We start from the raw sequence: 57671 nt of genomic DNA, 5'->3' as shown, positions 1-57671 counted from the left end.
GCTGCTTGCGATTCCTGCGCCGCCTCCAAGACAATCTTAACGGGAAACAGATAGCTTGCTGTCACGGCAACAACAGCTGCCAAAAATGTCGCTAACAGATACACAACTAAAATTGATCCAACATATGTTTTCGCCCCAGCCTTTTGTTGGGCTAGCGACGCAATAATTAAGACAAAAACTAAAATCGGCGCAATTGCTTTTAAGGCGCCCACAAACAATTCACCAAGAACGCTGATGAAGGTCCATTCAGGCACCAAGAAACCCAAGGTGGTTCCAATCACAATCCCTATCATGATTTTTTGAATTAACGATAATTTCCGAATCGCTTTGACCATTCACTTCACGCTCCTTTAAAATAAAATACAGTTTGGGACATACTACCATAATTATTAAGATAAAAAAAGAGTGTTTCTCAAAAAACTTTCATTTTTCGAGAAACACTTGGTCAACTCATCAATTTCGTCTATTTTTCTGAAGACTTTTCCGCTGAATGTTCTTTGTTTTTATGGTGATGGTGGTGATGACTTTGTTTAGAATACAAGTAGGATTTTGCTACGACCGAAATAAACATAGCCATAATCCCCAAGCCCACTGTAGCATAAACCATGGTGAAAATTTTTCCCAAGTCAGTAACTGGATGCACATCTCCATAACCAATCGTGGTTAACGTCATGAAACTTAAATATAACGAATCTAATGGCGACAATTTTTCCACTGTTGAATAAAAAATAGTCCCACTCAACAACGTGGTTGCCAATAAAAAGAACAAGGCACGAGTGTCTTCTTTTTTTAAGATACCTAAAAAAGATGAAAATAATTTTTTGACAGAAATAAGTAAAGATAGCAACAAAATGACCTCTTTCTATTGTTAATCTCTTCTTAACGTTAGCACTTTTCAAAAAAAGTTCAACTTTTTAATTGGTGTGGTTAAAGAAAATTTATTTTTTTGTTATTTATAATAAGCTAAAGCTCATCTTCAAAGTAATCATTATCAATTCTAAATAGCTTGTACGTCTTGGCTATTTCTACACCAACACCAAACTCTAACATGAGCTCTGTTAATTTTATACCATCTATTAAAACTATCCCTTGATTTTTGGCAAATTCGTGCGCATTAGCACTAAAACTAGAAGTTGTTATAAAAACTCCTCTATCTGCATTTACAGCAGCTAAAGCGCCATAAAATCCTTGTATAGCAGGGCGACCAATGGTATTAGTTTCGTGATATCGCTTTGCTTGAACATAAACAGTACTAGTTCCTAATGGATCCTGATTGATGATGCCATCTATTCCACCATCATTTGATTTGGATGTAACAACTGCCGTTCCGTGTTTTCCACTATATCCCATTGTCTCCAATAAATGTATAACTAACTTTTCAAAAAATACTGGCTCCACTTGTCGAACTTTGTTTAATAGTTCAATCGCAATTTGATTATTTTGATTGTTGATCATATCCTCAATGTCTATTTTAGCACTTTCAATTGGTGCGCTTGCTTCGATAGTAGTCGTTCCAACACGATTATTCCGTTCGACTAATTCTTGCATATATTTTTGATATGCAGGTTGTTGTTCCAAAAGTTTTCTATTGATTTTTTCACCATAATTATTTAATAAATCCAAACCTAGTTCTGTTATTTGATACATACCTCGTTTAATCCGTTCAACAGCTCCAGCTTTATACAAATCGCTGATAGCAAAGCTGAAACGATTTGCTAAGATCCCATCTCCTTGAGGGTAGTTTGGATACATCATTGAGGCAATTTCATCCGGAATATCTAAGAACTGAATAATACGCTTTAAAATGATCTTTCTGTTCAGTACATCTCCATCTTTCAAAACTTCTAAAGTATATGGCATTAATGATTCAAATGTTGGAATACCTTCATTAGACGCTTTTAGTTTTTTCCAATCTTTATTCACTTTTCCCCCACCTCTAAAGTTGTTTATTTATAATACACTTCATCTAAAAACAACCCTTGTGCCGGAGCCGTTTCACCTGCGCCTTCTCGGACTTTTGTTGCAAATAATTCGTCGATTATCGCTAATTCTTTGGTGCCTGCACCAATTTCTAAAAGTGTCCCAACGAGGATGCGGACCATTTTATGCAAGAAACCATTGCCCACAAAAGTGAACTGTAACATTTCGCCGTCTCTTTCAATCGTAATCTTTTCAATCGTTCGAGTAGTCGATTTTTTGGTTTTTTTCAATGCTGAAAAGCCAATAAAATCATGGGTCCCTATTAATTTTTGGCAAGCTTGTTCCATTTTTTCTTGATCCAACGCTTTGGGAAAGTGAAAACTATGATACCGTTCAAAGGCATTAGGAATTGGGCTATTCCAAACATAGTAGCTGTATTGTTTGCCTGTGGCGTTATACCGTGCATGAAAACGTTCAGGCATTTCTGTAACTTCTTTAACAACAATATCGCCAGGTAAATATCGATTTAAAAAGGATAACATTTCGGTTGTTGTTAGTGAACTAGTCGTTTTAAAATTCGCTACTTGACCACGTGCATGTGTGCCGGCATCCGTTCTGCCTGAGCCAATAATTTCAATCGGTTCACCTGTCATTTGTGTTAAAATACTTTCAATTTTCCCTTGAATCGTTTTCTCTGAATTGCCTAGTCGTTGCCAACCTGAGTATCTTTTACCATCATATTCAATGGTTAATTTTATGTTGCGCATGGGCGAAGCTCCTTCGTATTCTTTTTCTCTCTTATCATAGCAGAAATAGGTGGATTTTTCTTCTTTTCCAAGAATAAAACACCTCTTTTCCATAGAAAAGAGGTGTTTTATTTAGTTTAATCCTGCAATTTTCAATTCTTCAACATTCGCTGCTTTAGCATTTTCAGTCACTACGGCTTTAAATGTCACTTGGTCGCCCTCTTTTAAGAATAGCGCCAGCGGACTGTTATTAGTCGTTACGCTAAAAATGGTTTTTTCATCTTCTAGTAAAAATGAAACTACCGTTTGCGCTTCCCCAGCTACTACTGAGATACGAGCTACTTTACCTTGCATCGTTTTCAAGTTGGCTTTGTCTGTATTTTCATTGTTACTTCCTTTGGTTACTAACTCAATTCGATAAGCGTCTAATGCGCCTTGTGCCGTGTCTGCATCAATCACAATATCATTATCTACGGCGTTTATATAGACATATTTTTTGAAAATCCCTTTACTGTCCATTAACGAAACAATCCACGTTGGCACGCCATCAATGTTATAAAGGACTGGCATACTAGCTTTCCATTTCTTTTCTGGATAAATTTTTGAGGCGATAGAAATGGCGCCATCACTATCCATAATGCCGACTTTAGTATCACGATAATACGTAACTTGACCTGTTCGGGCATTGATTAAGGAGTAACCTAAAGCGGAATCTTGGTCTTTTTCACTACTTGTAAAGTCCGTAAAATAAAGCAACTGGTTCCCTTCCTTGTTCATCATCGGCGTAATTTGTCCTGATGCATAAATACCATTTTCAGTTGGAATTTTAACATCTTTTTTGGCACCAAACATTGTCTGGTTCCACCAGCCTTGACTGTAACGACCAAAGAATTCATTTAAGCTATTCGCCGCTGAGCTAGTAATCGGCGCATCAACGAAACTTGGGGCTTTTTGACTGTCATAAACGTTAACTTCTCCTGTTGTAGCATTCAATACTGCCGTTTTAAATTCATTATAGTGCATGCGACCAGAAACCCCATACTCTTTGTAAAGCGTTTGAATATAGTAAGGATTCCCTTGGTCATCCAGCTCTAAATTGATTGTGCCAGTTGCTGCATAACCTGGATAAGCGGAATAAATTTTTCGTGCGGCATCTTTGCCAAAGTAAGCTGAAGGAGTATAAACAATTGGTTTTTCTACAAATTCTGGCTGTGCGTTGATATCTGTTGCACTAATGATGAAATAGCCAGGTACTTCCCCCAGTTTTAGCCATTTAAAGAAGCCATTAAATTCGACTGTTGCTACATAAACATACTCGCCATTGACAACTTGTGCCGTTATACCATCCAAAGTAAACATATTGGAATTGGGAATGACAGAAAATTTCTGTAACATTTTTCGTTTCGCCGTTTGTGGTGCAATCGCAATGGGTGTTTCTTTCGCCGAAGTTAAAACTTCAGCTTTTTCTTCCGTTTTTAAAGGAATCGTTTGATAAATTTCATCAATAGAAGAGATTCTGGTAATACTACTGACAATGGTCAACAAAATCATTGCCAAAACGGCAACACCCAAAATTTTGCCAGACCAGTCTTTGTTAGCCGTTTTGTTGGTATTCTTGCCTACTTCTTTGCAGCCCTTTTGGATACCAGGAACTTCGACTTTACTAGCTAAGCGTGTACTTAATAACACCCCACTAGCAATCACTGCGCCAATCAAATTAATCCACAACACGGTTGAAAGATTTTTACTTGGCAAAGTCACAAATAAAAAGATACCTAACAAGAGCAGTTCCATCACCATTAATAGAATAGTCCCTTTACTCTTTTTCCCTTTATTCGCTACAATTTTGGCGCCATTCGCAACTAAGATCCCGATACCAAAAAATAACGTTAACCCAATAAAATTAAAAAACATTCACTTGCCCTCCTCATATATAAGTAAAAAAAGTGCTCCCACGCATTGTAGAAGCACTTCCTGTGATCCATTCTATTATAACGTTTTCTATTTTTACTGACAATATCGTTGAAGCAAAATCAGTCGGAAGGCTTAGAGTTCTGAAGAACGTTTATTTCTCTGGCTGAATATAAGGAACGATAGGTGCGGTCACGCCAATTGAAGCACCACGAACAAAAGGTTCATTTTGTAAGGCTTTGAAATTTTTGGTTTGTCCGGTGAGCATGACTCCCCAAATAGGTAATTTTTCGACTTTTTTATTTTTATTTTGTTGGATAAACTTTTGGCCTTCTTGGTTGTCAGCAAACAACGGGGATTTTTCTAAGGTTTCAAAAAAGTGTTGCTTGTCGTTTTCAGGATCAAATATTTCGTTGTGATCGTCCATGCTTAATTGAAAACCATAAGGCAGCGTACCAGAAGGACCTTCTTTTTCATTAACCGTTTTGGAGTAAACATAGAGCCAAACTAAGTTGACATTGCTCGGTAACATTTTGCGGACTTCTTCATATGGATAAGGTTTATCAAAAGAAATCGCCACTTCCGCTACTTGGTTTTCCATTTTATCTAATTCACTTAATTCGTTTTTAACATCACCATAGTAATTGGTAATCGCTGGGTTATAAAAAGATGCTACTTTCTGCTTGGTTTGTCGGTTGTATTCATAAAAATTCTTAGAAGAATAATAGCTACCAGGATAGACTTCATTCCAGTCAATCGAATTTCTGAAAAAGCTATATCTGCTACGTAAATTACTCCACTCCACCGTGTAACCATCAATATTTTTTGAACGATTGGTCACAACTTCGCCCCCAAAAGGCGAACTATTAGCAATTACTTGGGAGTCTAATTGAGTGTTTGGTGAAGCAATCATTTCTTGATCATTTATTACTTCTAGTAAGGCCTGATAGTTTTTCGTCGAAAGTTTATCCATTCCCACAAAAAAACCGACAAACAATACGGCAAAACTAACAACGGTTATGGCACCAATCACGATAAATTGTTTTCTTTTCGCTTTACGAATACTTTTTTTTAAATCCACTTCTATTCCTCCAGTTCTTTTTTTAATTTTTGACGTGTGCGATACAATTTTTTGCGAACATTTTCAACAGATAATTCTAAAATCAACGCAATCTCGGCATACGATAATTGATAATAATATTTCAAAAGTAATAGTTCTTGTTCCTCATCTTTTAAGGAATCGATCAATAATAATAACTCTTGCCCTTCCATTTTTTCTATTGATTGTACAGGATGGCTGTTTGCCACAAAAGTGCGTTCTCGTTTCTTTTTTCGATACATCGTAATGTAGTAATTAAATGTTACTCGGAAAAACCACGGGCGTAGATTTTCTGATGTAATTTCAGGTAATATTGAAAAAATCGTTGTATATGTTTGCGACACTGCATCTTGTGCATCTTCAAGACTTGCTCCTCGGCGAATCAAGACTTGGATGACTTCTTGCCCCAAAGAAAATAGTACTTCGTCAAAATTTGCCTCCTTTTTCATCTGATTGCTCCTTTCACTTATACAACGTTTCAACTAGGGAAAAAGTGGACAGTCCTTCGCTCATTATTTTTATGTATTTTTTCTTTCAATAAAAAATGCTCCTGCTTAAGCAGAAGCATTTTTGTTTTTGCTTATTTATCATTTTCCAATGACTAATCTTCGTGTATAAACGGCTTGCCCAGAATGCATCACTGCATCATCAATCGCTGAAACTAAACGCACTTGTCTAGTCACCGGTGGGGTCCAATTTTTATCAATCACGTCTGACAATTGTTCTTCTTTGATTTGGTCTAAATAGCTTTTGGTAAGTGCCACACTGGCAGCCAAATAGTCACTAAGCAATTGCTTTTCTGTCACCACGACTTTCGCCGCTTCCTCTGGTGTGTGATGCCAGTCTTCTGTTTCATCTGGCAAATCCAAGGCAAATTTTTCTGTCCAGTGTTGGCTAAGCCATAACGGTTCACTATGATTAAGTGCGGAAATTTGTAGGTCTAATTCTCTGGCTGTGTGCCACATTAGCCAAGTAACAGACTTAATTAATGGTGCGGGCATCGTGTTTGCTTCGGCAACGGTCATTTGCGCAAGTGTTTCTTCAAAACGTTCATGCGCTCGGTCAAGGGTTTCACTAGAAAGTTGAGTGACTTTCATAAAAATACCTCCTTTGTGTTGGTGCCTGTTCTTTCGTTTCTATTTTCTATTATACTGCAAAAGAATCCGTTGTAGTTCTTTTTTGGCTGCGGTATCTGCGGAAAGGGTAAAGATCACTTTCTTTCTTCAAAAATAACACTTCCCTAAGTAAAAAAGAATTGACAATTCTCTTAGTTTCCCTTAGTATGTGGAAAAGTACCTTTAAGATAGTCCGAGAGGCTAACAAGGCAAAGTTCTGTAAAATTCTGTATTTTTGTATAGTGAATGATACGAGATGTCTTGCCCTTTTTTTGTGTGCAAGGCTTTTTTTGCGCGGTGCTTAATCAATTTATTTGGGAGGCAACAAAGTGGAAAAGAAAAAACGTGAAGTGAAAGGTATCTCATTTACCAAAAAAATGGTGATTTCATTGGTGGGAGGATTAATCGTTGGGCTCGGCTTTTTATTTTTAAGAGAGCACCTTATTCGCAGCAATCAAGGCGCTGTGTGGCAGACAATCAATCAGATTCTTTTCCAAGATATTTCAGATCCTGAAAAAGGACAATCTGCGATTGGGCTTTTCTATATTATTGGTCAACTATTTATTAACGGCCTACAATTAGTGATTGTGCCGATGGTCTTTACTTCAATTACTTTAGCCATTTGTCATATTACCGATACGCAGAAATTAGGACGAATTTCCTATAAAACGATTTTTGGCTTTTTATCGATGTCACTGATTGCTCTATTAACGGCTGGAATTGTGGGCTATAGCGTATATTTAACTGGTGCTTTTAATGTGTCGTTATCTGAAACGCTAGCTCCTGTCGAAGTAAGTACGAGCGGCAACCCATTAATGGTGATTGTCAATGCTGTCACGAAAAATATCGGTTCTGCATTTAGCGACAATGGTGCGATTTTAGCCGTTGTTGTGTTGGCAGTGATTACTGGTTTATGTATTAATGTATTAGGGGATAAAATTCGTGTTTTCAAAAAATTAATTGAAGAAGTCAATGCGATGGTCACGTTATTTTTAACCTTTGTAATTACTAAATTTGCTCCTATCGCCGTCTTTATGTTGTTAGTTCGGACGTTTGCTTCTTACGGGATTGATTATTTAAAACCAGCGTTAGTCTACGTCGTAACAACGACAGCGACGCTCTTAGCCTTTTTGATGATCGGTTACCCATTATTTATCTTATTTGCGACAAAATTAAATCCTGTTCCTTTTATTAAAAAGATTATGAAAGTTGTGGTCTTTGGATTTTCTACTTCTTCTTCGGCAGCCACTTTACCGTTAAATACAAAAACAACGGTTGAAGAGTTAGGTGTCGACAGCGATGTTGCCGCCTTTGTCTTGCCGTTAGGAATGACTATTAATATGAACGGCACAGCGATTATGCAAGTAATTGCGGCTATTTTTGTGGCGGGCGTAGCTGGTTATGAAGTGACACCAGCTAATATTGCCTTGATTGCCATTTTAGCTTTAATGTCATCCATTGGTACACCGGCGGCACCTGGCGCTGGCGGGATTATCCTTTTCACTATTTTAACTGGTTTAAACTATAACAATGAGATTGCGATTGCGACGTATTCATTGATTTTAGCCATTAATCGTCCAATCGAAATGCTCGTTACTAGCCTAAACGTGGTTGGTGATAGCGCCACTGCGATTTATGTTGCACATTCGGAAGATTTGTTGGATGAAGCCACTTATCTGACTGATGTCGCTGACTTGCAAAATGCGGAAGCGGAGTAATTAATGAAAAAGCAGACTTCTTGTATGGAAGTCTGCTTTTTTCGTTATTGTTATTTTGAATATATTCATTAAAAAATAACTTTTTTAAATAAAAATTCTAGTTATTAATATACGCAACAGCACTACCGCTACCAAACTTAATTCCTGGCAAACATTTTTTATACAAATTGAGCTCTTTTAATGTGTCTTTTCTACTTGATAAAGCTTGGAATGCATAACGAGTCAATCCATTCTCAAATATTTTTGATTCTGAATACTTTGAAGAAACTTTGTATGCAGCAACAACAGCATTGTCCGCTCCAGTGTTAACGGCAATAATATAGCGAATACGGTGTATTTTATCACGACCAATTACCCAGTTACCCAAGGTCCGCGATTTCAAGTTATTAACATCACGTAATGTATCATCTAATGGATACTCTTTCGTTTCATCCTTACTAAGGCGAAAAGCATCTCTTACTTTCACCGCTAGAATCAACTCATCTGTTGCTATTTCACTTATTGACATAGGTTGAAAACCAAAACATTCTTCAATGTCTTCCACTAACATAGCTTTAGAACCATGCCCTTTTACTAAGTTTGTCAACGGTAGCCTTTGAATAAGCCGTGCATAATTAATCAACGCATTTTCACTTGCAAAAGCCTCAGCTTCAGATAATCCATAACTAAGTATATAGCTTAGTACTTGCATCCCCAATGCATTTATCTCTTGAATCGTTTTTATTTTTAATGTTCCCGCTGTTTCATCGTTTTTTAATAAATTTGATTGTCGCAACAAATTTAGCGCAGCTTGTCGATGAGCAAAAACACGATTATCTTTCCCTTTACCAATATAAAAAGGTTGGTTGTTTCTTGGATCAACCAAACAGTATACATAATAAATATGCTGATTATCTTTTTGTAACTTATTTAGTGTTGGGGCAGAAAACTTATCTAACATCTATTTTGACTCCTTCTTTCTAAATTTCCGCTTCTTAAACACCGCCCCTACTTATGATAAGGTTCCCCTTTCATAATCCGAAAACCGCGATAAATTTGTTCCACTAATACCAAACGCATTAACTGATGTGGATAAGTTAAGCGGCCAAAAGAAATTTGTTGGTTACTTCGCTGAAGGACTGAATCACTGAGACCTAAGGAGCCACCAATGACAAACGTTAGGTTACTTTTGCCACTAATCCCTAATTGTTCAATTTCTTTTGAAAATTCTTCACTAGATAATTGTTTGCCCTTAATGGCTAAAACAAAGACGTATTCGTTGTCATTAATTTTTCCCAAAATACGTTGGCCTTCTTTTTCTTTGACTTGAAGCATTTCAGCGTCACTGAGTTTTTCCGGGGCTTTTTCATCTGGGACTTCAATGATTTCCATCTTGGCATAGCTATTTAAACGTTTTAGATATTCATTAATGCCTTGAATCAGGTATTTTTCTTTCAGTTTTCCGACTGTTACTAGTTTAATTTTCACCTATTCCACTACTTTCTCGTTTTCTCTTCTTTCTTATTTTAGCACGAAGTTTGGCTACTTTCCACAACGTTTCCACATACTTATACACATATACACAGAGTTATCCACAGAAGAAACTAAAAAATTACTTTATTTAACAGCTTTTTCAATACAAACACATATTCGCCACTGATTTGTCCACATTATCCACATTCTGTGGATAACTTTCCTGAAAACTGTACACAGAGTTATTCCCGATTTGTTCACATTTTTCTGTGTATAACTTTTTCATTCGTATTTTTTCTGTAATTTTTCCCTAAGTTGTTCATAAAAAATTCAAAGCTATTCGATAGACTAAAGGAGTAGGAAACAGATATACTTAATATAGAAAATTCAGATGCACTTATTGGGAGGTTATTTTATGCAACGAAAAGATGTTACACCTAATTCAGATAAAAAAAGTTTATTGCAAAAATTTGGGATTGGTTTAGCTGGCGGCTTACTTGGTGGCGCCCTTATTCTAGGAGGCGCTTATTCTGGGATTATTCCCACACCCAACGGCGGAAATAATGCGGCGACGACGACGTCCACTAATCACGGTGATACAAAAGTCAGCAATGTGAGTTACAATGTTTCTAGCGATGTCACAAAAGCCGTGAAAAAAGTTCAAAATTCTGTGGTTTCTGTCATTAATATGCAAAGTGCTAGCAACAATTCTTCGGCTGATGATCCTTTTGGGGGATTGTTCGGTGGGAATGAAGGTACTCAAGACTCTTCCGGCAACAATGGTAACGATTTAGAAGCAGCCAGTGAAGGTAGTGGGGTTATTTATAAGAAAGATGGTAAAACGGCTTATGTCGTGACAAATAACCACGTCGTAGATAAAGCACAAGGATTGGAAGTTGTTTTGTCTGATGGTACCAAAGTGAAAGGCGAATTAGTCGGAACCGATGCTTATACGGATTTAGCCGTGATTAAAATTTCTTCCGACAAAGTTGATCAAGTCGCTGAGTTTGGGAATTCTAGTAAAATCACAGTCGGTGAGCCTGCTATTGCAATTGGTTCCCCTCTAGGTTCTGATTATGCTAACTCTGTCACACAAGGAATCATCTCTTCTGTGAATAGAAATATTACCAATAAAAACGAGTCTGGTGAAACCATCAATATTAATGCCATTCAAACCGATGCTGCCATCAATCCAGGAAACTCTGGTGGTCCACTAATCAATATTGAAGGACAAGTCATTGGCATTAACTCAGTAAAAATTGTGCAATCAACTAGTCAAGTGAGCGTTGAAGGGATGGGCTTTGCCATTCCAAGTAATGACGTAGTCAACATTATCAACCAATTAGAAAAAGATGGTAAAGTGACACGGCCAGCTCTTGGGATTACGATGTCTGATTTAACAGGTATCTCTTCACAAAAACAAGAACAAATTTTAAAAATTCCAGCTTCTGTAAAAACTGGCGTAGTGGTTCGTGGTGTTGAAGCAGCGACCCCTGCTGAAAAAGCTGGATTGGAAAAATACGATGTTATCACGAAAGTTGACGGCCAAGACGTAAGCTCTACTACAGATTTACAAAGCGCGCTTTACAAGAAAAAAGTTGGCGACAAAATGGAAGTGACTTATTATCGTGGTTCTAAAGAAATGAAAGCAACCATCGATTTAACCATTGATAAATCAGCTTTAACACAACAAAATAATCGCTAATACAAAATGACCTAATATGTAGAACAACTGTCATTCTGAATGTCCTACATACACTACTAGACCTCACGAAGAAAAAGCACCTACAGAATATCCTGAAAGGGAATTTCTGTAGGTGCTTTTGTCTGTTTTTACTAAGGTCAACTTTTTCAATTCCTGATTAGGATAAAAGATATTCTTACTGACTTTCATCACCTAAAAATCAGCTATCTAAATTGTGACTCTTTTTCCATAACACTTCATTAACTCAGACAGATTATTTGCTAGTAAAACCACTGTCAATACCCCTATTATTGTGAATGCTTCTTTTTATAATTTACTAACATCAATAACATGGTCAACTTTTTCAAAAACTCGTGGATCATGCGTTGCAAAAATAACAATTGTATTTGGCGAAACTAATTCTAAAAGTAATTGAATAATCGACTGACCCGTTACTTCGTCCAACGCACCTGTAGGCTCATCTGCTAATATAATTTGTGCTTTTTTCAGTAAAACCCTTGCAATTGCAACTCTTTGAGCCTGTCCTCCTGAAAGTTCGTAAATTTTCATTTTTAAATAGCTTTCATCAAGTCCAACTTTCTTTAAAGCTTCAATTATACTTAACCGATTATCAATAATTTTTAAATTTTCATACACCGTTGCTTCATCCATTAAAGCATAGTTCTGAAAAACATAGCCCAAATATTGACCAAAATACTTAGATTCTTTCATTTTCCAAATATCTTTACCCTCGAAATAAATCTTACCCTCAGTAGGTTTTTCTAATCGTCCAATCGCATTTAATAGCGTTGTTTTCCCCGAACCTGAAGGTCCAACCAAAGCATAAGAATGATTTTTTTCCAATTGTATATTTAAATCTGTGTAAATCTGCTTTCCCCCATATCGCTTTTCTAAATGTTCTATTTTTATCATAAAATTTCAAAATCTCCTTTTATAATTTGGACTCGTTTCTTCTTAATTAAGTAAAACGCCCAAGATATCATGAGCGAAACTTCTGTCAAACATAAAAAGTTTAGGCTAGCAAAAATAAACCAATTTTTTGTATAAAAAAGAAGACTACTGCTTATACAAATAATCCCTACTACTAAGTAAAACAAACACTTGAAAATCTCAAAAATTGTATTGCCTCCTAGTAAATTTCTTATCACTATTTGTTTCCCACGACTTCTAACTTGTGTAACTACATACTGATAAATCACGAAAAATTGTGCAATAAGTAAAACACTAATAGCGATTAGTGTTCCTCTTAACTGACTCATTAGCGTTTCTTTTTTGATAAAAATTGCTTTTGCAGCATTTGTCATTCCACTAAATGACTGATTTAATCCAGAAGATTTCAACGCTAGCAAGACTTTTTCTTGTTTAAATAATCCATCAAAAACCACTTGCGGATACAAAGAATTTAAGACCTCATCTTCTGATGGAAATAATGAAAAATCTAGTTCTACAATAATTTTACCTTCTGCTTCTTGATGAGCAAGAACATCATTATTCTCATGGTAGTTAAATAGAAAAGTTTTTTGTTCGTTAGGAATACTATTAAAGTCACTGTCTTCTATATCTATTGTTGTATATTGGAACCATTCATAATAGATAATTTTTTTGATGTCTTCGATTTGTTCTTGATACTTTTCAGGAACATAGACTGTTATTCGCTTGCTTGCCTCTTTAGGCCATTGATTTTCAGGATATTCTTTTCGATTTTTCTGGACAACTGCTGGATTCACATAGTGTATTTGTTGTGCTATTTTCGTATCAATGCCTGTTTCCTTTAATTGATTGGTTAATTCGGGGATGTTCATTTCTTCAGCGGTTCCTAAATCTGAAGATTTTGAATATAACCATTCGTCAGAACTAAAAAATTGAACAAATTGTTTGTTTTCTTCACTTTCTTCGATAATGTCTTCCCATTTCACTTCACCTTTCACATTTTTTTGTTCTGTATTTTTTTCAAACCAGTCAATTTTCACAAAATCTGCTGCTGCTTGCCAATGATCCAACGTTTTTATTTGATTGCAAAGTGTTCGATTTACTTTCAGACTTTCATTAATTGTCAGGCCAAAAATAAACAGAGCCAGTAAAATACCGATTAACCAGACGACCTGAACAAATGTCTTATTTTCTTTATTTTTCAATATTTGAATAGGTTTAAACAACGCTACGTTTAAGAAAAAAAGACTATTAGAAATTAAACTTATCACAATCAAAAGGAGCATATTTACTACATTTAATAAAATAAATGTCTTAACAAAAACACTCGTGATATTTCCCAGGTAACTACAAAAGATCAAGATGATAGACAATGTTGATAAAATTAAGACCAATATATCGCTACTCATTTCCTTTATCATCTGTTTTCTTAACAGTCCCAAACTTCGCTGAATCATTGCTTTTTTCAAATAAAACATTTTGATAGCGAAAAGTAATAATGCGAAAATAAAAAAAACTGTCCATACAGAATATGAGCGTAAGTTTCCGAATAAAAAATCAAGAGGCGCCAACCACCAACCTATATCCCCTGCTTTGTATTTGAAGCCTTTTCCAGTTAACTTGCTTTGCATTGTTTTATTCAAAGGCTTACTACTATAATACATACCTGTCAGTTCTGTATCAGATAATAATTGTTTATCTTGTGTATAATTTCCATCTGAATTGGACAACCATCGAGGTGCATGACCAAAAACAAAGGTCGATTGATGATTATTTGTATAAATTGGTTTAAATAAAACTAAGTCTTGTTCTTTAGCAAATTTCTCTAATTCAGTAATAACGCTAGTCTTGTCCCTTTCTTGACTATAACTAGTAATATTCACTGCACTTTCTGCAGGATATTTAAGATCATTACCAAACTCTTTTATCTCGCTAAAAGAAAGCACTGCTAATAGTCCCGTTATAATCAACAAGACACTGATTCGCCATTTCATATATTACCTCCCTCAATAGACGAATTGAGCGAAACGTTATTCCACAAAGCCAACGTTCCACTCAATTTTTGTTCATTATATTATATCTTAAAAATTATACCAATCATAATATGAATTAGCGACTAGCCAATACCACTGTTTTTGCGCGCCTGCTCTAGCCCATCCATAATTCGATCTTGCTCTACTTTTCACATTTCCATATGCATCTGTAACAGAGGCATAACTTCCTAAGCGAACAGGAGCTTCTAAATAATAATAAGAATATGCGTAGTTTGACTTTGTAACCCCATACTCCCAAGTATCTTTGTAATGGGGATGTGGATAAGCAACTGCGGCTTCTACAGATTTCCCACCAAAAACTACACTACTAAAAAAACCGACACAAACAAGACCAACAAATAATACTTTTTTCATTTTTTCTTCCTCCATTTCATTATTTGAAAACGATTAGAATACGATTTCAAAATAATGGTATCAAATATAAAAAAAACTGTCAACTATTGATTTTATTTTTTAAAAAACATTTGAATTATTATATAAATAAAAAAAGAAATATTTTAACATTTGGAACATGTAGCTATTTTTAATATAAAATGTCCCTTTGTTAAACTAGCCGAATTTTTAATTCATTTGAATAATAATTATCTTTAAACATAACAAAAAGCATCGTCCTATTTATTTGGCTAAATAGGATGATGCTTTTTTATTGCACTAGTTTTCTATTGATCGTTTCTTTTATTCTCCTACCGCAAATGCAGAACCAACTTCTGCATCAAAAGGCAATTCTAAGATTCCTTTTTTAGCAGGTGCATTTGGTAAACGTAATTCTTTTGCTGAACAAATCATTCCAAAACTTTCTTCCCCACGTAAAACCCCTGGCCAAATCATTAAACCATCAGGCATCATTGCGCCTGGTTTGGCCACAACTACTTTTTGTCCTGCTTTGATGTTCGGTGCGCCACAAACAATTTGTAAGATTTCGCCGTTGTCTACTTCTGTTTGTGTGATAGATAGATGATCTGAATCTGGGTGTTTTTTACATGATTTGACAAAGCCAACCACAATTTTAGGGGTGTCGTCTTTTTCAAGGGTTTCTGAAAATCCCGCATCTTTAATCGCTGTATTGACTTTTTCGATTTGCTCGTCTGTTAAAGTTACTTGGCCGGTGCCATTAATGTCGCCTAGAAGCGCTGAAGCATTGAAAATATTCCAAGCTACCACTGTTTCTGGTGCCTCAACTAAACTTACACGTGCCACATCGCCGACACGTTTTACTTGGTTTTCCGCACCTTGATCGTCCGCAACGATGACAAGTAAAACATCGCCAACGTGTTCTTTATTATATGCAAAAATCATTTCTGTTCCTCCTCTGTCGTTTTCCTGTCTTATCTTATCAAAAATTGACCCATTGTGCATACTTTTTTGTCGAAAAACTAAAAGACTTGGAAAATATGTCGCTACGACTTATTCTCCAAGTCCTCAATTTTGAGTGACAAGCCGCTGATCCTTTGAAAAAACAAAAGAAACGTTAGGTCAACTCTCTATTCAATCAATAACTTTTTTTACTTATTTTTCTTCAGAGTGAACAATTAAGACATCGCAAGGGGCTTGACGAATAATGTAGCTACTGACGCTTCCCATGACCACACGTTCGACTGCGTTTAATCCTGATTGTCCCACCATAATTAAATCAACATTGTATTTTTCAGGTAATTCATGACTCATGACTTCTTTGGGCGAACCAAACATGGTAACTGTTTCAACATTATGAAAATCAACGCTTTCAGCATACTTTTTACAATCGGTCATTAATTCTTCCGCAGCAGCTGTTTCTTGATCAATTAATTGATCATTTAACGTCGAATACCCCATCATTGTATACACTTGATTTTCTAAAATATTTGCAACAATGACTCGGCTTCCGTTTCGACGAGCAACCTCAATTGCACGTTCATAAGCTAAATTAGCTTGATCACTACCGTCTACGCCGACAAGAATATTTTTATACATTTGTTCTTCCATTTTCGTCACCTTCCCGATGGAGGCTGATCTAAAAGGCTTCTTTGACTAAGAAATTAGAGTCAAAAATGAATTTAGGACCCTTGCGCAGAACGCCCTTTTGTCCAGCTGATTCTCTCTTAATTTAATGGTTCCTCTGGTTCATGAAAATTAGCCTAAGCTAGTTAAAAATGCACTGATTTCTTCTTTTGTTTTTCGGTCTTTGTTTACTAAGCGTCCTAATTCTTGACCGTTTTCAATTACGACAAAACTCGGAATACCAAAAATATTCCACTCGGCAGCCACGTCAATAAACTGATCACGGTCGACTTCGATAAATTGAAACGCTGGAAATGCTTCTTCAATTTCAGGCATGACTGGTTTAATGAAACGACAATCTCCGCACCAATCAGCCGTAAAGAAGAAAACATTTTTACCTTTTTCAACATAAGTTGCTAGTTCTTCTAATGAATTGGGATAAATCATTTAAACATCCTCTACTTTCCGTAAACAATTGTATTAACTGTTGATTTATCCAAGCCACGTAATGCTTGTAACAACATTTCCCGCGCTGCTTCATAATCCGCAATACTAAACATTGTTTGATGCGTATGGATGTAACGACCACAAACGCCGATGACTGTACTTGGTACACCATTATTAGTTGTGTGCGCAGCCCCAGCATCCGTTCCGCCTTTAGAAACAAAATATTGATACGGAATATTGTGTGTCGCTGCTGTATCTAATAAGTATTCACGTAAGCGAGGCAATGTGATCAAACCTGGGTCGAAAATCCGTAATAACGTTCCTTCACCTAAATGACCATATGTCCCTTTTTTCGTGTGAATATCATCTGCCGCTGAACAATCCACCGCAAAGAAGATATCTGGATTAAATTTATGAACAGATGGTTTAGAACCACGTAAACCGACTTCTTCTTGTACGTTTGCTCCAGCAATTAATGTGTGGCCTAATTCTTCATTTTGTAACGTTTCCAATGCATCTAATACCAACGTACAACCATAGCGGTTATCCCATGATTTACTGATAATATTTTTGCCATTGGCTGTTTTAATCGTTTCTGTTTGTGGAACAATGGAATCCCCTGGACGAACGCCAAAGCTTTCAGCTTCTTCTTTTGAAGAGAATCCTGCATCAAATAACACATCAGAGACTTCTAATTGTTTTTGACCACTCGTACCACGCAACAAGTGTGGCGGAATAGATGAAGAAATACATGGATAGTTCCCTTTACTTGTTTTTAACGTAAAACGTTGTGCTGAAACAACATAGGGATTCCAGCCGCCTAAAGGAACCACTTGGAATAAACCATTATCGTTAATTTGAGTTAACATGAAGCCAACTTCGTCCATGTGGGCTGCTACCATTACGCGTGGCGCTGCTTCCACTTTTGAACGTTTAATCCCAAAAATACCACCTAAACCATCATATTGAACATCGTCCACTAACGGGGTGATATGTTCTTTCATGTACGCGCGAATGTCGTCTTCAAATCCGCTGGTTCCTTGTAATTCAGTTAATTCCTTGATTCGTTGAAATGTTTTTTCTTCCATAGATGTATGTCCTATTGCTTTTGATTTGTTGGAAATTACGCCAACCAAGCGTCACTTTTTCTCTAAAAAGTCACTTTATCCTGTCGATAAAAATAGGTACTCCTTTCATATGATTTCACTCTTATTATAACGCAAATACTAGAAAATGCACATCGCTTTCTCTTTTTAAACGTGACAATGAGAATGCCCTAAAAGAATGATTGAAAAACTTTTTTTATTTCTCAGCGGCCCCTTCTCTATGGTAAAATAAGAGTGATACTGACAAAAGTAATAGTAAGCAGAAACCGACCAAGGGAGGTCATACAAATGAACGAAGAAAATGAGTTGACATACTTTAAAGGCGGCTTAGCGCTAGGCGTTGGTCTTGGTTTAGTAGGCGGCATTGCCTCAACCTTGTTCTACCATAAGAAAAAAACAATCTCCGCTGATCTCGTCTTAGAAAATGTAAAAGCTGCTTTTTTAAAAGAAGGACCGATTGAAGGTTCGTGGATTGAGTTTGAGAAAAAGCCCTTGCGGAAATTCGCCATCCACTCCAAAACGTATACTGGAGGAATTTGCCGCATTGAAGACGACGGCATTGTTCAATACGAATTCACTGCAGATGCCTACACAGGAACTGTCATTGACATCCAACGATTAAAAGATTAAAAAGATTGTTACAAAAGCACTTATTTGCTTTTGTAACAATCTTTTTTTCTTCTCATTTGTTTTTTGTAAAAGGGATGTTTATTTTATGTCAAAAAAATCAAATCAATGATGAATAAATACTCAAAAATCGAATGTTTTCTGCATGGAAATCACCTTAAATCTCTACTTATCAACGTTTGTCCACTTTTTTCATAAAAAAGATTAGACATTTTTTAAAAATTGATAAAAGAATAATCATTTCTAACGATTCTTTAATTTCTCCTTTTCATTTTTACATTATACTGAGAGTATTGCTAAAAATGAAAAGAAGCGTGTCAAATGAAGAAATCTGTTTTATTTACTTCATTACTTGTATTATCAAGCTTAGCTTTAGCGGCCTGCGGCGGTGGCAGTGACGATAAAGGAGCAAGCAACGGCGGCAGCGACAACCAAGTATACACAATGGTTGAATCCCAAGAAATGCCTAGTGCCGATCCGTCCCTTGCGACAGATGAAGTGAGTTTTACCACTTTAAATAATGTCTACGAAGGAATCTATCGTTTAGATAAAGACAATAAACCCGCGCCTGCTGGTGCAGCCGAAAAAGCAACTGTTTCAGAAGACGGTTTAGTTTACAAAGTTAAATTACGTGAAGAATCAAAATGGTCTGATGGCAAACCAGTTACTGCTGCAGATTACGTTTATGGTTGGCAACGAACAGTGGACCCTGCCACTGCTTCAGAATATGCCTACATGTTTGAACCAGTAAAAAATGCTGAAAAAATTTCTAAAGGGGAACTACCTAAAGAAGAATTGGGCATTAAAGCAATCAATGATCATGAATTGGAAATCACTTTAGAAACAGCAACACCATATTTTGACGATTTATTGGCTTTCCCTTCTTTCTTGCCGCAACGTCAAGATATCGTTGAACGTTTTGGTAAAGATTATACAAAGAGTAGCGATAAAGCAGTCTACAATGGTCCATTTACACTAACTGAGTTTGATGGTCCCGGAACAGATACTAAATGGTCTCTAACTAAAAATGAAGAATATTGGGACAAAGAGACTGTCAAGTTAGATAAAGTCGCTATCAACGTGGTAAAAGAAGCCCCAACTGCCTTAAATCTTTATGAAACTGGTGAGGTGGATGATACGTATTTATCTGGCGAACTGGCCCAACAAATGCAAAACTCGCCTGACTTGGTCCAATTAAAAGCCGCTTCTTCTTTCTATTTAGAAATGAATCAAGCAGATGAAAAATCACCATTGACCAACGCAAACTTACGTCGTGCTATGTCTTATGCCATCGATCGCGATTCATTAGCTAAAAACATTTTAGCCAATGGCTCTCTTCCTTCACAAGGCTTCGTTCCTGTGGATGTCGCGAAATCACCAAAAACGGGTGAAGACTTTGTTAAAGAAGCTGGTAGCGACAAATTAGTCAAATACGACAAGAAAAAAGCTGTGGAATACTGGAACAAAGCGAAACAAGAACTTGGTGTTTCCAACTTAACGGTTGATTTAATGGTAGACGACTCTGAAGGCGCTAAAAAAATGGGCGAATATCTTCAAGGATCACTGTCTGATACTTTGGAAGGCTTAAAAGTAACTGTGACGCCTGTCCCTATGGCTGTTCGCTTAGATCGTACCTTAAAAGGGGATTTCCAAATCGCTGTTCGTGGTTGGAGTGCCGACTATTCAGACCCAATTAACTTCTTAGATTTATTAGAAAGCTCAACTTCTAATAACCGTGGACGTTACAGCAATCCTGAATACGATAAATTCATTGCTGCGTCCAAAACCACAGATGTTAACGACCCTGAAAAACGCTGGGAAGATCTAATCAACGCTGAAAAAACAGTAATTGCTGATATGGGCGTTGTGCCAATTTACCAAAAAGCAGAATCACACTTACGTGCACCAAACGTGAAAGAAATTATTTATCATCCAACCGGTGCTAAATACGACTTCAAGTGGGCGTATAAAGAATAAAGTAAAGGTCTCCTTCAATTTTGGAAGGAGACCTTTATTATTTATACTGACACGTTTCTAAATGATCATTCACCAATCCCGCCGCCTGTAAAAAGGAATAGACTGTCGTGGCACCTAAAAATTTAAATCCTCGTTTTTTTAACGCTCGACTAATCTGTTGCGATAATTCCGTGGAGGCTGGAACCTCTTCTGGGTGCTGCCAGTGATTAACGATTGGTTGCTGATCGACAAAGTTCCAGAGGTAGCGATCAAAGGAGCCAAATTCTGCCTGAATTTCTTGAAAAACTTGCGCATTCGTAATGGTCGCTTGAATTTTTAAACGATGACGAATCACACCAGGATTTGCTAGTAAAGCTAAAATTTTTTTCTCATCATATCGCGCAATTTTCCGATAATCAAACGCATCATAAGCTGCCCTGAGCGTTTCTCGTTTATTCAAAATAATCGCCCAGCTTAAGCCCGCTTGCATACTTTCCAAGGTCAATAACTCAAATAACTGTTGCTCTTCATGAACTGGACGTCCCCATTCATCATCATGATAGGCTTGCATCTCTTCAGTTGTATTCGTTGCCCAAGTACATCGCTCCATTGTCCTGCCTCCTTTTATTTGCTAAAAAAGATGCGAACAAAGGGTACTGCCTTTTGTTCCACACCTTTTCTTATTCCTAATAAAATGCCCAGAAGTTTAACGCTTCATTCATCACTTCTTCGGCTGTAAATGTCCGTTTTGAATGGCCCTTTTCTTCTGAATCGTTTGGATCATTAATCCAGAAATCGCCTTTTTCATCCACACCACTCATCACCATAATGTGACCAGTTGTAGTGAAATAGCCTGGTTTTACAGAAATAATGACTGGATGACCTTCCTTCAAGAAAGCTGCCACTGTTTCAATATTCCCAATTTCTTGACAGTTATAGCCTTTCATTTCAGCATATGCACTAAAAATAGACCACGCCGTCCCTTGTCCTTCCATAAAGAAGTCATTTTTTGCCCAAGCTAACACATCTAGAGGAGTGACCTCTTGGTGATCCATGTATGAACCAACCATTGCAAGCGACACAATCGCACAGCCATTAATTTCGATTGTATTCGGCTTATCTACATTGCCAAATCCGTACGCGGTGTCTTTCCATTTAGCATCTGTCTGCAATTCTAACGGCAAATCCAGATGTCCATCATATTGCTTCTTTTCAATTTCTTGATTGACCTGTTGTCCATAGCTTAAAGGTTTGACTTTTTTCTCAATTTTAACTGGTGCTGGTTCTTTTGTTTTACTTGATTCAGCACTAGCTTTAACATATGAATCATCAAACCAACTTGAAAACCCACCTGATTTCATCGGCGAAAACTGCGCTAACAATCCGCCAAATCCAAACGATACCAACAACACCGTGAGAACTTTTTTTTGGTAACCTGATGGTTTTTTTGACATACTATTCATCCTTTTCTATCTATTGACTACATCCGATAATCTTATGTATTTCTTATATGCTCACACATTATACTACTTTCTTTTTCGAAAAACAGAAACGTTGGTAAATTCTCATAATTATTGAAGGCGAACATATTTTCTTGAATTTTATCACAAAATTAGGTAAAATACAGGTAATTAGTCATTTGAGTTTTATTCTATTTTATTCGTAAAGGAGGCAGAAGAATGGATCAACATAAAGCTACCATCAAGAGCATTTCTAAACTGATTACGCTCTCTTCCCAACATTTCTTTTCGGCATTTTTAGAAGATTCTCAAGATCAAAAGAATAAAGAAAAGGAACGCAGTGCGCTTTTACAAGAGCTCCAAGTCGCTGCCGCCCAAAAATCCTTAGTGGTCTTACAATTGAAAGAAGTCCCTACAGCGCATAAATTCGAAACGGTGATCGGCTGGATTGTCTCAAAAAATATTTCGGACAATATCGTCGTTCGTTTACAAACGGATGAACAACAGTTACGCATGATTCCTGTTGCTTCTGTCATGAAAGTCAGCACGTTAGCCAATCGTCACCAACGTCAAATTCACTAGAATATTGAAGTCTTTATAAAATAAATGGAAACCACCAACCCTGGCGATTGCAGGTTGGTGGTTTCTTTTATTTTAGGGATGCGCCAAAGCGACCTCAATTAAACGATTTTCTGTTTGTAAAAGATCAAACAGTGTGCCAATTCTTTCTAATTGTTCCAAGTCTATTTGATAAAGTTTCACTCTTGGTTTGGTTAGCCAGGAGCCTTGTGTAAACTTCATTCGTTCCTTGATTAACACGCCTTGCTCATAGAGCGTTTTTATCTCTAATTCAGAAACTTGGTCTGTCAAAGAGGCCACGCGACCATGGTGAGCTAATTCTGGTAAAAAAGTAGTGCCTTCTTTTTGAGGGAACGCCTTTAATAATTGTTGATTAATCTCCCAAGCTTCTTTCAGGAATTTAGCTTTTTTTGATAACTCATCGTAGTAAAACAAATCAATTTTAACGAGATCGTACCATTCCTCTTCCTCTAATTCCTTAGTTTGTTGCTCCTCGAAGTGTGCCCAACTACTTGCGAACAACCCTTTTTCTAATCTTAATAGCTCTTGTTCTGCTTTTTCTTTCGCTACTTTCATGCGCGCTTTAGCTGCTTTTTCTTGTCGTAAGCTTTCTTGTAGAAATCGAATTTGCTGCTCTTCTTTTGTTTTTATTTCAGATTGGCTGCCCACTTGTTGGGGTAAACTTGCCTGTTGATAATATGTACCCGTTACGGATGCTTGTTCTATTTGTCGTTCGTTATTTAGCCACTCGTTAACAATTTCTACCAATGATTGCGTGGTTGGATAATTCATTTGTTGTAAGCTTGCTTCGAGGTTGCAAGGTTGTGCCGCATTGGAACAGATTGGTATAAATTCACAAAAATAACAATTTTCTGTATCGCTTGTTTCGGCTTGTCCCTTTGTCCAGATAAAGAGAGGAAACAGGTGTTGCAACTTTTCTAGCAAAATCTTCGGGTCTAAGGTCAGTCCTAAACAACGGATGCTTAAATAACTTTTGCTAGCTGATTGCTGTAACAGCTTTTCTGGCATTATTGTTCTTTCGTCCTGTCTAGCAAATGACTGTTTTTGTTGCCATTGCTCAACTAGCTCCTGTTCACTTAACGGACCGAAAATGGTTACTCTTTTTGCCACATGTGGCAAAGCCTTCGGATAAAAAGAGACTTCTAACAATTCACTCAGTGAAACCACCGCCTTTTTTCTTTTTTTATTCATATTATACAGTACTCGACAATGAAATAGCTAGTTGCTTTAAAAAGAAAAAGTCCTAAGTCAGAAGTAAAGGAAACTTCTGACTTAGGACTCAACTTATTTCTTAGGAACAAATAATTGCGGTGCTACTTTTGCCAATAAGCCTAGAACTAGACTTACATACAAACAATTGACGACGGTACTCGTACCGTTTAGTACAAAAGAATAGAGGTATGGGCTCATTCCTTCTGGTGCATACATGCCCCAAACCAATACACCCGCCCAAAAATGCCAAAACCAGCGGGCGAAGACTGCGACAACACTTCCTAAAATAATCGTACGAATGGCTGATTTTAAGCGATTCGCTTGAAAATAGAGTTGAATTTTTCTAGCGAATACGCCACCCATTCCTCCAAACGCAAAAGCAAAGGGATATTCAAAAATAATCTGTGGAACGGACAAGAAATTTTTCATGGCTGTACCGAGAATAATATTTAACATGCCCCAAACAAAGCCTGCTGCAACTCCGGGAAGCAACCCACGACGAAACGAATAAAGAACTAATGGGACCATTCCCAACGATAGGTCCAAGCCACTATTGGCAAATTCAATCGGTAAAAAAGAGAGGGCCATTGCCATTGCTGCGACGACTGTTCCTTCTACCCAAATACGTAAATCCATTTTTCTAGCCAAACAAATTTCCTCCTATGTTCTGACGCTCTCAACCACTAATACATCGTTATTTTACCATAGGGACTTTAGAAAAACACGTTTGTCGAACAAGCAAAAAAATAGCTGGACCAACGTTTAAGGGAATCAACTCCTACTCAAACGCATGCCAGCTACTGTTTATCCATTAATCATCCCGCTCAGTTGTCAAAATTTTACCAGAATGAGCATCGATTTTTACCTCTATTTTTTGTTGGCCCTCTTTCACTTTCACTTCCCAATAGGTGATTCCTAATTCTTTCTCTAACTTCCAATCTGTTGCCTGGCCGACTTTCGCTGCTTTTTCAGCCAAGGTTGTAGCTTGTTCTCTGGAAATGATCTTTGTTAAATCAAGTGCCTCTTCTTGCATTTTAACGCCATTTTGTTCATCGGCATCCAAAGTTTCGACTTTTTCTTTTGTGAATTCGCCTGTCTCTGCGTTCACTTCAACTTGATATTCTTTTTGCTGATCCACGCCTTCTATTTCATAAAAATAACGGCCAAAATCTGTATCTAACTGCAGACTTGTTATTTTAGCTTCTGGATATTTTTTCTCAAATGCTGTCGTTACTTTTTCTAAAGAGACAGCTACCGCACTTGTCTTCTCTGATGTCGTCGTTGCTTCTTGTTGTACGGATGAACTTGTTTCACTAGTTGATATTGCTGTTTCTTTTTGTTCATTTGTTGGTGAAACAGCAGTAGGCGTTTTGGGTGTACAGCCAGCTACCAAAAAGAGGGCCAAGCCAGTCAGAGCGCCATAGAGTATTTTTTTCATTAAACAACCTTCTTTCCTTTTTATCATTTTATTATACTTGATTTCTCATTCAAATCATAGCTACAAAAAGAGCCCTACTTTAGTTGATAAAGTTAGAGCTCTCTCAGCCTTCATGGGCCAACATAAAAATTTCACCGAAATCATTTTCTTGTTCAATGTGCCAAATGCGTTTTTCACTATTATAGACAAGCGTTGCCAAAATTTCTTCTTTTTGGTAAGAGGTATTTTTCATCTTGCTAAGTGAATCTTCCACCAAGTAAATAGGAATCCGATATTCTTCTTTATCCACTTCCGTTTGTTGGAAGCAAAAAATAACACCTTCTTGCAAGATACCTTTCATATTTTTAAGTAATTCAGGACTTAATTTTTCGACAGGCGTATTTCGTTTAAAGAAGGCCTTTTTCTGGTTCACTTTCTCTAAAACAACACGTGTAATTTTATCAGCAAAGATTCGATAAAATTCATCAATATAACGATAATAGACACGCGTCATCTGATCTGCAAATTCAAAAAAGACAAAATCATTTTGTAGCTTATAAAAGAAAGGCGAATGCAAACTATTCTTCATGTGTCCAAAATAAAGAAGTTCCGAAATTTCTAATGGCGTTAGCTCTTTTAGCATCGTCACATCGGAAAAGTCAATCCATTTAATCTCTTCAGTCATCCAACGACGTTGTAGCGATTGAAAATAGCGATTGACGCTTTCTTCTCCGCGAATAATTTTCAAGCCTGAATGCATATCGTATTCGCCAGCTTCGGCAGAAGGATCTAATAATAGTAAGTTCTGTGGATGATGCACAATTGAACGAACAAAATCGGAATGGGTAATTCCTTTAGATAAAACCGCGTTGCTGGTTACATCTATATGTACATAAATTAAATCAAGCAAATTCCCATCTCCCCTCTACTAGCCTCCTTACCATTTTACAATATTTTCAAAAGAAAAGCTTGTTTCTTTTACTTTAAAATTCCATTACAAAATGAGGATTTTTTTGAAAAATCAATCGATTCAGTTGTTTTTTATTAAATCAAGGTCCGGTCTGCTTACCTATTCCCCGAAGAAAATAAATAGGTTTTTCAAATAAATTGTGGTAAACTTGATACATTAAAAGGAGGGAGAATATGCGCCCAAAAGAGAAAAAAAGAGGAAAAAATTGGTTAATCAACAGCTTATTAGTTTTACTATTTATCATTGGCTTGGCCTTAATTTTTAACAATCAGATACGCAGTTGGGTGGTTCAACAAAATAGCCGCTCGTACGCCGTTAGCAAGCTGAAACCAGCTGATGTGAAGAAAAATATGGCTCGTGAAACAACGTTTGACTTTGATTCAGTTGAGTCCTTGAGCACAGAAGCGGTGATGAAAGCCCAATTTGAAAACAAAAACTTACCTGTGATTGGTGCCATTGCGATACCAAGTGTCGAAATTAATTTGCCTATTTTTAAAGGATTGTCAAATGTCGCTTTATTAACTGGTGCGGGAACCATGAAAGAAGATCAAGTCATGGGGAAAAACAATTATGCCTTGGCTAGTCATCGAACGGAAGATGGCGTTTCCTTATTTTCACCTTTAGAAAGAACCAAAAAAGACGAACTCATTTATATCACTGATTTATCTACTGTTTATACATACAAAATAACTTCTGTAGAAAAAATCGAACCAACCCGTGTTGAGTTAATTGATGACGTTCCTGGTCAAAATATGATTACCTTAATTACCTGTGGCGATTTACAAGCAACGACGCGAATTGCTGTTCAAGGAACATTGGCAGCAACGACGCCTATTAAAGACGCCAACGACGATATGTTGAAGGCTTTCCAATTGGAGCAAAAAACTTTAGCCGATTGGGTGGCTTAATAAAAAAATCCTTGAAAAGTTTTGACACTTTTCAAGGATTTTTTGCTTTATTTCATCGCTTGACGTTCTTGCTGTTTCAAACGAGCAAAACCATAACGAATACCTGCAAATAATAAAACTAACGGAGATAAGAAAACAGAGATCATTAACCATTCACTTGTATACATACTACTAAAAGATAAATGATACGTGACAGCATACACTAGCGGCAGACTCATTATCAACAATAAATAATACAAACTTAATTCAAAAACATAGGATAAATAACTACTGTTCATCTTACTTCCCTCCTGTCTCTTTTTCCCTGAACAATTTGTTAACACTATTGTACCAAGGGGAAACAGAAAGTACTATCGGACTATAGTCCTAATCTTTCAGCTGTGCTTTTATTTTTTTTAACCATTCTGAGGTACCTGCTTCCACTAAGCGGTAAGTTTCCTCAAAATCTCCAGTATAATAAGGATCAGGTACGTCCATGGTTTCTTTACCAGCCACAACTTCCATAAATAAATGAATCCGCCGTTGCTCTTCTTGAGGAGCTAATGCTTTTAAATCTGCCACATTATTCGCATCCATCCCAATGATATAGTCATATTTTTTAAAATCACTTGGCTGGATTTGTGTTGCCTGCATTCCTTGATAGGAAATTCCTTGTTGCTCCAAAATTTTTCTGGTTCCCTTATGTGGCTGACTGCCAACTTCCCAGTGGCTAGTAGCTGCTGAAAACACTTGAATAGCCGATTCTAAACCAGCTTGTTGGACTTTCTGACGAAAAATCGCTTCTGCCATTGGCGAGCGACAAATATTGCCTAAACAAACAAATAACACAGTTACCACAACGTTTCACTCCTTCATAAAACTTTTTATCCTTCACACATTACTCATTGGCTTCTTGTTCATACAAATGATAAGCCATAAATTCTGTATCTTTCGCTAAACGGAATAATTGCGTCGCCATTTCCAAAGGAGTCTGAGAATATTCCTCAAGAATCCATTTCGTTAAGACGCCACTACATCCATAGGAAAAGAAATTCGCATAAAATTGTTTGTCTTTATCTGTTAAATGATTCTCAACATCGACTTGTTCAAATAATGATATAAATAAGCGATTGGTCGAAGCGGAAAAAACATTAAGAAGAACTTCTGAATCTGAGGTCACCGTTGTATAGTAGAAATGGCTCTTCTCTTTAATCGCTTTTAATAACTTCAGGGCTTGTTCCTCCCAGTTTTCCAAACAAATATCTGTTTCTAAGTAAATCAATGCATCGTGACGATAAATCCAACGTAATAAATCATATTTATCTGTAAAGTGATAATAAAATGTTTGGCGATTCAAGCCCACTTTTTTGGTAATATCTTGGACACTTATTTTACGAAAATCCTTTTGTTCACATAATTCTATTAAAGCTGAAGCGATTGCTTGTTTTGTATCGTGCGTTCCGCTCATGCTGATTCCTCCGCTCCTAATATGTATATACCTCTATAATTGCAAAAAAACGGCCAGATTACAATATTTTCAGATACATTTTATGCATATATTTAAAATTAAATGAATAAAAAAAGCGGCAACTAACGATTTTTGTTAGTTACCACTCCTTGTTATCAATTATTAATAGATGACTATTTAGCCTGGAAAACGCCATACAACAGCGCGGAATCCTGCTGGTGGTGCTGGTGACCAGTTAGAGTTAGAAGAAACATAACCAGAACCTCCTGGGTTGTTCGCTTCAACGATTTGAACACTTCCACCACTTACACCTGTAACTAAGACAGTATGCACGCCACCAATCCAGCTATCTGGACTATAGGCACTTTCATATTGAACAACATCGCCTGGTTGCACGTTACTCCAGCTAACTTGTGTTGCGCCAGAAGCAACATAGCCACTGTTTGGACCACCATAACCGAAGTTAATACCGCCTGCCGCTAACCAGCGACGAACGGATACTAAACATTCGCCTGGCTGATTCCAACCTGTTGCATAAGAATTACCAACATCTGCTAAAGCTGCATTGATTGCGGCTTGTTTTCCTGAAGTCACGCCACCATTCCCTGGTTTTGCTTCATTACCTTTTTCAGGAGTCGTTGGGTTAGTTACAGGAACTTCTTTTTCTTTTTCAGGTGCTGCTGCAGGTGTTGTTACAACACTTTCTGTTTCAGTACTTGAAGTTGTTGTTTCTTGCGTTGTGGTACTTTCAGTAGTTGTTGATGATTCTACTACTGGTGTTGCGGCTTTTTCTTCAGCGGCGGATGCTGCTGCCTCATTGGCTGCTTTTGTTGCTTTCGCTTGCTCTGCTGCCGCTTTTTGTGCTGCGGCTTGTGCTTGCGCTGCCGCTTGTTCTTCTGCTTTTTTAGCAGCTGCACGTTGGCGTGCTTGTTCTTCTGCTAAACGTTTTTCCGCTTCTTTTTTCTGTTTAATGAAGCCGTCTTTTTTCCCTTGTTCTTCAGAACGTTGTGCTTCTAAATCATTTTTAGCCACTTCTTGTTGGATCTTCAATGTTTTTAATGATTCTGTTTTGTCATTTAATTCTTTTGTTGCTGCTTCTAATTCAGCAATTTGTTTTTCAACATTCTTTGTTTTCTTTTCAACAGTCGCTTTGTCTTCTTTTTGTTGTTCTAGTAATTCATTGTTGGCGCTCATCATTGTTGAGACCGCTTGAACGCGACCAATTGCATCTGCTACTGAATCTGCATCTAAGACAGCATCAATAATTGAATCACTTTGACCATTCACTTGGACATCGCGTGCTTGTTTTGTCATTTGTACTTCACGTTTTTGAATACGGACATTCAAATCAGAAATTTCACTATATAATTTAGATACTTCTGATGATAGCTTGTTCTTTTTAGCTGTTAATGTATCGATTTGTTTGGCCGTTTCAACCATATCATTTTCAATCGCGGCAACTTTTGCTTCTGCATCTGACATTTGGCTTGTTAACGCATTAATTTTTTGATCTTGTTGTTGAATCTTTGTATCGTATTCATCTGCAAATGCTGCGGATGGCAACGCTACGCTTGTTAATGTAATGGAACATACCATTAGAGCCGATAATACACTTTTCTTCAATCTGTTGTCCTCCGAAAATCCTTTTTTGTTAAGCTTTTTTATTATTTATTAAAATTTGAATAAATTTCTCTTTTTCAACGATAGAGCAATTGTAGCATAGCTGTATGTCACTGAGATAATATGGATGTTACAGTAATATTTCAATTTTCTTCTTGTAAATGACAAAAAAAAGCTTCACTTTTTTCACAACTTTCTTCAAGGCTCCAGGGTAATCTTCTCATTGTTTTGTTATTTAAAGAAAATAAAAAAAGCGAAAAATGCTAACAAATGAGCATTTTTCGCAAACGAACAAAATTTTCAATTTTTATTTTACGGAAAACAGTTTTTTCAGCGGATAAGATAAAATAACATACCACACCATGTTCAATAGCAATGTAGGGCCCAACACACGCGTAATAAATAAAATCGGGCTGACATCCGCTAAATGAAAGGCCACTTGAATCAGTACCGCAATCAGTTCATACAACGTGGTAAAAATAACGATCCCAAAAAAACCAGTTAGTAAATTTGTTTGAATTACTTCTTTAAATGTATACATCAACATAACCGAAATCGTCAGTGCGACTGTATAAATCCCGATAATGCCAATGTAGTAGCTATCGCAAATAAAGCCTAAAATTAACGAAGTAATTAATAAATAACGTTTAGAAAAATTAGGAACGGCAAACATAAACGCAAGTAATAACAGATGAGAACTGGCGAAGTAAACATTACTTGTCCACGTTTCAAAAGACTTTGTTAAATGAGCATCAATTAACATTAAGAAAAACAAGAGAATAGGTGTGACGTATTTTAAATACTCTTTCCGAATCATTCGCTTTCCCCTGCCGATCTTTTCACGACCGTCACAACGGAGATACCATAGACATCCGCATAAGGTTTCACATACACTTCACGATCTAAACCAAAACTATCTGGTTTCACTTTAATAACTGTCCCTACCGCTAAATCGGCTGGGGAATTACCACCTAAGCCAGAAGTCTGAACGACATCGCCTTCTTTCAGAGTGGCATCGCCAGTTAATTGTGACACAATTAATGCATTTGTCTTATTGTCGTAATTTTTAAGTAAACCAAACGATTCGCCATTTGCGGAAGTTACTCGCACAGGGAAATGGTTCGAGTTGACATTTTTAGACGTTAGTAGTTCCACTTTTGCAGTCGTTGCATTGACTTCAATGACACGCCCCACTAACCCTTTTTGCGCCATGACCGCCATGCCCGCTTCAATGCCGTCATTGGTTCCTTTATCGATAATTAATAAGTCTTGCCAAGTATCCGGCGAACGCGTAATGACATTCGCAGTTACTTTTTCATAGTTAGCTAACGTTTCGTTCAGATTCAATTCTTGTTTTAAACTATCAATTTCGCGTTTATAGTTATTGTTTTGGACAGCTAATTCATTATAGCTATCAATTTTTTCTTTTAGACGTTCATTTTCTTTAAACGTGTTAATTAAATTGCCCATTGAAGACAAGCCGTTTTCCACCACACGAGCTGGAAAAGAAATCACACGATCCACCATACTAACGCTATTGTTGACGCCACCTTGAACGACATTGGTTTTGCCTTTTTCAGAACGTTGCGCAGCAGTTAAACTAATAATGGTTACTAAAATAATGACTAAAATTAAGGTAATGATTATATTTTTATTTGGATTAAATTTTTTCACAAAGACACCCCAGATATTCTTCAGACTGATAGTATTAATTTTACCACTAATTGACTATAAACAAAAGAGTTGGCGATCGTCTTTAGCTTTTTTTATCATTTCTTTTTTAGGGCTTATTTTCAACGAAAAAACCAACGAAAAGAAAGGAAACTTCCTTGGTTTTCGTTGGTTTAAAAAGAAATTATTTTTCTTTGTTTTCTTCGTTTAATAATGCTTTTCTTGACACGTTGACACGGCCTTGTTTGTCAATTTCAGTTACTTTGACAAGGACTTCGTCGCCTAATTTCACGACATCTTCAACGTTGTTCACACGTTCGTTTGCTAATTGAGAAATATGGATCAAGCCATCTTTGCCTTTAATTAGGTTAACAAACGCACCAAATTTTTCAATGCGGACAACTTTTGCTAAGTAAACTTGGCCGACTTCGACTTCTTTGGTTAATTCTTCAATAATCTTGATGGCTTTTTTAATCATTTCAGCATCTGATGAAGCAATACTTACGTTACCGTCTTGATCGATATCAATCTTAACACCAGTTTCATCAATGATGCTGTTGATTGTTTCGCCACCTTTACCAATGACATCTTTAATTTTCGCTGGTTTAATTTGAATCATTTCAATTTTCGGTGCATATTGACTTAATTCTTCACGAGGAGCAGCAATCGTTGTTGTTAATTCTTCTAGAATTTCCATCCGTGCTTTCTTCGCTTGGTCTAATGCTTCCGTTAAAATTTGTTCTGTAATTCCTTGGATTTTGATGTCCATTTGTAAAGCAGTGATTCCGTCTTTCGTTCCTGCTACTTTAAAGTCCATATCGCCAAGGTGGTCTTCTAAACCTTGAATATCTGTTAAGATTGTATAGTTTTCGCCATCACTAACAAGACCCATTGCAATACCTGCAACTGGCGCTTTAATTGGCACACCCGCATCCATTAATGCTAATGTTCCCGCGCAAATACTTGCTTGTGAAGAAGAACCATTTGATTCTAACACTTCTGCTACTAAGCGGATTGTGTAAGGGAAGTCTTCTTCTGATGGAATAATTTGTGCTAAGGCACGTTCACCTAACGCACCGTGACCGATTTCACGACGACCTGGTGAGCCCGCGCGTCCTGTTGAACCAACAGAGAATTGCGGGAAGTTATAATGATGGATGAAACGTTTGCTATCTTGGACACCCAATCCATCGATAATTTGATGTTCCCCTAAAGGCGCTAATGTACAAACGGATAAAGCTTGTGTTTGACCCCGAGTAAATAAGCCAGAACCATGCACACGTGGTAAAATACTTACTTCTGATGATAAATGACGAATTTCGTCTAATTTACGGCCATCCGGGCGAATCTTATCGATCGTGATTAACTCACGTACGACATCTTTTTCAAGATCTTCCGCAATTTGTTTCACTTCTTTTAGTAATTGCGCTTCTTCTTCGTGTTCCGCAAATTTTTCAGCGTAAACTTCTTTGACTGTATCTTTTACTTTGTCAATTTCAACTTCACGTGCTAATTTTTCTTCCGTCATTACGGCTGTTTTCATTGTATTGTAGTACGCATCAAAAATTTCTTTTTTAAGATCAGCGTCCACTTGTAATAAGTCCACGTCCATTTTTGGTTTACCTACAGCGGCAACGATTTCTTCTTGGAACGCCACTAGTTCTTTAATGGCATCAAAACCGAAAAGTAAGGCACCTAACATATCTTCTTCTGATACTTCTTTAGCACCACTTTCAACCATGTTGATGGCTTCTTTTGTTCCAGCAACAGTTAATTCAATATCTGTTTGTTCCGCTTGTTCTACCGTTGGGTTTAAAACATATTCGCCATTAATACGACCAACGTCAACACCAGCAATTGGTCCATCAAACGGAATATCTGAAATTGCTAACGCTAAGGAAGACCCAAACATTGCAGCCATTTCTGGTGTACAATCTTGATCCACACTCATAACGATGTTTGTGATTTGGACTTCGTTACGGAAGCCTTCTGAGAACATTGGACGAATAGGACGGTCGATTAAACGAGCGGTTAATGTCGCACGTTCACTTGGACGACCTTCACGTTTAATGAAGCCACCAGGAATTTTTCCTACCGCATACATTTTTTCTTCATAGTTTACAGTTAATGGGAAAAAGTCTACATCTTTTGCTTCTTTAGAGGCAACAGCAGCACTTAAAACGACCGTATCGCCGTAACGTACTAAGACAGCTCCATTGGCTTGTTTGGCTAATTGGCCGATTTCTACTTCTAGTGGGCGGCCGCCCCAAGTTGTTTTAAAGACTTGTTTTTCTGTCATAATTCTTCTCCTTTACTCTTGCTCTTTGGAAAAGTCAGACGGCTACTAAACAAATGAAAAAGTAACAAGTCGTTGTTGCTCTTTCATTTGGTTAGTAGTTCCTAAAAACTTTCCAAAGAGGACCTTCAATAGTGACAATAAGATAAAAAGCGAGATTCTGATTGAACCTCGCTTTATACGTAATGATTAACGACGTAATCCTAAACGTTGGATCAATTCGCGGTAACGTTGGATGTCAGTTTTACGTAAGTAAGCTAACAAGTTACGACGGTGACCGATTTTTTTCATTAAACCACGGTAAGAATGGTGATCTTTTTTGTGTGTACGCGCATGTTCGTTCAATTGGTTAATGTCTTCAGTTAAGACAGCAATTTGTACTTCTGGAGAACCAGTATCTCCTTCATGACGTGCGTATTCTTTAATGATTTCGTTTTTTCTTTCTTGTGAAATTGCCATTTGTTCCACCTCTTTCTCTATTATTCGTCTGATCACTGAGTGAAGCGTTGGTGACTCGCTAAACCAAGTGATAGATGGTGTGTTTCCACACAAGCTTACTTTACAGGAAACACCGCTAAAATGCAAGCTTAATCTCTATTATTCGACAGTTTTTTTAAACAATCTAGCCCCTTTTTTGGTGATTTTGTGATACACTAAATGGTGGTAAACAACTGATTATTTCAGCGCATGAATAAATAAAAGAAGAATTTTTTTATGTTTCAAAGGAGGAACCATTGAATGATTACAATGAAAGATATTATTCGTGAAGGGAATCCCACACTTCGTGCTGTGGCAGAAGAAGTGCCTGTCCCTATCACTGAGGAAGACCGACAATTAGGTGAGGACATGTTGACTTTCTTAAAAAATAGTCAAGATCCAGTCAAAGCCGAAGAATTACAATTACGTGGTGGCGTTGGTTTAGCTGCACCACAATTAGATATTTCTAAACGAATTATTGCTGTCCATGTTCCTAGTAACGACCCAGAAAACGAAACGCCTTCATTAAGTACGGTGATGTACAACCCTAAAATTTTGAGCCATTCTGTGCAAGATGTATGTTTAGGTGAAGGGGAAGGCTGTTTATCTGTCGATCGGGATGTGCCTGGGTATGTCGTTCGTCATAACAAAATTACCGTCAGTTATTTTGACATGGATGGCGAAAAACACAAAGTTCGTTTAAAAAACTACGAAGCGATTGTGGTTCAACATGAAATTGATCATATTAATGGCATCATGTTCTACGATCATATTAACAAAGAAAATCCATTTGCTTTAAAAGAGGGCGTTTTAGTCATCGAATAAAGAAAAAAACTGCGCCGTTTGTCTGAAAACAAACGGCGCAGTTTTTTTAAATGGCCTTCATTTCTTTTAAGGCTTTCCAAATGCCATCATTATCATTGGTATCTGTGACCATTGTGGCCACTTCTTGAATGGAAGGACTCGCGTTGCCCATTGCGACGCCAATCCCTGCATGGCTTAGCATTTCTCGGTCATTTTCGCCGTCCCCAAAGGCAATGATATTTTTTGCATCAATGCCCACACGTTTGGCTAAATACGTTAACGTAGCTGATTTTGAGCCATCTTTAGGCACAACATCTACGCTATGTTGGTGCCAGCGAATAAAGCGAAATTCTGGGTATTCTTCTTCAAACGTACACTGATCTTCTGCGTCATAAAATGCCAACGCTTGGTAAATATCATTTTGACGGTAAAAGTGTTCATCATAAGCAGGTGAATGAAAATGAAAAGAGTTCATCGCAATTTCCATTTTTTCAGCACGGTGCTGGTTGCTCTTCTTAATATCATCTAAGCCCACACAAGCAAATCCTAAGCCGCGTTGATCACTGTCTTGTGCCAAACGTTCCAACGCTTCAGCATGCAATAAATTTTGATAATATTGCTCATGATCCACAAAAGCCGCAGCGCCATTACATAATACGTAATTGGTAAAATCTAAATCCCAAATCACCTCTTGCGCCATATAACGACTTCTGCCAGTTGCCAGCGTAACTAAGTGTCCTTGCTCCCGCAATTTTGCTAGCGCTTCTCTCGTGCTATCCAATGCTTTCTTCTCCGAATTTAACAACGTCCCATCAATATCAAATGCAAAAAGTTTTCTTTCCATCATTTCTCCTTATTCGCTCGCTTTCGCTAAATATTTACTGCCTTCTCGTTGTGCTAAAGGACTCAACACTAATTCATTCATCAATTCCTCGACCCATTGCGGATTCGTTTTACTATATTGGCGTAATGACCAGCCAATCGCTTTTTGAATGAAGAACTCCTCTGTAGTTCTATCATAAATAATCGCCTTTTTCAACAGGTCCTGATTGGTCTTTTCTTTCAACATCAACTGTAAATTCAGCGCAACACGCCGATTCCAGAAATTTTCAGCGCCATAAAAAAGGGCAAAAATCGTTGGCAATTCAGTCAGATGCAACGCCACCCACGACCCAAAAAATTTTCGCCAAGCATCCACACTATCCCACCACGCTTTTTGTGGAACATAGGCTTTAAACGCTACGACCTCTTCTAATGAAAATCTCCGAACATTTTGAAGGGCTAAATCAATAGCGACATACTGATATTCTCGTTCTGTTTTTTGATAGTAAGCCTCAATCTCTTGGCATAATTTTTCCTTTGGCCACGTATGACTTTCTTTTAAAAGTTGTTTACTTAACGCTTGACGTTCTGGGGCGGGGATGCCTGCAAAAACAAATTGGTGTTTCATATAAGCAGACATTTTTGCTGCTGTTTCTGGGTTCTTCTGAAATTGAAGTGTGTCCATTCCTTCGCTCCTCATAATAAAAAAACTATACTAAAACAGTGTACCATGTTTTAGTATAGTTGGTTGATCAATTAATCAAAATACGTTAAGTTTTTGTTGTCTTTATCTAACCAGGCATAGCCGAGACCCATAATTAAGCCACCACCGATAAAGTTACCGATAAAGGCCCAGAACAGATTATGAACAACATTACCAGCTGTGAAAGCTTCAATTGCGCCGTTTGAAGCAAAGTAAGCTAAACTGAAGGCTGGGAAGTTGGCAATCACGTGTTCAAAACCAAGGAACGCAAAGATAAAGATAATGAAAATAATGGCCGCGACTTTGCCGGCGTCATCTTTCATTCGCATACTCACTAATACGGCTGTATTAACCACAATATTGGCGAACATAGCTTCAACTAAAATTTGCAGGGTGGTTTTTTCTAATTTTCCAGCAATTGACGTAAAGAAGAAACTATCTTTTGGTAAATCTTGGAACGGCACCGTAAGTGATACCAAGAAACCAAATAAGACACCACCAATTAAATTGAATAAGATACAGGTAAATAAAATTTTTGCAGCTAAGGAAAAGTTGACTTTTTTACGATAGACGCCAACAGTCATGTACAACATATTAGAGGTACCAAGTTCGGCATTCATATATAAAATCATCACAAGTGACCAACTGAACATGAAGGCGTAAAGCATTTTCCCTAAACCATGAGAAATTCCTTCTCCTTTAATTGCGATTGCAAAAGCAACGGCTGTTCCCAACGTTAAAAATAGACAAGCAAGCATTGCACGAACAGCGTAGCGGGAAAAGCTGTTTGAGAATAAATTCACTTTCTTGTCGATGGATTTATCAATTTGTTCAAACAATGGTGAACCAGACTTCATTGTAAACTCCCTTTCATTCCGTTTTCAACTTATATTTTCAAAACATCTCCTCTTATTCTAATGAGGAAAAGTGTTTTTGTCTACCTTTTTTTTCAGATTTCACTTTAAAACCTTGACGTTTCCTATCCTATTAAGTATACTAGATTTTGTGTAAAATAATTGCAGCAGAAGAATAATAACTCGTCAACAGTTCATTGCCAAACTTGGTTCAACTGCGTAACCGCGGCTGCAAAGGCGAAGGTTGAAGAATGAACTGAACGAATATGAATTTTTCATCTAATTATTTTACTCCAAAAAAACATTTATTTATTGGAGGAATTTTTAATGTCTCGTTATACTGGACCATCATGGAAAGTATCTCGTCGTCTAGGTATCTCTTTATCAGGTACTGGTAAAGAACTAGCTCGTCGCCCTTACAAACCAGGACAACACGGACCTAACAGCCGTGGTAAAGTTTCTGAATACGGAATGCAATTAACTGAAAAACAAAAATTACGTCATATGTATGGCATGAACGAACGTCAATTCCGTACGTTGTTCATTAAAGCAAGCAAAATCAAAGAAGGTAAACACGGTGTTAACTTCATGGTTTTACTAGAACAACGCTTAGATAACGTTGTTTACCGTTTAGGTCTTGCAACTACTCGTCGTCAAGCACGTCAATTAGTTAACCATGGCCACATCACTGTAGACGGCAAACGTGTTGATATTCCATCATACCACGTTGAAGTTGGTCAAGTGATCGGTGTTCGTGAAAAATCTCAAAACATCTCAACAATTAAAGAAGCAGTTGAAGCAACTGTTGGACGTCCAGCATTCGTAAGCTTTGACACTGAAAAATTAGAAGGTAGCTTCACTCGTTTACCAGAACGTGATGAACTTTACCCAGAAATCGACGAAGCACTTGTCGTTGAATACTACAACCAAAAACTTTAAGATTTCAAAAGGTCGAACTACGGTTCTTACCTTCTTTCAAAACCTTGCCTTTCTTGGCAAGGTTTTTTTCTTTGCCCTCTTTACAAAATTGTTTACTTCCGCTAAACTATTGTTAACCAAATAAAAATAATTGGTTAACAATAGAAAGTGAGGCTTCTTATGAATAAAGCATCGTTACGCTCCTTAATTTTAGCAGCAGAATTCGCTGTGATTATTGCTGTACTTTCACAATTTACAATTCCATTGGGGATTGTCCCCTTAACTGGACAAACATTTGCCATCGGCTTAACCGCTACCGTTTTGGGCAAGAGAACGGGGACCTACGCTATTTTAATTTACTTCTTATTAGGATTAATTGGTCTACCCGTTTACGCTGGGATGTCTAGCGGGTTCGGTGTACTCTTTGGACCAACTGGCGGCTATTTAATCGGCTTTATCTTTAACGGCTTATTAACTGGTTATATTTTAGAAAAAACAACCTTTAACTATACTTGGGCCATTATCGCAAATATTGCTGGCGCCTTAGTTACCTTAGTTTTCGGTATGATTTGGTTGAAATATTCCGCAAATCTGCCGTGGCCAAATGCTTTCGCTGGCGGGTTTGCTCCGTTTATTATTCCTGGTATCATCAAGGCTGTCGCAGCTGCTTATGTTGGTATTTTAATTCGCCAACGCTTTATGAAACGTTTTTTAGCACACCTTTCTTAAGGGGAAAACTTTTTTCTTTTCCTTGTCTGTAGTACACTAAAAGGACAAAGGAGTGAAGTCCATGTCCTCATTATTAAAACGATTGGTTCAGTTGGTTTTGTTAGTCGGCGCTGTCTTGCTGATTCGACACTATGTGTTCTCCCCTGCTGCGGTGAATGGCTCTTCAATGGAACCAACACTTCATAACAACGACCGTTTATGGGTGACTTCGATTAAAAAGCCACAACGCTTTGATATTATCGCTTTTCCTAGTCCTCGCAACGGCCAACGAGTAGCCAAACGTTTAATTGGTTTACCTGGCGAAACAGTCGAGTATCGTGATGATACCCTTTATATTAATGGTGTATCACTCAGTGAAGATTACTTAGCAAGTGCTAAACGAAATGTCTCTAAAAATGAAAATTATACCCAAGATTTTACCTTAGAGACCTTAGAAGCCACCCAATCCCTGACCGTTCCAGAAGGCATGTATTTTGTCTTAGGCGATAATCGCCCGCGCTCAGATGACAGTCGTTACTTTGGCTTTGTAAAACAAGAGAGCGTGGAAGGTGTTTTGACTTTTCGTTATTATCCATTAGATAAAATTGGCTTTCCATAAAAATAATAAACCACCCTCAAAAAGTTAGACTTTTTGAGGGTGGTTTATTATTTTTTTAAGGTCCAGTGACTAAGTTCCACGTCACCGTCCCTTGATATTTCTCATTTATTTTTCCTTGATTGGCTGGGACGTCTAATTTCACGCTAGCAAAATCAAAATCTAATTGGTAGACATCATTACCTGTAAATTGGTTATTAAGAATTACTGGTGTAGATGTACCGTCACTCGTCAAAGTTAAGGCTTTCGTAACCCCCACTTTATTCGTTGATTCTGTGACTTGGTTATAGTTTTCGATTGCTGCAACATCCGCATTGCCTAATAATAAGCGCGTACTTGTTGGCAAACTATCGGTAGATGCTTTGAGCTGTGATAATTGTGCTGTCAACTGCCAATTGGGTTGGCTTTTCTTGATCCGCAAGTATGGATTACGCGTACCATTCCCATAATAATCGGCTGCTTTTTTCAGACCGTACTGTTTGGCACTACTGCTAATCGTAATTTTCCCAAAATCAAACGTTGGTGTACTAATGAAACCTTCTTCTACTGGCGCAGGCGTAATCGTTTGATCTTCGCCTTGAATACGCACAAAGTTACTAGCTGTCACTGCAGAAAAGTTCCCGCTAGCTGTCATTTCTGCGGTTAAAAGTTGCCTTGGTTCTCCAGTGATTTTCGCTGTGTTCACTGTCACTAAAGCTTCACCATTCACCGGAATTTCCACACCCAAGTTAACTCCTGTGCGCCATTGTTCTGCCGTCACTGGGATAATTTTTGATGTACTACCAATGCGAACAGCTAATTGAGTCGGCGCCGAAATACCTGCCGCCCATTTGGCCGTTGGTGCTAGTTTAATATTGGTCAACGGAACTTCACTGGTGTTTTTTAGTCTAACTGTCCAAACCATAGAAGATCCGTTGGGAATCACTTCTAGTAACCGACTAACAGTCATTTCTGCCGTTGGTTGGACTTCCTCATAGACTGCTGTCATGTCATCCTTGTCATCGTAAGTCACGGCATAACTTGGCGTTTTCGTGGTTTCCAACGCAGTTTTATCAATACCTTTGTACCAACCTTTGAACTTATAAGATTTGTCTCCTGCGGTATACGTATCTGGCAAGGCATTGGCACTCGTGTAGGTGAAGCTATTGCTTGTCATTGGTATTTGTTTACCTTGCGTAAAACCTGTTGGTGGTGTAATTTTGGCCCCCGTTGCATCGACAAAATTTTCAGTGACTTGTTTTCGTGTAATTTTATAGTTTATCGTTTGCTTGTAGTCACTAGTTCCATCAAAACCAAATAGTCTTGGTTTGGAATTTGCACTGGTTAAAAATAACAGATTAGGTAGGATATCTCTTGATAATCCTGATTGGCCCCACTTGGCCTTAACAGAAAAAGTATTGTTCGTTTCCTTGTTAAGCGTTGTTTCAAAGCTATTTAAACTAGTCGTTGCTGCATCTGACAGAAGGTTGGTGCCAATGTCACTAATCGTATCATAGTCGTACAACGTAATGGTTTTCGTTGTTGCTTCCACTTTGTCAACGTACTTCAATTCATTCGTAATACCAAAGTTATTCAACGCAAATCCTCTATTTAAAACACCTGTTGCTGGATCAGGTAAAAGCTCATAATTATTAGGAATCAAGACGTTTTGCTTTGTTTCTACTTTATAGCGATTAGCAACGGTTGCCTCTTTACTTCCCGCCATTGGGTAAAGTGAACCCGTCGCTTCAAAGGGACTAGTAGCGTTTTTTCTAAGAAATTCTGTATAGTTTCCAGAAAGCGTAAGAGGGTTCGTGAACGCTTTGCCTTGTTCATCGACAAACTCCGCGTAGAAGCCAGGGTGAACAGTGGTTTCTTGCACTTCTTCATAGATCGCTGTCATGTCGTCTTTGTCATCGTAAGTGACGGCGTAACTTGGTGTTTTCGTGGTTTTCAGCGCTGTTTGGTCCGTGCCTTTGTACCAGCCTTTAAACTTATAGTTTTTGTCCCCTACTGTGTAGGAGGCTGGCAAGGCTTTGGCACTGGTGTATGTGAAGTTATCACTATCAATCACTGTTTGTTTTCCTTGAGTGAAGCCTGTTGGTGGCGTGATTTTAGCGCCCGTGGCATCTACAAAGTTTTCGGTAACACGGCGGTTTTCTAGATAATAATAGGTTGGATCATCATCATTAGAAATAACCACAAAGCCACTCGTAGATGACCTATATGCCATCCCTAAAGCGGTAAATCTTGTATTCGTTGGGCTAACATTATATCGTGCTTCCGCCAGTAAGAACTGAGTAGGGTCTGTCAAAGCGAATAAATCTTGATAGGTCAAATCATTAGAGGCCTCAGGATCTAAAACATTGGTGATAAAATTCTTTCTGCGAATACTAGCCACCGGATAAACTTTGGCCGTTTTAGAATAATACGTCCCTGGGCTTTTCGCTAACGATTTATAGTACTTTGGAATCGTAAACACTGAGGTTTTTGCTCCATAAAAACTGAAACGCGTATCAGTCACGCCATAGAATACTTTCTCAGGAATCGTATATTCTTTTACCATGCCATTATCTTTACCAGTAATTTCCCCAATAATTTTTGGTGTTTCATCTGTTACGTATTCTTGAATTTTCCCTTTTAAAGAAATTCCACTTGGATTGACTAAATTTCCTTGCTCGTCAACAAAACTAAATTTAAACGTTTGTGCTGGTAAAGTTGTCGCCTCACCTAAATCCTCATAGACCGCTGTCATGTCGTCTTGGTCATCGTAAGTGACAGCATAACTTGGTGTTTTCGTGGTTTTCAGGGCTGTTTTGTCAGTACCTTTGTACCAGCCTTTGAACTTGTAGGCTTTGCCGCCTGCTGTGTACATGTCTGGCAAGGCTTTGGCACTGGTGTATGTGAAGTCATTACTCGTAATGCTTGTTTGTTGCCCTTGCGTGAAACCAGTTGGCGGTGTGATTTTAGCGCCCGTGGCATCAACGAAGTTTTCGGTGACTTTTTTATAAGTAGTTGTTAAGTCAATATCTTGTTGCACAGCAAGATATTGTAACCCAGTTTGCTTTCCTTGATAAGTTGTCCTTAATTCCGCTGCAAACCCTGCTGAATAGTAGTTACCCCATACTTGATACTGTGGTTGCTGAAGGGTATAGCTATTATTTGTTTTAACTAATTTAATATCATATGGGAACCCTGCTATACTAAATGGCCAATACCTGTTATATATTCCTGAATTTGCTACTTCAATAGTGTCAATATATTGGGGAACTGTCAGAATAGGATCCTTCAAATAATATGCGGACATATCTGCCCAATAATGAAGATAATTGACGTCTATAGTTTGACTAGGTATTAATATATCCAGCCCTGTAGTTGTCGGTACATTTGGCACTGGTATTGTTTGGAAATTAGTAGTGAAAGGACTTGTTTGCATAGATTGCCTCCATCTATCTAATCCCATCTCAGAAGTTAATTGAAAATCTTCCATATTTAAAGTCGTCTTATCTTCCGAAGCAATATTGATACTAAAGCGATACTCTGGTACTGTATAGCTTTGATCTTGTGCCGGAAAAGACTTTGACTCTGATTCGAACCATGTAGAAAGTTCTGATACTTTGCCAGCTTCTTTTACCCCAACCGCTCGTTCCGAACGAACGGTTGGCTGAGCTTCTGCTTCTTCCTGCTCCTCTTTCACTGGCATGTCTTCCTTCTTTTCTACTGCCACTTCTGCTTGTTTCTCTGTTTCCTGTGTTACTTCTTCTTGACTTGTTTCAGTCGTTGCTTCACTGGTTGTTTGCGTTTCACTACTTGCTTGTGTTTCTTCTTTCACACTACTTTCGGCGGTCGGACTACTTTCAATCATCACGGTTTCCGCAACTGCCGTCACGCCCGAAAAGGCATTCACTAGCAAAGAACTACATAAGCCAATAGCTGCAAGACGTTGCCATTTATTTTGCTTCATGTCGTCCCCTCTTTCTATGTACTATTGCTACAAGGCCAAGTACGACGAAGCCAAGTATGCTAAGATTGGCCTGACTCTTGCTTCCTGTACGCGGTAGTTGTTTGTCGCCAGTGGTAGGGGTACTTTGACCGCCTGCCACACCTGCTTGATTAGTTCTCGTCTGTCCCGATACTTGCCCCTTAGGACTTGACGCGTCTGTTTTCGGTGAGGGCTTTTCTTTCGGAGCTACTTTCGGGGGTGCTTTTTTGTAAAATTCAATCCCCACCGAACTAGAACCACGTTCAGACGCTTCAGCATTTATAAAAAAACTAGGGGAAAATAGTAGGCACGCAAGTACTAAATAACGCTTTTTTTTCATTTAAAAACCTCCTTTAAATCAACAATCACTTTGAGCTTTTATTTCCTCATGCTCAAAGAACCTTTTTTTATACCTCCATGATAACAAAGAAACAGCTTTTCAAAACACCATTATTTTCCATTTGACAATCCTATTTTTCACAAGTCTCTTATATAGCAAGCCTTTCCCGCTTCGTTATTTAAAGATATCCTTTGAAAATGATTGTCAAAACACGTCCATTCTTTAGAAAACGCCTTTAATTTCTTAAAGTTTTACTAGTAAAACTTTAGAAAAGCTCACAATGTTAGTGTTGAACACTAACATTGTGAGCTTTTCTCATTTTTGACGCTTGAACAATTAAATAAAATAACACTAAAACACAAAATAACTGTCTGTTTCTCTTATTGGGCAACAGCCAATTGGTACAATGGCAGGAGTTGTTGGTAGGTTGCCAACATATAAGCGCGTGCTTTTTCAGGGCTTTGCCATAAAGCACTATCTTTGGGAATGATGCGCCCGATTTCAAATTCCCCTTTTTTTACATCTCTAAAACGAGTTAAGGCTTTTTCTAAATCCGTGTCTGGCAGCGGAGTAATTTGAGGAACCGTATGATCCAAGGAAACATACGTATCTTCTGGTAAAGCTTGGAATAATGGCTGATTCTCTAAAAAGGCTTGCGCAATCTGCTTTTCATTTTTAGGATTATCAATGAATGACAACCACATAAACACATAGTCGCCCCAAATGCCTAATTGAAAATGCGGCTGCATTTTATACCCGCGCTTATTCGGACTAAGTGCGGACCAAGTATTTTCTGGTGGATATACGGTGCGACGGCGATGTTGCGCAATATGGACAAACAACTCCGTTCCTAGTTCAGGCGCTAGTTGTTCGGCAAAATACGTGTCTAATTCTTGAAAAATCGGTTGAATTTGCGCACGGATAACCGCCATTCGTTCATCTAATCCAGCAACTTCAAAGGCTGCGAATTCTTTTTCTGTAAACATCAACATTTCTCTAATTCCTCTCTCAACTTGTCTTCCGCTTCTATTTTTGTCGGTTTTGCCATGTTTCCAGTGTCATCCCACGATAAACATCTGTGACAATTTTCCCTTTACTAATTCGGGCATTGGGTAGTGTTCCTTCGTAGGTAAAACCAATTTTCTCCATGACACGACCAGAAGCTGGATTGTCTTGATCATGTAAAGCAAAGATTCTCATGAGTTTCATTTTTGCAAAACCCAGTTCAATTAACGCCGTCGCGGCTTCAGGCATGTAGCCATTGCCCCAAAAGGCACGGTTCAAGACATAGCCTAATTCTCCAATATTATTGGTTTCATTGACCCGCAAATCAATCGTGCCAATCATTTTGCCCGTTTCTTTCACTTCAATCCCATATTTTCCTAAAGGTTCCCCCATAAAATATTTCGCAATACTGGCTCTTGTTTCTTCTTTGGTTTCATTTTTAGGAAACACAAAACGCGTCGTTTCTTCATCTGAAGCATATTCAAATAAATCATCTGTATCTGCTAATGTCACTGGTCGTAAATGCAATCGTTCCGTTTCCAATTGTTGGTTTTCTGCAAAAATCAATGGATAATTCATGAGCAAAACTCCCTACTTTTCTAAATACTTTACCGAAAAACAGCGAAACACGCAAGGAAAGTCGGCATTTTCCTTGCGTGTTTCTTTAATTAGCGTTTAGGCGAATGATGGCAATGATTGTTTGAACAGCTTTGGCCATTGATTCAACGGTAATAAATTCATATTGCCCGTGAAAATTTTCGCCTCCTGTAAATAGATTAGGCGTGGGAATGCCCATGAAAGAAATCTTAGAACCATCTGTCCCGCCACGAAAAGGTGTGATAATTGGTTCAATGTCACAACTTTCCATTGCTTGGACGGCTAATTCCACAGGGGTCCAATCTTTTTCGATGATTTCCTTCATATTATAATATTGGTCTTGGAAAGTAATTGTTAGTCTGGGTTTATCCGCCAGCGCATTTAAACGTTGAACTTGTTTTTCCAAAAATTGCTTTCTCGCTTGAAAGTTTTCTCGATCATGATCCCGAATGATATAGACAAGTTCTGCTTTTTCAATACTTCCTGTAAATTTATTGAGTAAATAAAATCCTTCATTTCCACGTGTTTGTTCTGGCACTTCCTTTTGCGGCAGTGATTGATCAAGTTGTTCGCCTAATTTAATGGCATTTACTAACGAACCATAGGCCGTTCCCGGATGGACACTGGTTCCCTCAATTGTTATCACAGCTTGAGCAGCGTTAAACGTTTCATACTCGAAATGCCCCACGCGGCCACTGTCGATTGTATACGCAAAAGCGACTGGGAAGTTCGGCGCATCAAATTGATCGGCCCCGCGTCCAATCTCTTCATCTGGACCGAAAGCGAGCCAAACATCCCCCCGCGCTACTTCTGGATGTGCCAAAAAATACTCAACAGCAGCTAAAATCTCGACAATTCCCGCTTTGTCATCTGCTCCTAAAAGTGTGGTTCCGTCTGTAGTAATCAACGTTTCCCCTTGATACTCTTTTAAATTGGGAAATTCAGCAACCGATAAAACGATGCCTTGTTCTTGATTCAAGAGGACATCTTGGCCATCATAATTAGTGATGACTTGTGGACGGATGTTTTCTGCTGAAAAATCCGCCGTATCCAGATGTGCAATCAAGCCGATGCTCTTCGCTGCAGGTTGGTTACCAGGCAACCTTGCCGTTAAAAAACCGTTTTGTTCGTTATAATGCACATCGGCCAAACCTAATTCATGCAGTTCTGTTTCAATCATTCTTGCTAAAACCACTTGCCCGACCGTCGTCGGTGTGGTTTGACTGTTGGCATCTGAACGGGTGTTAACTTTCACGTAAGTTAAAAATCGTTCGACTAATTTTTCCATTTTTTACTCCTTCTTCCTGAATCATTCTGTTAAATAAGCATTGCGCAAGTGGAAATAATCCCCATACAAGTGATAACTAATGCCTTTCAATTTAGGATTGATTAGATAATTTGAGGCACTTTGATACAGCGGTACTTGGGCAGCATCTTGGTTCAACAAGATGTCTTCCGCTTCTTTGTATTCTGCAAACTGTTTCTCTGGATTATTGGCATTAATCGTTCGTGCATCTTCTACCAGTTGGTCGTATTTGGCATTATGATAATTGCCATAATTGTAACTTGATTCTCCTGCATATAAGTTAAAGTAAGAGTCTAATTCACTACTGCCGGCAATCCAACCTGAAAGAGACAACTCGTAATTTTTTTCACGTCGCGATTGGTTCACATTATTACTTGGTTGCGATGAAATGGTAATTTCTAAACCTGGCAGATTTTCTTGTAACTGACTTTGAACATATTCCGCAATTCGTTTTCCTTGATCTGTATCTGCCGCTAGCAAGGAAAGTTTCACTTTTTTACCGACATCCGCCTGGGCTTTCGTCCATTCAGCTTGAGCTTTTTTGATGTCATTTTTCAAATATTCGCCACTGTAAGCTCGGAAATCTTCATCTGTTTCTGGGTTCGCATAAAGTTTACTTGGAATCAATCCGTTGAGGGGTTTTGACCCATCGTTTAAGACACTTTGTGTTAAGGCTTCTTTATCAATTGCTTGGCCAATCGCTTTTCGTAAATGAACATTCGCTAATGGCGTTCCTTCTTTTTTGTTGAAATCTAAGAAGTAGTTGGCCACATCTGGATGACTGACATAGCCTGGATCCTCTTGATATTGTTGAACATATTGTCCGTTAATGCGAACTAAGTCTAGTTCATTCGCTTGATATAAGTTAATCCCAGTATTATCTTCTTTGATTGTACTAACCGCAACTTCTTCCAGTTTCACTTGATCCGCATCATAGTATTCTGGATTTTTTTTCAATGTCCAAGTATCTGAAGTCGCATCCCAATTGGCTAGCGTAAATGGCCCGCTATAAAGTAAATGTTCACTATCCAAGGCGTAATCTTTACCTTGCGCTTCGACAAATTTTTGATTTTGTGGCGCTAACCAAGCAATCGAAACGACTGCTAAGAAGGAAGGTTGGGCCTGTTTTAATTCAACAATGAATTCTTTGTCATTAGGGGCTGAAATCCCTAATTCATCGACTGACTTTTCACCGTTGCGTATTTCAAAACTATTTTTAACACTGTCTAGTAAATAGGCATTCGGTCCAATCGTCGCTGGTGTCACCAGTTTTTTCCAAGAATAAACAAAATCTTGGGCCGTGATTGGCTCGCCGTTGCTCCACTTAATCCCTTCCCGCAAGGTAAAGTGGTACTTGCGCCCATCGTCACTAATCTTGACATCTTTTGCTAGAGCTGGCACCGTGGCACTATCATCATCAAACCGATAAAGGCCTTCAAATAAATGTTGTGCCATTGTAAAGGTATTTTTATCTGTTGTTTGTGTTGTATCCAATGTTGAGATTGGTGCAGGTGAACTAATACTGATTTTTTGTTCAGCTGCTAAATTTCCCGAATCTACTTTCTCTGCCGCTTCTTTGGTTCCGCCACATGCGGCTAAAAGAAACCCTGTTGCAATCAAACCTACTACTTTTTTCCCCAATTTCATGTTGTTGCCCCCTCATATTTTTTAAACAAATAAAAAAAGCATTCGTCCTAAAAAGGACGAATGCTTATGCAATCGCGGTACCACCTTTGTTGATCTCTTCGCTAAAAAAGATCCGCTCGTTTCCAGTACAATCATACTGTAGCGCTATAACAGGCGCACCTGAATTGGTTTAAGCAAACGGCTTCAACCAACCTGTTCAAAGGCCATTTTCCCCTTTAACGTCACTACCTCTTCTCACCAAACGAGGCTCTCTGCAAGCTATTTTAAAAAGTACTTTCCTTCTCATCACATTTTGTTCTTTTATTTGTTTCATCAATCATACTGATTTACGGATAGTTTAGCAAACATTTTCGAGGCCGTCAACCACATTTTTAATTTAAAACTTTTTTGTTTTTCATCAAAAAAAAGAAAAGAGGTTTCAATCCCTCTTTTCTAAAACAATGTTACTCTAATCCTTTTTTAACATCTTCTATCATCAAATGCATTGATTCTAATCCACCACCGCTTAGATACCAAACATCTGGTTGAAGCATAATGACTTTATCATTTTTACCAGCATCGGTTTTTTGAATCAATTCGTTTGTAGCGACGTTATCTTTTGAATCGTCGCCACCAATTGCTTTGGTGCGATCTACCACAAAGAGAATCCCAGGATTTTTTTCTAAAACATATTCGTAAGAAACACTTTGCCCATGAGTGGAAGCTTCAATCTTATCGTCTGCTGCTTTGAAGCCAAATGTATCATGAATTAAACCGAAACGAGAGCCTTTTCCGTAAGCGGAAAGTTGTCCTTCGTTAACTAACACAACAAGCGCATTATTCGCGCTAGCTTCTGCTTGTTTTTTCACGTCAGCAATTTCTTTTTCTAAGCCGGTTATTTTTTCTTTAGCTACCTCTTCTTTACCAAAAATAGTGCCTAACGTTTCAATATTTTGTTTCGTTGATGCCCAAGGATTTTTGGCATCTACAGCTAAGTAAATGGTTGGCGCAATGGCTTTTAATTGTTCTTGATAATCTTGTTGACGACCAGAAATAATAATTAAGTCTGGTTTTAGTTGATTGATTTTTTCTAAATCTGGTTCTTTAATGCCGCCTGCTGATTCAACTTTTTGGTATTTTTCCAAATACGCAGGGATATTTTTGGTTGGCGCACCTACCACGCGGTCACCAACACCTAGTGCATCCATTGTATCCAAGGAACCATTATCAAAAACAACGACTTTCTTAGGATTTTTGGGAACGGTTAATTGACCATTGGTGTCTTTGACTGTGACTTCCGTTTTAGCTGCTGTTTCTGTTGTTGCAGAATCTGCTGTTTTTTTATTTGTTTGACAAGCACTTAACATTAACAGTCCCATCATTGAAACTGCCATCATTGCTAAAAATTTCTTTTTCATTCTTTTCCTCCAAAAACGTTATTTTTAAATTGCTCGATTTAGTGATAAAGACAAAAGCGTTTTCCTTCAATTTCACAAATCCGGATATTCATTTCATAAAGATCATTTAAAATACTTGTTTGAATAACTTCCTCTGTTGCGCCATGCGCATAGAGCTTTCCGCCTTTCATGGCGACAATTTCATCTGCATAGCTTGCGGCAAAATTAATATCATGTAGAACAATCAGAATTGTTTTTCCTAGTTCATCCACTAAGCGTTTAAGAATCTGCATCATTTGAACCGCATAATTCATGTCGAGGTTATTTAAGGGCTCATCCAATAAAATATAATCGGTATCTTGGGCTAAAATCATGGCAATATACGCCCGTTGTAATTGCCCTCCAGAAAGGGTATCAATGTATTCTTCCGCCATTTCAGTTAAGCCCAATTGTTCCAGTGCTTCTGTTACTTTTTCATGGTCAGCGCTTTTTAAGCGACCTTTGGAATAAGGAAAGCGGCCAAAATTGACCAGTTCTCGCACAGTTAATTTAAGTTGTACACCGTTGGCTTGTTTTAAAAGGGCAATTTTTTGTGAAAAAGCCGATTGCTTCCAGGTTTTTACTTCTTGCTTGTCCAGATAAATTTCCCCGGTATCTTTGGGAATTAAGCGACTCATCATGGCTAGCAGCGTGCTTTTCCCAGCGCCATTCGGCCCAATAAAGGCCGTTAATTTGCCTTCAGAAATAGGTAAATCAATGTCTGAAACGACAAATTTATCGCCATATTTTTTTGATACATCACTCATCTGGATCATGTGCGTTGCTTCCTTTCTGCAATAATTTTCCATATAAAATAAATGCCCCCAACAAATTGAATCACCACACTGAGCGGGGTATTCAAATGAAAGACCTGTTCAACCATCAATTGACCAAACACCAGTAAAAAGACTGCTATTAAACTCCCTGCCACAAACAGTTCTCGGTGGCGATAGGTTTTCATGAATTGATAACTCATATTGGCCACGATAAAACCTAAAAATGTAATCGGTCCCACTAATGCTGTTGATAAGCCGACCAGACTACTGATCAAACACAACAACACTAATTGAAACTGATTCACAGCAATCCCCAAATTCTGGGCTTGATGGTTCCCTAAATGTAAAACGTCTAAACGGTAACTTTCCCGCCAAAGTATCCCACAAATCATGAGTACCGCCACACCAACGAAAACGAGATACTGACTATTGACGTTACCGAAACTGGCAAACAACTTTCCTTGGAGTAAGTCGTATTCGTTAGGATCCATAATCACTTGTAAAAACGTACTGATACTACTGAAAAAAGTACCTAAAATCATGCCAATCATCAATAATAAAAATAAATCGGATTGATTTTTGCGTAATAGAAAATACGATAAACTAGTACTTAAAAACACCATTAAAAAGACGTTCATCAAAAACGAGCCAAGACTTACTTGACCTAACGCTTGTGCGCCTCCTAAAAGAAAAAATAACACCGTCTGCACAAAGACATACAAGGAATCCATCCCTAAAATGTTTGGCGTTAGGAAATGATTTTGCGTGACTGTTTGAAAACTAATGGTTGAAAAAGCCGCAGCGATTCCGACAAAAATAAAAGCCAATAACTTTTTGCCTCGTAACGCCAAAGCAAAGGACCAATTGCCATACGTGTTATAAGTTAAATAACAAAGACTCACAATTACTACGGCAGCTAAAAGCAAAAGTAATGAAAGCCATTTTTTTAAAGGCCGTTTCATCGTTTGCGCCCCCTTAGTAATAATAAAATGAACAAAATGCTCCCTAATGTTCCGACAACCACGCTGACAGGAATTTCATAAGGGGCAATCAATACTCGTGCTAAAATATCACAGATTAACAAGAACAAACTCCCACAACTCCCAGTTAACCACAAGGTATTTTTCATATGATCGCCATAATGTAAAGACACGAGATTGGGAATCACAACCCCTAAAAACGGAATATTCCCCACCATCAATAAAACGATGGCACTTGCTAAAGCAACCAGCGTCAAACCTAAAAACTGAATTCGCTGGTAATGGACGCCAAGACTATTTGCAAATGCTTCACCCATACCAACGACAGTGAAATGATAAGCAAATAAATAAATAACAAACCACAAAGGAATCATTAAAAATAACCATTCATAATTCCCTTTCATAACTGTGGAAAAATTTCCTTGTAACCAAGCAGACATATTTTGAACCAATTGGTATTGATAGGCAAAAAATGTGGCAATTGAGCCTAGAATGTTACCAAACATCACGCCCACCAAAGGGACCATCACTTGATTCTTACTTGGTAATAATCGAATGAGCGCTAAGAATAATAAGGTCCCGCTTAGCGCAAAAATAAAAGCAATTGCCGTTCGATAGAGAAACGGAGCTGTTGGGAAAAATAACATTGCAACTAAAATACCCAACCTTGCACTATCGGTTGTTCCAGCGACACTAGGAGCGACAAATTTATTTTGTGTGAGTTGCTGCATAATCAATCCAGAAATACTCATCGTACTACCAGCAATGATTAAACTCAACGTGCGGGGAACACGGGTGGTAAATAAAACAAATTGTTGCTGCGCATCTAATTGAAACAACTGAGAAAGTGCAATGTCCTTCACCCCTATCACTAATGACAATAAGCTGAAAAGTAATAGTAGAACAAACAAACCAATCTTTTTCATGAGAAAACTCCATTTTTATTTAATTGAGAATGATTCTCATTCTTAATTACAGTGTATGAGAAAACCATCACAAATGCAACCACTTTTTTTCCTTTCTTAAAAACTTCTTCTCAAGCCGACTGACCAACGACTTATCTAAGATATGCTATAATGGAGGGAAACGTTAGGAAAGGAGTGTTACTGAATGGCGAATGATGACTTACAACAACGTCTGGATAAAGGAATGTATGGTACGCCCCTCGTCAATCCTGAAGAACAACACAAATACATGGGCACATTTCGTGAACGCTGCCGTCTCTCCATGACCGTCGCTGAAATGAAAGATGCACAGAACCAACAACATTTATTAGAAGAATTAGCGAAGCATCCTGAAGTTACAGTACTTTTAAACGGCGAAATCTCTTCTGACCTGCAAAGTACCTATATTAAATTATTAAATCAGCATGGCGCAACCTTTAAGATTGTTAACAATTTTGTGGAGAACAACCCTGACTCTCTCGGCTTACTGCTAGCTGAAAAACATGCAGTCGATGAACCTGTGATTGACGTTACAGAAAAATATCCTCAAGCAACCGAAACGCCAAAAGAAGAGCCAAAAGCTAAAAAAGGCTTCTGGCAAAAACTATTTCACTCATAAAAAGCTCAAGAAAAGTTATGAGTCATTGGATTGTTTAAACATAAGTTATGAGCGCTTCCATTTATAATAGAATTGTGCTATTATAAAGATGAAAAAGAGAGGTATGCGGGTACATACCTCTCCTTTATACCAGCGCCAGTTATAAGAACTGGTGGCTTACTGAGTTAAATTTTTGTTACTATTTAACCGTTCGGCCTGTCAAGCTTATGAACGGTTATTTTTTATTGTTTTTCGTTGCTTCAAGGATACCGAAAATCAGTAACGCAACAAACGCTAATCAGCTGAACAAAAGCAACACTACGCGTTGCTTCGATCTCAACAACTTCTAAGAGCTAAAGCTCTAAGAGTTGAAGGTCCTTCGGAAATAAGCCGAAATTGTTGAGAATCACGAAGAACGTAGTGATTCGATGATGAATAATACCTACTTGGTCTCCAAAAATTGAAGAACTATTTTCGGAAATTCCTTCTTATTTCTCGGAGCTAAACGCTTTCGCCTTAGCCTCAGAGCAAAACTAATCATCAATTCCAATGCCGCTTCGATTGACAAAAAAATGCTCCTTTCGTTAAAGTGCATCGGATACACATAGGCATCACCTGCCTCTCTAACTCAGAGCCACCGTCATACAACTTTCATTGGTAATAGCTTTAGTATAACCTATTGGGTTCACCAAGAAAACGTTTTTATAAAGAATACCGCCAAAAAATCTATTATGACTTTTTTGGCGGTATTCTTTTTTATTGAACCACTTCTGGGTATAAAAGTTTTAAAACGTCCATTGTTAAACGGCGTCCTTTTCCAGCGTAAGGATACACATGCATGTGCATGGCTGGATTAAAGTTTGCTTCGATAATCCCGTACGTTAAGCTATCACGTGTGCCTTTTACGTCTTTGTCAGGAATGATTAAATCAATGCCACAAATTTTGGCTCCTAAAGCAGCTACGGCCTCAATGGCGATTTGTTTATAACTATCATCAATGACATCGGTCATATCAATCGAATCCCCGCCCGTGCTAACATTAGAATTTTCTCGCAAGTACACGATTTGCTCTTTTTCTGGCACAGAATAGATAGTTAAACCTTGTTCTTTCAACATTAGTTTTTCTAAATCATTTAACTGGATTAATTCTAGTGGTGCACGGTGATTGGTTCCCCGCAATGGATCACTATTTTTAGCGGCCACCAATTCTTCTACAGTATGTTTGCCATCTCCGGTAACATTGGCTGGCACGCGCAACATGATGGCTTTTACATCATTATCTAACACAAAGAACCGATATTCTGTTCCAGGTAAAAATTCTTCAATTAAAACCGCTGTGTCCTCTTTAAAAGCAATCCGTAACGCTTCCGTAAAGTCTTCCAACGAAGCGCCTTCTTTAAAAATGGTAATTCCTAAACCGTAATTCGTTGATTTTGGTTTCACGACAAACGCTTTATTGGCATAGCGCAAATGTGCTTCTTGTGCCTCAATAAAAGATGAAAATTCTTCACCGCCAGGCACATGGAAACCTGCTGCAGACAAAATTTTCTTTGTCACGGTTTTGTTTTCCATAATCAATGGTACCACGTAGTTATCTTTGCTAGTCATGTTGGCATTTTTGACGTATTCAATGTGCTCGCCATGTTGCAGTTTCAAAAATTGCTCTTGTTCATCTAAAATTTCGATTTCCAAACCTTTTTGAATCGCATCAAATAAGAAAATTTGTGTGGATAATTCCATCTCACGGAAACCAGCTAATTGATAAGGGCGTTCAAAGGCCATACTTTGATATTGGTTTCCAAAAATATTTCCCAGTTCACTGTTGGAGTTTTCTTGAATAATCGTCCACATTTTGCCAGAAACGGTGTCTTGTGGATTCCGCAGTTGTTGATAATACTTACCGACAACTTCTTTGCCTTTGCGAATGCCTAGAGCATCTAACATATCAATCATTTCTGAAAAAATCCGATCGCCTTCTGCAATTAACTTAATCGTTTCATGAGGATGACCAAGAGCCACTTGTTCATTAAAAATATCGCCAGTTTTTACCCATTCATCCGCTTCTTCTTTTTCATCTGTCCACAATAAATACAACATGAAATAATGTAAGAAATCCACGGTATCTTCCACAATGCCTAAACGTGAAAAAGGATTTAAGTCTAAATTACGCAACTCGATATAGCGAATACCTGTTTTAGGCAGATCAGACATTTGTTTCCCGCCACGTAAGCGCACAGGCGCATAAAATTCTTTTTCTTCAGAAAGTAAACCATTTTCCACCATGCGATGAATATCTTCTAAATAGCGTTCCAATGAGGCATACGATACTTTCACATTGTCATGATTTCTGTAGCCATACGTACTATTCCGAATACTGCGAATAGGTTCTTGCGGTTGGTCGTCGTAGACCCTAAAGTAGCCGTCTTCACTAACTGGCGAAGCCCCAAAAAGATACGTAATTAACCAACGATAACGTAAAAAGTTACGGGCAACTTTCATGTACACTTTCGTTTTAAATTGTTTGCAATCTGTCACTTCGGATTGTTCATCATATAATTGCTGAATCAGGGCTTGGTCATATTCAAAATTAAAATGAATTCCGCTGACCATTTGTTTTCGTTTGCCATACTCTTTTGCCAAATAACGACGATATAACACCGCATCATATTGATCTAATTTAGCAATTTTAATCTCTTCATCTTTTGTTGGTAATTGTGGCGGCATACTTAATGGCCACAACATTTCATCTTCTGGAATCGAACGACGAGCAACATCGTGAATGGCATCTAAAAAACGAAGCCTTTCTGTGCCGCTATTTGCTACAGGCGTGATTAGTTCTAATTGTGTTTCACTAAAATCTGTTTGAATATATGGATGATAAGAACGGTTACCAAAAACCATGGGATGATCAGTTGTCGCTAAAAGCCCTTCTCGTGTACTACGTTGGTTTTCTTTTTCTAAACCAAAACGAGCCATCAATACGTAAGGACGAACATTTTTCTTTTGCATTAATTCTCTATAATTCATCTTGTCGCCTTTCTTTCTACAAACTATCTGTTTCTCTTACTATTATATAGGAAAACGAGTAAATATGCTGTTTTTTTGAACGTTCACTTGGGAATTTTCGAGACACTTTTAGAGAGCGCCTTTTTCCGTTAGACTGAAAACAACTAGTTTATAGAAAGTGGGGATTGCTCATGAAAAATCGTGCATTACTTTTAATTGACTTTCAAAAAGGCATCGAAAGTCCGTCGCAGCAATTGTACCGTCTGCCAGCAGTGTTGGAAAAGGTCAATCAGCGTATTGCTGTCTACCGCCAACACCATGCGCCCATTATTTTTGTTCAACATGAAGAAACCGAATTACCTTTTGACTCAGACTCTTGGCAACTTTTTGAAAAGCTGGATGCACAGCCCACAGATTTTTTCATCCGCAAAACGCACGCGAATGCCTTTTACCAAACAAATTTAAATGATTTACTGACGGAACAAGCCGTTCAAACGTTAGAAATCGCTAGTGTCCAAACCGAGTTTTGTGTGGACACTACAATTCGGATGGCTCATGGTTTAGGCTATACGTGTTTGATGACACCGAAAACCACTTCCACCTTGAATAATGGACATTTAACCGCGGCACAAATTATCCAACATCATGAAGCTATTTGGGCTGGCCGCTTTTTGACTTTTTTGAGCCTGTGACAAAAATCACTTTGGATTTTTGTTCCGGGCTCAAAACCTGATAAACGGCGGGAACCGAAGCAACACTACGCGTTGCTTCGATCACAACAACTTCTAAGAGCTAAAGCTCTAAGAGTTGCGATGTTTCACTGTGAAGCA

57 protein-coding genes, 1 pseudogene and 1 other annotated feature (1 of these 59 running past the window's edge) are annotated in these 57671 nt (G+C 38.0%); of the genes and pseudogenes, 13 read left to right on the top strand and 45 right to left on the bottom strand.

Annotation, left to right across the window (positions count from 1 at the left end; genetic code table 11):
• The 8 genes from sstT to gst form a co-directional block, all read right to left on the bottom strand.
• On the bottom strand, positions 1–335 hold the 5' end (the start) of the coding sequence (gene sstT, locus HMPREF2810_RS10670; RefSeq protein WP_002383297.1) for a serine/threonine transporter SstT. It extends 928 nt beyond the left edge of the window; only the first 335 of its 1263 coding nucleotides appear in the window; the start codon lies at positions 333–335; the stop codon falls past the left edge of the window.
• 128 nt (positions 336–463) lie between these two features.
• A complete protein-coding gene (locus HMPREF2810_RS10665; protein WP_002355036.1) occupies positions 464–847 on the bottom strand; it encodes a potassium channel family protein in 384 nt (127 codons plus the stop codon).
• 116 nt (positions 848–963) lie between these two features.
• Positions 964–1923, bottom strand: a complete 960-nt coding sequence (locus HMPREF2810_RS10660; RefSeq protein WP_002383295.1) for a restriction endonuclease — start codon at positions 1921–1923, stop codon at positions 964–966.
• Between the two features lie 23 nt (positions 1924–1946).
• Positions 1947–2687, bottom strand: coding sequence for a tRNA pseudouridine(38-40) synthase TruA (gene truA / locus HMPREF2810_RS10655; RefSeq protein ID WP_010715458.1), 741 nt, complete (start codon positions 2685–2687; stop codon positions 1947–1949).
• A 111-nt stretch (positions 2688–2798) separates the two neighbouring features.
• The gene (locus HMPREF2810_RS10650) at positions 2799–4580 is read right to left on the bottom strand and encodes a hypothetical protein (RefSeq protein ID WP_002383293.1); all 1782 of its coding nucleotides are present in this window, start codon (positions 4578–4580) and stop codon (positions 2799–2801) included.
• A gap of 151 nt (positions 4581–4731) precedes the next feature.
• Complete coding sequence (locus HMPREF2810_RS10645; RefSeq protein ID WP_002367388.1) at positions 4732–5658, bottom strand: anti-sigma factor; 927 nt, start codon at positions 5656–5658, stop codon at positions 4732–4734.
• Positions 5659–5660: 2 nt separating this feature from the next.
• Positions 5661–6125: an RNA polymerase sigma factor gene (locus tag HMPREF2810_RS10640; RefSeq protein WP_002383292.1), complete on the bottom strand. Its 465-nt coding sequence runs from the start codon at positions 6123–6125 to the stop codon at positions 5661–5663.
• 138 nt (positions 6126–6263) lie between these two features.
• A complete protein-coding gene (gene gst, locus HMPREF2810_RS10635; protein ID WP_002381118.1) occupies positions 6264–6773 on the bottom strand; it encodes a DinB family glutathione transferase in 510 nt (169 codons plus the stop codon).
• A 332-nt stretch (positions 6774–7105) separates the two neighbouring features.
• Here gst and HMPREF2810_RS10630 point away from each other — a divergent pair, with 332 nt between their 5' ends.
• Positions 7106–8509 (top strand): dicarboxylate/amino acid:cation symporter, encoded by a 1404-nt coding sequence (locus tag HMPREF2810_RS10630; protein ID WP_002383291.1) that lies wholly within the window; start codon positions 7106–7108, stop codon positions 8507–8509.
• Between the two features lie 97 nt (positions 8510–8606).
• On the opposite strand, the gene HMPREF2810_RS10625 is transcribed toward HMPREF2810_RS10630, so the two are convergent.
• Positions 8607–9449, bottom strand: coding sequence for an LEM-3-like GIY-YIG domain-containing protein (locus HMPREF2810_RS10625; RefSeq protein ID WP_002381116.1), 843 nt, complete (start codon positions 9447–9449; stop codon positions 8607–8609).
• A 47-nt stretch (positions 9450–9496) separates the two neighbouring features.
• Positions 9497–9976: a 23S rRNA (pseudouridine(1915)-N(3))-methyltransferase RlmH gene (gene rlmH, locus HMPREF2810_RS10620; protein WP_002383290.1), complete on the bottom strand. Its 480-nt coding sequence runs from the start codon at positions 9974–9976 to the stop codon at positions 9497–9499.
• A 400-nt stretch (positions 9977–10376) separates the two neighbouring features.
• On the opposite strand from rlmH, the gene HMPREF2810_RS10615 reads away from it, so the two are divergent.
• Positions 10377–11666 carry a S1C family serine protease gene (locus tag HMPREF2810_RS10615; RefSeq protein WP_002416060.1) on the top strand — a complete coding sequence of 430 codons (1290 nt, stop codon included), beginning with the start codon at positions 10377–10379 and terminating at the stop codon, positions 11664–11666.
• A gap of 306 nt (positions 11667–11972) precedes the next feature.
• Here HMPREF2810_RS10615 and HMPREF2810_RS10610 read toward each other — a convergent pair whose 3' ends face one another.
• From HMPREF2810_RS10610 to pepA, 7 genes are all read right to left on the bottom strand, one after another.
• Positions 11973–12578 (bottom strand): ABC transporter ATP-binding protein, encoded by a 606-nt coding sequence (locus HMPREF2810_RS10610; RefSeq protein ID WP_002383287.1) that lies wholly within the window; start codon positions 12576–12578, stop codon positions 11973–11975.
• On the bottom strand, positions 12575–14590 hold the full coding sequence (locus HMPREF2810_RS10605) for a hypothetical protein (RefSeq protein WP_002383286.1): 2016 nt from the start codon (positions 14588–14590) through the stop codon (positions 12575–12577). The genes HMPREF2810_RS10610 and HMPREF2810_RS10605 overlap by 4 nt, the downstream gene beginning before the upstream one ends.
• 87 nt (positions 14591–14677) lie before the next feature.
• Positions 14678–15004: a hypothetical protein gene (locus HMPREF2810_RS10600; RefSeq protein WP_010715459.1), complete on the bottom strand. Its 327-nt coding sequence runs from the start codon at positions 15002–15004 to the stop codon at positions 14678–14680.
• 321 nt (positions 15005–15325) lie between these two features.
• Complete coding sequence (gene ytpR, locus HMPREF2810_RS10595) at positions 15326–15946, bottom strand: YtpR family tRNA-binding protein (RefSeq protein WP_002361057.1); 621 nt, start codon at positions 15944–15946, stop codon at positions 15326–15328.
• A 210-nt stretch (positions 15947–16156) separates the two neighbouring features.
• The gene (locus HMPREF2810_RS10590) at positions 16157–16612 is read right to left on the bottom strand and encodes a universal stress protein (protein ID WP_002383283.1); all 456 of its coding nucleotides are present in this window, start codon (positions 16610–16612) and stop codon (positions 16157–16159) included.
• Positions 16613–16759: 147 nt separating this feature from the next.
• Positions 16760–17074: a thioredoxin family protein gene (locus HMPREF2810_RS10585; protein WP_002355015.1), complete on the bottom strand. Its 315-nt coding sequence runs from the start codon at positions 17072–17074 to the stop codon at positions 16760–16762.
• A gap of 11 nt (positions 17075–17085) precedes the next feature.
• The gene (pepA, locus tag HMPREF2810_RS10580) at positions 17086–18162 is read right to left on the bottom strand and encodes a glutamyl aminopeptidase (RefSeq protein WP_002355013.1); all 1077 of its coding nucleotides are present in this window, start codon (positions 18160–18162) and stop codon (positions 17086–17088) included.
• A gap of 306 nt (positions 18163–18468) precedes the next feature.
• Between pepA and HMPREF2810_RS10575 the strand changes: the two genes are divergently transcribed.
• Positions 18469–18810, top strand: a complete 342-nt coding sequence (locus HMPREF2810_RS10575; protein WP_002355012.1) for a PepSY domain-containing protein — start codon at positions 18469–18471, stop codon at positions 18808–18810.
• A 318-nt stretch (positions 18811–19128) separates the two neighbouring features.
• The gene (locus HMPREF2810_RS10565) at positions 19129–20784 is read left to right on the top strand and encodes a peptide ABC transporter substrate-binding protein (protein WP_002355011.1); all 1656 of its coding nucleotides are present in this window, start codon (positions 19129–19131) and stop codon (positions 20782–20784) included.
• 37 nt (positions 20785–20821) lie between these two features.
• Here HMPREF2810_RS10565 and HMPREF2810_RS10560 read toward each other — a convergent pair whose 3' ends face one another.
• Entirely contained in the window at positions 20822–21373 is a 552-nt protein-coding gene (locus HMPREF2810_RS10560; RefSeq protein WP_002383281.1) for a DNA-3-methyladenine glycosylase I, read from the bottom strand.
• 76 nt (positions 21374–21449) lie between these two features.
• The gene (locus HMPREF2810_RS10555; RefSeq protein ID WP_002383280.1) at positions 21450–22226 is read right to left on the bottom strand and encodes a peptidase C39 family protein; all 777 of its coding nucleotides are present in this window, start codon (positions 22224–22226) and stop codon (positions 21450–21452) included.
• A 216-nt stretch (positions 22227–22442) separates the two neighbouring features.
• On the opposite strand from HMPREF2810_RS10555, the gene HMPREF2810_RS10550 reads away from it, so the two are divergent.
• On the top strand, positions 22443–22805 hold the full coding sequence (locus HMPREF2810_RS10550) for a hypothetical protein (RefSeq protein WP_002354999.1): 363 nt from the start codon (positions 22443–22445) through the stop codon (positions 22803–22805).
• 72 nt (positions 22806–22877) lie between these two features.
• On the opposite strand, the gene HMPREF2810_RS10545 is transcribed toward HMPREF2810_RS10550, so the two are convergent.
• The 4 genes from HMPREF2810_RS10545 to HMPREF2810_RS10530 form a co-directional block, all read right to left on the bottom strand.
• Positions 22878–24014, bottom strand: coding sequence for a hypothetical protein (locus HMPREF2810_RS10545; protein ID WP_002383279.1), 1137 nt, complete (start codon positions 24012–24014; stop codon positions 22878–22880).
• Positions 24015–24107: 93 nt separating this feature from the next.
• Complete coding sequence (gene thiT / locus HMPREF2810_RS10540) at positions 24108–24683, bottom strand: energy-coupled thiamine transporter ThiT (RefSeq protein ID WP_002354998.1); 576 nt, start codon at positions 24681–24683, stop codon at positions 24108–24110.
• A 163-nt stretch (positions 24684–24846) separates the two neighbouring features.
• Positions 24847–25500, bottom strand: coding sequence for a PepSY domain-containing protein (locus tag HMPREF2810_RS10535; RefSeq protein ID WP_002383278.1), 654 nt, complete (start codon positions 25498–25500; stop codon positions 24847–24849).
• Between the two features lie 76 nt (positions 25501–25576).
• Positions 25577–26362: a hypothetical protein gene (locus tag HMPREF2810_RS10530; protein ID WP_002354996.1), complete on the bottom strand. Its 786-nt coding sequence runs from the start codon at positions 26360–26362 to the stop codon at positions 25577–25579.
• A 233-nt stretch (positions 26363–26595) separates the two neighbouring features.
• Here HMPREF2810_RS10530 and HMPREF2810_RS10525 point away from each other — a divergent pair, with 233 nt between their 5' ends.
• A complete protein-coding gene (locus HMPREF2810_RS10525; RefSeq protein WP_002354994.1) occupies positions 26596–27330 on the top strand; it encodes a class A sortase in 735 nt (244 codons plus the stop codon).
• A 47-nt stretch (positions 27331–27377) separates the two neighbouring features.
• Here the strand turns inward: HMPREF2810_RS10525 and HMPREF2810_RS10520 are convergent, their stop codons facing one another.
• The 8 genes from HMPREF2810_RS10520 to rpsO form a co-directional block, all read right to left on the bottom strand.
• Positions 27378–27608 carry a hypothetical protein gene (locus HMPREF2810_RS10520; protein WP_002383277.1) on the bottom strand — a complete coding sequence of 77 codons (231 nt, stop codon included), beginning with the start codon at positions 27606–27608 and terminating at the stop codon, positions 27378–27380.
• Between the two features lie 88 nt (positions 27609–27696).
• Entirely contained in the window at positions 27697–28167 is a 471-nt protein-coding gene (locus HMPREF2810_RS10515) for a low molecular weight protein-tyrosine-phosphatase (protein ID WP_010715461.1), read from the bottom strand.
• Positions 28168–28207: 40 nt separating this feature from the next.
• Positions 28208–28777, bottom strand: coding sequence for a TetR/AcrR family transcriptional regulator (locus HMPREF2810_RS10510; protein WP_002383275.1), 570 nt, complete (start codon positions 28775–28777; stop codon positions 28208–28210).
• A gap of 177 nt (positions 28778–28954) precedes the next feature.
• Positions 28955–30373, bottom strand: a complete 1419-nt coding sequence (locus tag HMPREF2810_RS10505) for a CHAP domain-containing protein (RefSeq protein WP_002383274.1) — start codon at positions 30371–30373, stop codon at positions 28955–28957.
• Between the two features lie 331 nt (positions 30374–30704).
• Entirely contained in the window at positions 30705–31214 is a 510-nt protein-coding gene (gene mreD / locus HMPREF2810_RS10500; RefSeq protein WP_002359075.1) for a rod shape-determining protein MreD, read from the bottom strand.
• Entirely contained in the window at positions 31211–32071 is an 861-nt protein-coding gene (gene mreC, locus HMPREF2810_RS10495) for a rod shape-determining protein MreC (protein ID WP_002383273.1), read from the bottom strand. The genes mreD and mreC overlap by 4 nt, the downstream gene beginning before the upstream one ends.
• A 181-nt stretch (positions 32072–32252) precedes the next feature.
• On the bottom strand, positions 32253–34367 hold the full coding sequence (gene pnp, locus HMPREF2810_RS10485) for a polyribonucleotide nucleotidyltransferase (RefSeq protein ID WP_002367402.1): 2115 nt from the start codon (positions 34365–34367) through the stop codon (positions 32253–32255).
• 186 nt (positions 34368–34553) lie between these two features.
• Positions 34554–34823, bottom strand: a complete 270-nt coding sequence (gene rpsO / locus HMPREF2810_RS10480) for a 30S ribosomal protein S15 (protein ID WP_002354983.1) — start codon at positions 34821–34823, stop codon at positions 34554–34556.
• A 279-nt stretch (positions 34824–35102) separates the two neighbouring features.
• Here rpsO and def point away from each other — a divergent pair.
• Together def and HMPREF2810_RS16260 are read left to right on the top strand one after the other, a co-directional pair.
• Positions 35103–35585: pseudogene (def, locus tag HMPREF2810_RS10475) on the top strand (peptide deformylase); the annotation flags it as partial.
• On the top strand, positions 35572–35640 hold the full coding sequence (locus tag HMPREF2810_RS16260; RefSeq protein WP_350028755.1) for a Loki-CTERM sorting domain-containing protein: 69 nt from the start codon (positions 35572–35574) through the stop codon (positions 35638–35640). The pseudogene def and the gene HMPREF2810_RS16260, both read left to right, overlap by 14 nt.
• A 72-nt stretch (positions 35641–35712) precedes the next feature.
• Here the strand turns inward: HMPREF2810_RS16260 and HMPREF2810_RS10470 are convergent, their stop codons facing one another.
• The 3 genes from HMPREF2810_RS10470 to HMPREF2810_RS10460 form a co-directional block, all read right to left on the bottom strand.
• Complete coding sequence (locus HMPREF2810_RS10470; protein ID WP_002383269.1) at positions 35713–36489, bottom strand: Cof-type HAD-IIB family hydrolase; 777 nt, start codon at positions 36487–36489, stop codon at positions 35713–35715.
• A gap of 9 nt (positions 36490–36498) precedes the next feature.
• Positions 36499–37152, bottom strand: coding sequence for a DNA alkylation repair protein (locus tag HMPREF2810_RS10465; RefSeq protein ID WP_010715463.1), 654 nt, complete (start codon positions 37150–37152; stop codon positions 36499–36501).
• A gap of 71 nt (positions 37153–37223) precedes the next feature.
• Positions 37224–38027 (bottom strand): formate/nitrite transporter family protein, encoded by an 804-nt coding sequence (locus tag HMPREF2810_RS10460; RefSeq protein ID WP_002365340.1) that lies wholly within the window; start codon positions 38025–38027, stop codon positions 37224–37226.
• Between the two features lie 324 nt (positions 38028–38351).
• On the opposite strand from HMPREF2810_RS10460, the gene rpsD reads away from it, so the two are divergent.
• The 3 genes from rpsD to lepB all read left to right on the top strand — a co-directional run bounded on the left by rpsD (position 38352) and on the right by lepB (position 40269).
• The gene (gene rpsD, locus HMPREF2810_RS10455; protein ID WP_002365342.1) at positions 38352–38963 is read left to right on the top strand and encodes a 30S ribosomal protein S4; all 612 of its coding nucleotides are present in this window, start codon (positions 38352–38354) and stop codon (positions 38961–38963) included.
• Between the two features lie 159 nt (positions 38964–39122).
• Positions 39123–39671: a biotin transporter BioY gene (locus HMPREF2810_RS10445; protein ID WP_002354975.1), complete on the top strand. Its 549-nt coding sequence runs from the start codon at positions 39123–39125 to the stop codon at positions 39669–39671.
• A gap of 61 nt (positions 39672–39732) precedes the next feature.
• Positions 39733–40269 (top strand): signal peptidase I, encoded by a 537-nt coding sequence (lepB, locus tag HMPREF2810_RS10440; RefSeq protein WP_002383266.1) that lies wholly within the window; start codon positions 39733–39735, stop codon positions 40267–40269.
• Positions 40270–40324: 55 nt separating this feature from the next.
• Here lepB and HMPREF2810_RS10435 read toward each other — a convergent pair whose 3' ends face one another.
• The 10 genes from HMPREF2810_RS10435 to HMPREF2810_RS10390 all read right to left on the bottom strand — a co-directional run bounded on the left by HMPREF2810_RS10435 (position 40325) and on the right by HMPREF2810_RS10390 (position 53219).
• Entirely contained in the window at positions 40325–44209 is a 3885-nt protein-coding gene (locus HMPREF2810_RS10435; RefSeq protein WP_002416291.1) for a WxL domain-containing protein, read from the bottom strand.
• A complete protein-coding gene (locus HMPREF2810_RS10430; RefSeq protein ID WP_010715464.1) occupies positions 44196–44567 on the bottom strand; it encodes an LPXTG cell wall anchor domain-containing protein in 372 nt (123 codons plus the stop codon). Before HMPREF2810_RS10430 ends, HMPREF2810_RS10435 begins: the two co-directional genes overlap by 14 nt.
• A 380-nt stretch (positions 44568–44947) precedes the next feature.
• On the bottom strand, positions 44948–45559 hold the full coding sequence (locus tag HMPREF2810_RS10425) for a YktB family protein (RefSeq protein WP_002416537.1): 612 nt from the start codon (positions 45557–45559) through the stop codon (positions 44948–44950).
• Between the two features lie 34 nt (positions 45560–45593).
• Positions 45594–46151 carry a GNAT family N-acetyltransferase gene (locus tag HMPREF2810_RS10420; protein ID WP_002383262.1) on the bottom strand — a complete coding sequence of 186 codons (558 nt, stop codon included), beginning with the start codon at positions 46149–46151 and terminating at the stop codon, positions 45594–45596.
• An 85-nt stretch (positions 46152–46236) separates the two neighbouring features.
• On the bottom strand, positions 46237–47457 hold the full coding sequence (gene pepT / locus HMPREF2810_RS10415; protein ID WP_002383261.1) for a peptidase T: 1221 nt from the start codon (positions 47455–47457) through the stop codon (positions 46237–46239).
• A gap of 21 nt (positions 47458–47478) precedes the next feature.
• The gene (locus HMPREF2810_RS10410) at positions 47479–49122 is read right to left on the bottom strand and encodes a peptide ABC transporter substrate-binding protein (protein WP_002383260.1); all 1644 of its coding nucleotides are present in this window, start codon (positions 49120–49122) and stop codon (positions 47479–47481) included.
• 49 nt (positions 49123–49171) lie between these two features.
• Positions 49172–49417: a binding site (T-box leader), on the bottom strand.
• A 148-nt stretch (positions 49418–49565) separates the two neighbouring features.
• Positions 49566–50519, bottom strand: coding sequence for an iron chelate ABC transporter substrate-binding protein FitD (locus tag HMPREF2810_RS10405; protein ID WP_002383259.1), 954 nt, complete (start codon positions 50517–50519; stop codon positions 49566–49568).
• 38 nt (positions 50520–50557) lie between these two features.
• Entirely contained in the window at positions 50558–51313 is a 756-nt protein-coding gene (locus tag HMPREF2810_RS10400) for an iron chelate ABC transporter ATP-binding protein FitD (RefSeq protein ID WP_002354962.1), read from the bottom strand.
• Positions 51310–52275: an iron chelate uptake ABC transporter family permease subunit FitB gene (locus HMPREF2810_RS10395; protein ID WP_002383258.1), complete on the bottom strand. Its 966-nt coding sequence runs from the start codon at positions 52273–52275 to the stop codon at positions 51310–51312. Before HMPREF2810_RS10395 ends, HMPREF2810_RS10400 begins: the two co-directional genes overlap by 4 nt.
• Positions 52272–53219: an iron chelate ABC transporter permease FitA gene (locus HMPREF2810_RS10390; RefSeq protein ID WP_002383257.1), complete on the bottom strand. Its 948-nt coding sequence runs from the start codon at positions 53217–53219 to the stop codon at positions 52272–52274. The genes HMPREF2810_RS10395 and HMPREF2810_RS10390 overlap by 4 nt, the downstream gene beginning before the upstream one ends.
• 184 nt (positions 53220–53403) lie before the next feature.
• On the opposite strand from HMPREF2810_RS10390, the gene HMPREF2810_RS10385 reads away from it, so the two are divergent.
• Positions 53404–53856, top strand: a complete 453-nt coding sequence (locus tag HMPREF2810_RS10385) for a YueI family protein (protein ID WP_002383256.1) — start codon at positions 53404–53406, stop codon at positions 53854–53856.
• Positions 53857–54591: 735 nt separating this feature from the next.
• Here HMPREF2810_RS10385 and gshAB read toward each other — a convergent pair.
• Complete coding sequence (gene gshAB / locus HMPREF2810_RS10380; RefSeq protein WP_070635606.1) at positions 54592–56862, bottom strand: bifunctional glutamate--cysteine ligase/glutathione synthetase; 2271 nt, start codon at positions 56860–56862, stop codon at positions 54592–54594.
• A 170-nt stretch (positions 56863–57032) separates the two neighbouring features.
• On the opposite strand from gshAB, the gene HMPREF2810_RS10375 reads away from it, so the two are divergent.
• The gene (locus HMPREF2810_RS10375) at positions 57033–57533 is read left to right on the top strand and encodes a cysteine hydrolase family protein (protein WP_048942145.1); all 501 of its coding nucleotides are present in this window, start codon (positions 57033–57035) and stop codon (positions 57531–57533) included.
• Positions 57534–57671 lie beyond the last annotated feature (138 nt).

The organism is Enterococcus sp. HMSC078F03 (assembly GCF_001811595.1).
In the GTDB taxonomy this organism is placed as follows: domain Bacteria; phylum Bacillota; class Bacilli; order Lactobacillales; family Enterococcaceae; genus Enterococcus; species Enterococcus faecalis.
The sequence above is the reverse complement of the archived record's forward strand: the minus strand, read 5'-3'. Positions and strand labels throughout refer to the sequence as shown.

Coding starts and splice junctions, on each gene's coding strand:
- truA (WP_010715458.1), bottom strand. CDS start 2,687: ATGCGCAACATAAAATTAACCATTGAATATGATGGTAAAAGATACTCA.
- HMPREF2810_RS10650 (WP_002383293.1), bottom strand. CDS start 4,580: ATGTTTTTTAATTTTATTGGGTTAACGTTATTTTTTGGTATCGGGATC.
- HMPREF2810_RS10640 (WP_002383292.1), bottom strand. CDS start 6,125: ATGAAAAAGGAGGCAAATTTTGACGAAGTACTATTTTCTTTGGGGCAA.
- gst (WP_002381118.1), bottom strand. CDS start 6,773: ATGAAAGTCACTCAACTTTCTAGTGAAACCCTTGACCGAGCGCATGAA.
- HMPREF2810_RS10625 (WP_002381116.1), bottom strand. CDS start 9,449: ATGTTAGATAAGTTTTCTGCCCCAACACTAAATAAGTTACAAAAAGAT.
- HMPREF2810_RS10615 (WP_002416060.1), top strand. CDS start 10,377: ATGCAACGAAAAGATGTTACACCTAATTCAGATAAAAAAAGTTTATTG.
- HMPREF2810_RS10610 (WP_002383287.1), bottom strand. CDS start 12,578: ATGATAAAAATAGAACATTTAGAAAAGCGATATGGGGGAAAGCAGATT.
- HMPREF2810_RS10605 (WP_002383286.1), bottom strand. CDS start 14,590: ATGAAATGGCGAATCAGTGTCTTGTTGATTATAACGGGACTATTAGCA.
- HMPREF2810_RS10600 (WP_010715459.1), bottom strand. CDS start 15,004: ATGAAAAAAGTATTATTTGTTGGTCTTGTTTGTGTCGGTTTTTTTAGT.
- ytpR (WP_002361057.1), bottom strand. CDS start 15,946: ATGATTTTTGCATATAATAAAGAACACGTTGGCGATGTTTTACTTGTC.
- HMPREF2810_RS10590 (WP_002383283.1), bottom strand. CDS start 16,612: ATGGAAGAACAAATGTATAAAAATATTCTTGTCGGCGTAGACGGTAGT.
- HMPREF2810_RS10585 (WP_002355015.1), bottom strand. CDS start 17,074: ATGATTTATCCCAATTCATTAGAAGAACTAGCAACTTATGTTGAAAAA.
- pepA (WP_002355013.1), bottom strand. CDS start 18,162: ATGGAAGAAAAAACATTTCAACGAATCAAGGAATTAACTGAATTACAA.
- HMPREF2810_RS10575 (WP_002355012.1), top strand. CDS start 18,469: ATGAACGAAGAAAATGAGTTGACATACTTTAAAGGCGGCTTAGCGCTA.
- HMPREF2810_RS10565 (WP_002355011.1), top strand. CDS start 19,129: ATGAAGAAATCTGTTTTATTTACTTCATTACTTGTATTATCAAGCTTA.
- HMPREF2810_RS10560 (WP_002383281.1), bottom strand. CDS start 21,373: ATGGAGCGATGTACTTGGGCAACGAATACAACTGAAGAGATGCAAGCC.
- HMPREF2810_RS10555 (WP_002383280.1), bottom strand. CDS start 22,226: ATGAATAGTATGTCAAAAAAACCATCAGGTTACCAAAAAAAAGTTCTC.
- HMPREF2810_RS10550 (WP_002354999.1), top strand. CDS start 22,443: ATGGATCAACATAAAGCTACCATCAAGAGCATTTCTAAACTGATTACG.
- HMPREF2810_RS10545 (WP_002383279.1), bottom strand. CDS start 24,014: ATGAATAAAAAAAGAAAAAAGGCGGTGGTTTCACTGAGTGAATTGTTA.
- HMPREF2810_RS10535 (WP_002383278.1), bottom strand. CDS start 25,500: ATGATAAAAAGGAAAGAAGGTTGTTTAATGAAAAAAATACTCTATGGC.
- HMPREF2810_RS10525 (WP_002354994.1), top strand. CDS start 26,596: ATGCGCCCAAAAGAGAAAAAAAGAGGAAAAAATTGGTTAATCAACAGC.
- HMPREF2810_RS10520 (WP_002383277.1), bottom strand. CDS start 27,608: ATGAACAGTAGTTATTTATCCTATGTTTTTGAATTAAGTTTGTATTAT.
- HMPREF2810_RS10510 (WP_002383275.1), bottom strand. CDS start 28,777: ATGAGCGGAACGCACGATACAAAACAAGCAATCGCTTCAGCTTTAATA.
- HMPREF2810_RS10505 (WP_002383274.1), bottom strand. CDS start 30,373: ATGGTATGTTCCATTACATTAACAAGCGTAGCGTTGCCATCCGCAGCA.
- mreD (WP_002359075.1), bottom strand. CDS start 31,214: ATGATTCGGAAAGAGTATTTAAAATACGTCACACCTATTCTCTTGTTT.
- pnp (WP_002367402.1), bottom strand. CDS start 34,367: ATGACAGAAAAACAAGTCTTTAAAACAACTTGGGGCGGCCGCCCACTA.
- rpsO (WP_002354983.1), bottom strand. CDS start 34,823: ATGGCAATTTCACAAGAAAGAAAAAACGAAATCATTAAAGAATACGCA.
- HMPREF2810_RS10470 (WP_002383269.1), bottom strand. CDS start 36,489: ATGGAAAGAAAACTTTTTGCATTTGATATTGATGGGACGTTGTTAAAT.
- HMPREF2810_RS10465 (WP_010715463.1), bottom strand. CDS start 37,152: ATGGACACACTTCAATTTCAGAAGAACCCAGAAACAGCAGCAAAAATG.
- HMPREF2810_RS10460 (WP_002365340.1), bottom strand. CDS start 38,027: ATGAAGTCTGGTTCACCATTGTTTGAACAAATTGATAAATCCATCGAC.
- rpsD (WP_002365342.1), top strand. CDS start 38,352: ATGTCTCGTTATACTGGACCATCATGGAAAGTATCTCGTCGTCTAGGT.
- HMPREF2810_RS10445 (WP_002354975.1), top strand. CDS start 39,123: ATGAATAAAGCATCGTTACGCTCCTTAATTTTAGCAGCAGAATTCGCT.
- lepB (WP_002383266.1), top strand. CDS start 39,733: ATGTCCTCATTATTAAAACGATTGGTTCAGTTGGTTTTGTTAGTCGGC.
- HMPREF2810_RS10435 (WP_002416291.1), bottom strand. CDS start 44,209: ATGAAGCAAAATAAATGGCAACGTCTTGCAGCTATTGGCTTATGTAGT.
- HMPREF2810_RS10430 (WP_010715464.1), bottom strand. CDS start 44,567: ATGAAAAAAAAGCGTTATTTAGTACTTGCGTGCCTACTATTTTCCCCT.
- HMPREF2810_RS10425 (WP_002416537.1), bottom strand. CDS start 45,559: ATGTTGATGTTTACAGAAAAAGAATTCGCAGCCTTTGAAGTTGCTGGA.
- HMPREF2810_RS10420 (WP_002383262.1), bottom strand. CDS start 46,151: ATGAATTATCCATTGATTTTTGCAGAAAACCAACAATTGGAAACGGAA.
- pepT (WP_002383261.1), bottom strand. CDS start 47,457: ATGGAAAAATTAGTCGAACGATTTTTAACTTACGTGAAAGTTAACACC.
- HMPREF2810_RS10410 (WP_002383260.1), bottom strand. CDS start 49,122: ATGAAATTGGGGAAAAAAGTAGTAGGTTTGATTGCAACAGGGTTTCTT.
- HMPREF2810_RS10405 (WP_002383259.1), bottom strand. CDS start 50,519: ATGAAAAAGAAATTTTTAGCAATGATGGCAGTTTCAATGATGGGACTG.
- HMPREF2810_RS10400 (WP_002354962.1), bottom strand. CDS start 51,313: ATGATCCAGATGAGTGATGTATCAAAAAAATATGGCGATAAATTTGTC.
- HMPREF2810_RS10395 (WP_002383258.1), bottom strand. CDS start 52,275: ATGAAACGGCCTTTAAAAAAATGGCTTTCATTACTTTTGCTTTTAGCT.
- HMPREF2810_RS10390 (WP_002383257.1), bottom strand. CDS start 53,219: ATGAAAAAGATTGGTTTGTTTGTTCTACTATTACTTTTCAGCTTATTG.
- HMPREF2810_RS10385 (WP_002383256.1), top strand. CDS start 53,404: ATGGCGAATGATGACTTACAACAACGTCTGGATAAAGGAATGTATGGT.
- gshAB (WP_070635606.1), bottom strand. CDS start 56,862: ATGAATTATAGAGAATTAATGCAAAAGAAAAATGTTCGTCCTTACGTA.
- HMPREF2810_RS10375 (WP_048942145.1), top strand. CDS start 57,033: ATGAAAAATCGTGCATTACTTTTAATTGACTTTCAAAAAGGCATCGAA.